Here is a 54,272-nt window from a genome sequence, read left to right as displayed (position 1 = left end):
GGTTTTCTATCACGCTGAAAAGAAGACAAAGGGCTAAAATAAAGTTCATTTTAGCCCTTTGTCAACAATCTGAAAGGAGAATCGCTTTGCAATTCTCCTTTTCATGATCATGTCGAGGTTTCTCGAATATGAAGTTGAGGCTTTAATATTAACCGCTGCAGTTCTTCATCTTGCTCGTTCATTTTATGATACAAAAGGTTGGCTGCTTTGACTCCAATAGATCGTGGAAATGATGAGACTGTGGTGAGCGGCGGGTGATACATCTCCGCTTCAGGGATGTTATCGAACCCAACTACATCAATGTCTTCACCAGGCTTGATGTCACGCGCTGCCAATTCTTGAATCACCCCAAACGCCACTAAATCACTGAAGCAAAAAATAGCAGTAGGTGGTTCGGGAAGGTCAATCACTTGGGCAAGGGCTTCTTTCCCGCCTTCACGGGTAGGCATCATATCGATAATAAGAGATTCATCCATCGTCAGGTCCTCATCATCATGGGCTCTTTTGAACCCTTTCATCCGTTCAATCCAAGTCGAGGAGGATTTGACTCCGCCTAAGAAAGCGATGCGGCGATGTCCTTTTTGAAGAAGATGACGGACCGCCATCCAAGTACCTTGTTCATAATCAACGCCGACATAATCACAATGGACATCTGCTAATTCACGGTTTGCCAATACTTTTGGTGTGCGAATGTTGTTTAATTGTTTCACCGTTCGTGTCGAACTTTTCGATGCTGGATTTAAGATGATTCCACCCACTCGGTGCTCTACCATTGTGGAGATGAGCCGCTCCTGCTTATCCACACTATCAAAGGTTGTCCCAAGTAAAACGGTATAGCCAAGTGACTCAAGGGTGGTTTGCACACCGATTAAAAATTCAGAAATAAAGGTGTTTGAAATATCCGTGACAATCACACCTACAATATTTGAACTTTTCGACCGCATGTTGGCAGCGACGCGATCGTACACGTATCCCAAATCTTCCATGGATTGCAGCACTTTTTTCCGGGTGGCTTCAGAGATCCTAGGGTTGTTGCGAACAACGAGTGAGGCCGTTGAAGTCGATACACCGGCATGCCGAGCGACTTCTTGTAATGTCACACGCTGTTTGTTCATTTTTTTCATTTGTCTTCACCAACTTCATTGGATTGCCTAACTATGGTTCATCATCAAGATGGATGTCTCCACCAAACGAGCCGAACATTCTTTGTTTCATTATACCTTAATCAAGGGGTGTTGATGAAGTGATGTCATATCAGCTTCAGATAAGGAGGAAACAACATCTTGAAAGATTACCATTGACAGCTTTCTTTTAGAGGCGTAAAATATAAAATTATTCAGAAATAGCAACATTTAAAGTAAATATCGAAGGCTATGATTGCTGTGGGTCACACTATGGCAGGAGCAGCTTCTGGAGAGACCGCATGTATGTGCGGCGCCGAAGGGTTCACAATCTCAGGCAAAAGGACAGAAGAGTACGAAATATTGTATTTGTGATGCATGGATCATACTGTGTATTGCTTTTCTCTATTTTGCTATTCTTTTATGACCGTGAGATTGGAGCGCATCCAATCTCTTTTTTTATGGACTTTTAGAGAGTTCATTATTTCAGTATAGGATCGTGTCGTAGGAGGGTGTTGAAATTGGCACAACAAGAGTTAAAGCGAGATTTATCAAACCGTCATGTTCAATTAATTGCCATTGGCGGAACGATTGGAACTGGGCTGTTTTTAGGGTCTGGAAAAGCCATTCAATTGGCAGGACCATCGATCATTTTTGCGTACTTAATTGTCGGAATGGCCATCTTTTTTGTCATGAGGGCACTTGGAGAATTGCTCTTATCTAAGGCGGGCTATCAGTCTTTAACGGATATAGCAGAGGATTATCTTGGACCATGGGCTTCCTTTGTGACAGGATGGACGTATTGGTTTTGCTGGATTATGACAGCGATGGCGGATGTTATTGCGGTCGGGGTGTATGTGCAGTACTGGTTTGATATTCCGCAGTGGATTCCTGCTATTATTTGTTTATTGATTTTGCTAGGATTTAATTTATTAACGGTGAAGCTTTTTGGAGAAATGGAATTTTGGTTTGCACTGATTAAAGTGATTACGATATTACTGTTGATTGGCGTTGGAATTGTCCTGTTAATCATTGGTTTTCAAACAGATGCAGGGCCCGTGACGGTAACGAATCTGTGGTCACACGGAGGATTATTTCCAAATGGTGTGACAGGCTTCTTATTGTCATTCCAGATGGTGATTTTTGCGTATGTGGGCGTGGAACTTGTCGGTGTGTCAGCAGCAGAAACAGCGAATCCGCAAAAAAATATCCCGTCTGCGATTAATAAAATTCCATTAAGAATTCTCTTTTTCTATGTAGGTGCGATTTTTGTATTACTATGCATCAACCCATGGACAGAACTCAGTGCATCAGAAAGTCCTTTTGTGAAAACCTTTGGGCTCATTGGGATACCAGTAGCGGCGGGACTCATCAACTTTGTCGTCCTGACATCTGCGGCGTCTGCTTGTAATAGCGGTATGTTCTCAACGAGCCGAATTTTGTATAATCTCAGTCATCAAAAACAAGGACCGGCATCTTTTGGCCGACTAAATAAGCATGCTGTTCCAAGTAATGCCCTGTTTGTGTCGACGATTGTGGTGTCAGTAGGGGCTCTTTTAAGCAAGCTGATTCCTGAACAAGCCTTTGGTATTGTGACTACGATCAGTGCCATTTGTTTCATTTGGGTATGGAGTATTATTTTAATATGCCATCTGAAATATAAGAAGACACGTCCTGAACTGCATAAGGCGTCTACCTTTAAAGCGCCATTTACACCTTTTGTGAATATAGCGGTTCTTGTGCTCTTTGCTTCCATTCTTGTCATCATGCTTTTCGCTGATGCTACACGTCCAGCGCTGTTATTGACACCCGTATGGTTTGGGTTCTTATTTTTGATTTATGCAAGAAAGAAACGCCGTGCTGTTTAATGGAAAAGCCGTAATAGGCTTTTTTTTTTGAATCCTTTTTTCTTATGAATCGTAATAATCTTAGAAATATTTTGGGAGAGGAGGATAAGATTGGGTATAATATTATTTGGTGTTATTTTTATACTTCTATTAATACCTGTAATAATAACAAGTTTATTTTATATGGAAAGGTATTATAAAATCATTTTGAAGTTTTTCCGTGGTGTAAATTGGAGAGGAATTAAATTTAAAGGTAACTTAAAATGGGTTGATTTAAAAAAATTAATAAAGAGAGCTGTGATAAAATCTCTCTTTATTAACAGTTTGCGGAAACTTACTGTTTGGGGCATCCTTTTTTCGTTTTTCCTTCTTCTATTTGTTCAGCATTTTAAATTTAAAGAGTTATATTTTTATGTTGGATTATTATTTCTGATTCTTGTCGCTGTCCTTTTAGCATATAAAAATGATAAGCAAGAGGTCAATGTTGCACAATACGGTACTAAGCTAAGTATAATGATATTATATCCTCTTGTTCTTTTATTAAAGTTTTTAGAGAATGTGTCTAACGTTAACATGATAGCAATAATAGTTTTTTTTACGGCTTTATATTCTTATTTATTTCTAAAAAGTGTAATGGATATTTTTAAATCTACTTTTATGCATTTAGCAAATTTCATTTTTATTTATGTCTTTTTTAATTTTATCATTGGTGCTGTTTTCGGGTCTTTTTACATTTATAATGATCACTTCGAATATCATTATAGTGGTGAGTATAAGGGTGATGGCACTCTTTTAATCTTATATAAAGGATTAGAACCCTTTTATAATTACCCGATCATCCAAGTTGACGAGGGGAATATTGCATATATTCCAATTTTTGAATTTATTATAGGCAACCTCTTTAATATTATTTTTGTCGGAATATTTATTTCATATTTTGTAAATAAATTATCAACTAAAAATGAAAGAAGTTGATCAATCATTCATTTCAAATTCGATACTCCGCCAGTTACTCAAAGCACAGTCAATTTTAAAGACTGTGCTTTTGCTTATTTAACGATTTCGAATCTTCAACATATAGTATGCATTAAGAATGATCAGAACAAGCCCAACGACGATGATGGAGAAGAGCTGAGAGTGATTGGCGCCAAGAGAATAGACAATCAAAATAAACATGGCACCGGTCAATAAAATATTCATCATTTGGAAAGTGTGAAAAAGCCCATCGAGCATCACATGCTTTTCGCCTTCATCAGAAATGGCGAGCAGTTTTTTGCCATAATCTTTATCGGTTGGACTAGGTAGGTGACGATTAGGATAGACGAGCTTTAGGACAGAGATCGATGCATAAGAAAGAATGACGGTGATCAAAAATAAGGCAGCATTTGCGAGAATCAGCCAGAGTGGCTGCTCAGTTACGATGGAAATTCCAATTGCAATAATCGATAAAATGGTACTCACCGTATTAGCTAACGTTACATCAGTAAAGGTTCGATACTGTTTTGCCTCGAGTTCATCCTCCTCATCACCAGATACTGAAAGAGAGACTCTTTTCTTCATGCGCGAAATGCCTGAAAAACAATAAATGATGAATAGAACTGTCAAGCCAGTGATGACAAGAGTTGCTTCAAATGCAGCTTGCAGAAGTGTCAGCTCAAATTCGGCTGCCAGCAAACAGTAAGCACCGAGAAAACCAAGGAGAGCACCTAAGAGCATTTTGTATACAGTTTTCATGTGAGTTCATCCTCCTCGAATAGAAAAATATGTTCAATGGGTTCTTGAAAAATACGTGAAAGCCTCATAGCAAGTAAGAGAGACGGCATTAATTCATCTCGTTCCATTAAGCTGATCGTCTGGCGGGAAACCTTTGCCCGTTTCGCAAGCTCCGTCTGGTTTAAACCATCACGTGCCCGCAACTCTTTTAGCCGATTTTTCATTCTGTCACCTCAACTCTGATCAAAATGTTATCTTGATTGTAAAGTATTATATTCATTTTGACAAGTATAGTTGTCAAAATGATAAAAATAATTGTCAGAAAGATCGCCTTTATTCAAAAGAGAATCAATGATACGCTAAAGAAAAGAGAAACAGAAAATAGGTGATGCCCATGTTCATTGATCAATTAAAAAGTGACTTACATCAATCACAGCCGCTATTTATCGGAGAAGAGACAGCGTTCAAAGCGGCAGTCCTTGTCCCTTTGGTGCAAGTAAACGGGGAATGGCATGTTTTATTTGAAGTGCGATCACTGACGATGAGAAAACAGCCTGGCGATATTAGCTTCCCAGGAGGCAAACTCGACGGTGGCGAAACCGCACAAGAAGCTGCACTGCGGGAAACATATGAAGAACTAGGGATTCCGCCTGAATCCGTCAAGGTTTTAGGACAGCTCAGCCCTTATATTGCCTCACCATCCTTTGTGGTATATCCATTTGTCGGGATCATTGATGAACAGCAGGTCAAACATTCCTTTAATCAAGAAGAAGTAGAGGAGACCTTTACTGTGCCTCTATCATGGCTCAGCCAATACGAACCGTACTTACACCATGTATCGGTGCAGCCAACACCAGGAGAGGACTTTCCTTATGAAAAAATCATGAATGGTGAAAAATACAGCTGGGGGAGTCGTTCGATTGAAGAGTGGTTTTATGATTACAATCGTTACACCATTTGGGGATTAACTGCCCGCATATTAAAACATTTTGTGATGGTTGCAAAAAGAAATTCCTAGAGAATCAGCTCTAGGAATTTGTTGTAGAAAGGCGTTCTTTTGCGGTTTCTTTTCCTTTCCCTTTTCCAATTAGGATGGGCGCTTTAGCTTGGCTCAATCCATATGAAGGCATGTTCACGTAGATAGATTCATATGAGCCGGCTTGAATTTGATACGTTTCATGATAAATTCCGACCGCGTCATTATGTCGTGCTCTTTGGTTGAATCCTTTCCAAGCAGTCAAATGCTTCTCCATCTTGGCGTAGGCAAGGAGGTCCTCTGTTGATTTCCAATATTGGATCATGGTGGTGGTGCGTAAACCGAAGTAATTTTCTGTCCCGAGAAAACCAAGTTCTTCTTGATGTGTATAAAGTTCTTTGATCATCCCCGGCATCGCCTTAAATACTGGCAGCCATTGATGAACAGCCCAGCGTTTATTGATTCTCATTCCGATAATGAACACAACAATCGGCTCAGAATTGTCTGTTGTATACCTGCCAGCACGTATATTTTTTTTCATTTGTTCACCCTTCTTCCTTCATCGATTCACAGGTCTCCACGCACCAATCAATTCCAGCCTGCGCCACTTTCTTTCCGTAATCTAACGTATACAGCCAATACTTCGCATCAGCTTCATCTGGATACAGCTCTTGAATGTTTTGTTCAATCGCAACATATGTCTCATAACGGATACGGAGCTGCCTCTCATAATCCTGTAAAAGCACCAATTTTTTCTCAAACGAAAGATATTGACCAAAAAATAACTTTAATAACACCTCATTTCGTTCTGATGGTACTTGATCGAGCGGCTGTGCCAGCCATTGCCTCAACGTGTCCAGCCCTTTTTCAGTTAGATGATATTCCCGCTTGTCTGAGCGGCCAGTTGTAGAAGTGGGTGAAACCTTCGCAAGCCCTTCCTCGACTATTAACTTTAAAGCTGGATAAATTTGTCCATAACTAATTTTCCAAAAGTGATGCAAGCTCCTATCAATTAATTGCTTCACTTCATACCCAGACTTACAATCTGTCGTTAAAATCCCCAAAATCGCATATGTCGTATCATTGTATTTTTTCATTGATCAACACACCTATCTAAAAGATATATCATTTAGATATATGATAAACGATGTATAACTGCAGATACAAGAGGTATGAGAAAAAAATAAATGCTAGAAAGGAGGTGAAGAGATCACTGATTTGTTAATCAATGAGATGAATCCTTCATATAGAGTGAACGATTATAGTTTGGAGGGGACATATGAGTAAATCGAAAATCTGGATCATGACTATTCTGGCGGTCCTACTGATTGGTGGAGGAGGCTGGATAGCCTATCAAGCAATCGCACAAAAGAGTGGTTTGAATCATCCCTACGCCTTTGCATATAAGACTCATGATCGTGTGAACTGGTTCAAGGTAACGGAGAGAAACGGAAAAGTAACAGGCCAGCTGAACGAAACCATTTTAGAGGAAAATCCGCAAAGGCATTATGATCCCAATCTATTTATCAACAAATATCAATTAACCGGAAAATCAATTGAAAACGGTTACGAATTTTATGTGAAGCAAGGGAAAGAAACGGTCACATATGAAGTTCACCTTGCCGAAAAAGATCTTTCTGTGAAAAAACAAGGTGAAAAGCACAGCATCACATACAAAGCAGTTGATCAAAAAAACCTACGTGCTGTTCAACAGGACATTCATACTCGATATGAGAAACTGATGGATGACACGGAAAATAGATTTCATGATTATGTACGAAACTTCATTAAGAAAGTAACAGGCGCTTATGGTTATCTGTATACAGCAGAGGATGGTTCATACCAACTATTTTTAAAAGTAAAACGAATGTATATGCAGTCTGAATGGGCAGGTTCTTTTCTAATGAGAAAGGTCCCAGGAGATGGTGGTGAACCTTATAAAGAAACGAAACATACAGCAGGTGGAGTTTCAGATGGGATGATGTTTGATTTGAGTACTTATCCTGCAATTGAAAAGGGTTTTATTTTAGGGGAAACTGACCGAGACGCAACATACATTAAATTTCCTTTTAAAATGGCAGGCGGGATCATAGAATTTAAAGCGGTCACGAAAGAGGAATATCAAGAACAAACGGAAGCATTCAAAAAGAAGGCGAAAGAATGGCAAAAGTAGATCGTGTTGGAACAGATGATTGTTGTGAATGGAATTTCAGGGCGATCAGAATTTAGTTGAATAAATAGGGATCATGAAGATTTTTTAAATCATATATTAGTGGAGGTACCTATGAGTAAATTGAAAATGTGGGTCGTGTCTATCCTGGCAGTACTCATCTTAGGTGGAGGCGGCTGGACAGCATATCAAGCAATTGCAAAAAAGAATTCATTGAATCATGCCTATGCATTTGCGTATAAAACGAAGGATAAAATGAGCTGGTTTGAGATATCTGAGAATAAAGGCAAAGTAACGGGGCATTTGAATGAAAAGTATATAGAAGAAATATGGTGGGATCCCAAAATATATAATAAACAATATGTAGTGTCCGGGAGTTCAAAGGAAAACGGTTATGAATTTCGAGTCAAACAAGGCAAAGAAACAATCATATACGAAGTTCAAATGTCCGGTAAAGACCTATCTGTGAAAAAACAAGGTGATAAGAAAAGCAGAATATATAAAGCAATCAATCGAAAAAAGCTAGATTCGTATCACAAAAAAATTCAAGATCGACATCAACATCTAGTTGATACTTCAGAAACTAGATTTTATGACAATATGAGACACTTCAGGGATAAAGTGGCGAAGGTATATGGTTTTCTATATACGGCAGAGGACAAACAACTATTTTTACAAGTGGAAAGCATGCATATTGAGAATGGATGGCTCGGCTCTTTTCTAATAACAACTGTTTCTGAAGAAGGGTGTAAGCCCTATAAAGAAATGAAATTAGAGGTCGGGGGCGAAACTGATGGTGGAGACTATTTAGACATGAGCTACGATCCTATAATTGAACGAGGTGTCATTATAGGTTCGACTGATCGAGATGCAAAATCAATCAAACTGCCAATTAAAAAGACTAACGGTACTATAGAGATAAAAGCTTTCACGTATCAGGAATTTAAAAAACTCCCTAGACCATATATCATGACAGGCGATTCAGTAGAGTTAAAAGCTGTCACGAAAAAGGAATATGAAAAACAAGCGAAAGCATTTAAAAAGAAAGCAGAAGAAAAGAGAAAATAGTTGTGTTGGTTCAGATGAATAGGGATCGGTTACATATCTGATTTCTGCTTGAAAAAAGCCAATTGTCTTTGCATAGATTTAAGGCGTTATCGTCTCTAAATTTTCGTAAATATAACTTAAATTAATAAGGATTTAGTTGACATATGGTGAAATATTGATGGTATCGATTTCTAAAATCTTATATTAGAGGAGGTACGTATGAGTAAATTGAAAATCTGGGTCGTGTCTATCCTGGCAGTACTCATCTTAGGTGGAGGCGGCTGGACAGCATATCAAGCAATCGCAAAAAAGAATTCATTGAATCATGCCTATGCATTTGCGTATAAAACGAAGGATAGAATGAGCTGGTTTGAAATATCTGAGGATAAAGGCAAAGTAGCGGGGTATTTGAATGAAAAGTATATAGAAGAAGTGAGGTGGGATCCGCAAATCTATAAAAAACAATTTGTCGTATCTGGCAGTTCAAAAGAAAATGGGTATGAATTCAAAGTCACACAAGGTAAAGAAACGATCGTATACGAAGTTCACTTTTCAGGAAAAGACCTTTCAGTAAAAAAACAAGGCGAAAAGAAAAGTATGATATATAAGGCAATCAATCAAAAAAAGCTAGATAAATATCATAAAGAGATTCAAAAACGATATGATTATCTATTCGATACCGCTGAAGATAGGTTTTATGATAGTATGAGAAACTTCAAGGAGAAAGTGGCGAAAGTATATGGTTTTCTCTATACGGCAAAGGACAAACAACTATTTTTACAGGTGAAAACCATGCATATTGAGCTTGGATGGTCAGGCTTCCTTCTAATCACAACTGTTCCCGGAGAAGAGTGTAAGCCTTATAAAGAAATGAGATTAGAAGTCATGGGTGATACGGATGGAAGAAATTTTGTAATGGGCCATGAGCCTTCAATTGAAGATGGGATCATTAAAGGTTCCACTGATCGAGATGTAAAATCAATCAAACTTCCATTTAAAATGACAGGCGGTACTGTAGAGTTAAAAGCGGTTACGAAACAGGAATACCAAAAACAAGCGAAAGCATTCAAAAAGCAGGCGGAACAAAAAAAAAATAGATGATATGAAACCAGATGAGTGAACTTATCTGGTTTTTTATTAATAAAGAGTTCTTATTGATGATAAAAAATATTGGTGTATAAAAAAGTGAGAAAGGTTGCTTCAACTAAATTAAAGAAAATTAAGTTAGGTATATAGACCTTAATAAATTTCAGAAAAATAAATGTTGACGCTTTCATATAATCAATATATACTAAAAACAAATCCAATATAAATAAATTAGACATGTGACTGGTCATGCAGGCAGGATCTAAAAACGATGAATTTCTTTAATTTGTCGTTTTAGGTCCTTTTTTTATTGCCAAAATATAGGTCTCATGTATGAGAAAAGGAGGAGAAGAAATGGATTACACACAAGTCGCCAAAGATGTTTTGCAGCATGTAGGTGGTAAAGAAAATATTGCGCACCTTGAGCACTGCTCAACAAGACTTCGCTTCACACTAATTGATCAGAAAAAAGCAGATGTACAGGCATTAGAAAAAACACCAGGTGTCATAGCAGTTAGAATGTCAGGACAATGCCAAGTGGTCATTGGGAATGACGTGATTGAAGTGTATCAAAAGGTAACAAATTTAATGGGCGGCAGCTCGTCTGGGCAAGGCGTGCCATCCAATCAGCCAAAAGAAAAAAGAAAAGCAGGCACAGTTCTATTAGATTTCATTGTGGGTGTCTTCCAGCCGCTTGTTCCGGCTATCGCAGGCGGAGGGATTTTAAAATCATTTCTTCTCCTTTTCTCTTTATTAGGCTGGGTGGATGCAAAAGGCCAAACCTATCAAATATTGAACATGGTGGGTGACGCACCACTATACTTCCTGCCATTACTAGTCGCTGTCACAACGGCAAATAAACTAAAGGTAAACCCACTGGTCGCATTATCAGCAGTCGGTGCACTCCTTCTTCCGAACATGACAGCCATGCTTACTGAAGGTGCGCAATTAATGTCATTCGACGTAAAAAATATAGCTTATGCGTATCAAGTGTTTCCAGCAATCCTTTCTGTATTGCTTTACGCTCAAATGGAAAAATTCTTCACACGATTTTCACCAAAACCAATTCGGATTTTCTTTGTCCCAATGATGTCATTAGTCATTACTGTACCAGTTACGTTACTGTTATTAGGACCACTTGGTTTTACAGCAGGACAAGGGTTTTCATCCGTTATTCTTGCGATGTTTAATACAGTAGGCTGGGTAGCTGTTGCAATTTTAGCAGCGGTACTCCCGTTTATGGTTGCATCAGGCATGCACAAAGCAATGGTCCCTTATGCAGTGACAACGATGGGGAACCTCGGGAAAGAAGCACTTTATTTACCAGCATCACTTGCGCATAATATTGCGGAAAGTGGAGCATGTTTCGCAGTGGCACTACGCACGAAAGACAAGGTACTCAGATCAACAGCCATTTCGGCAGGAATTTCAGCATTTTTTGGCATCACAGAGCCTGCTTTGTATGGTGTGACACTTCAAAATAAACGCGTACTTGGAAGTGTCATGATTGGTTCGTTTGTTGGCGGGATCTTCATTGGATTAGTTGGTATACAAGCTTTTGTACTTGTTGGTCCTGGATTAGCAAGTATGTCGATGTTTATATCAGATGAGCTTCCACGAAATCTAATGTTTGCTGTCATTGGAGCTGTCATTTCCTTCGTTGTTGCTTTTATCGCTGCTTTTGTATTAGGTAAGGATAAAACAGTAGAAGAAAAGACAAATGATCAAGATGCATTTGCTGAACAAATTGGAGCAGGGGAAACTTTCAAAAGCCCTGTGATTGGTCAAATGATCTCTCTATCTGAAGTAAAAGATGATATTTTCTCTTCAAAGGTCATGGGAGACGGAATTGCCATTGTTCCTTCAGAAGGAGCGTTATATGCACCAGTAGATGGTGAGGTCACCTTGCTGTTCGAAACAAACCATGCACTTGGTATGAAAACGGACAAAGGGGTGGAAGTATTATTCCACATTGGCATTGATACTGTACAGTTGGAAGGACAGTATTTTTATCCAAAAGTGCAGGCAGGAGATCGTGTACAAGCAGGGGATTTACTCATTGAATTTGATGTAGAAAAAATCATGGAAGCAGGATACGATCCAGTTACGCTTGCTGTCATCACGAATACAGATCAATATGATATTAAGGTACAGCCATTACAAGAGGTCAATCGCCAAGATACATTGATGGTTATCACCCAATTAGGAGGCTAAATATATGACGACAATAAAAGGTTTTCCAAAAGGATTTTTATGGGGCGGCGCCATTGCCGCCAACCAAGCAGAAGGCGCTTGGAATGTAGATGGAAAGGGCCCATCTGTTGCTGATATTGCGATGTACCGGTCTAATTTGAGTGTAGAAGATTATGAAGGGCATCTAGCTGTTACTTCTGAAAATATAGATCGAGCGATGAAAGACCCAGATGATAAAAAGTATCCAAAACGCAGAGGTGTTGATTTCTATCATCACTATAAAGAGGATTTGGCTCTATTTGCTGAAATGGGTTTTAAAACTCTTCGCATTTCTATTGCATGGAGCCGTATCTTCCCAACTGGAGAAGAGAAAGAACCAAATGAAAAAGGACTCCAATTTTACGATCGTTTATTTGCAGAAATGAAAAAACACAACATAGAACCGATTGTGACGCTGTCACATTATGAAATGCCGTTAGCACTGAGCGTGAAATATAATGGCTGGGTTGAAAGAAAAGTCGTTGATCTCTTTGTTAAGTTCGCCAATGTATGTTTTGAACGCTATAAAAATGATGTGAAATATTGGCTGACCTTTAATGAAATAGATAGTATTCACCGCCACTCTTTTATTACAGCAGGAATTATTCCTGATCGCTGCCCAGAAGGGAAAGAGGAAGAGACGGTTTATCAAGCACTCCATCATCAATTCATTGCCTCTGCACTTGTAACAGCAGATTGTCATCGCATCATACAAGGCAGTCAAGTAGGGTGTATGCTGACAAAATTAACAACGTATCCGCACACTTGTCATCCGAATGATGTGGAGCGGGCATTGAAACAAAACTTAGAAAACTATTTCTATGCAGATGTTCAGGTATTTGGTGAATACCCGCCGCTTATCAAGCGCATGCTTGAGAGAAAAAACATTCATATCCAAATGGAATCAGATGATCTTTCTATTTTAAAAGAAAATACAGTAGATTTTATCTCGTTCAGCTACTATATGTCTTTAACTGAATCAGCTGATGAAGGATTAGAAAAAACGGATGGAAATACCATCCGTGGGGTCAAAAATCCTTACCTTCCATCTACTGATTGGGGATGGCAAATTGATCCGGTTGGTCTGAAAATTTCTTTAATAGAATTATATGATCGTTATCAAAAACCACTGATCATTGTAGAAAACGGCATGGGTGCAAAAGATGTTGTTGAAAGTGATGGATCAATTCACGATGATTATCGTATTAACTATTTCAAAGAGCATTTCCGCCAAATGAGAGAAGCGGTGGAAGAAGGCGTTGACCTATTCGGATATACGAGCTGGGGCTCAATTGATATTATAAGTGCAGGTACATCACAGATGTCAAAACGATACGGGTTCATTCATGTAGATCAAGATGACGATGGAAACGGTACATTAAAACGTTCTCGTAAAGACTCATTTTATTGGTACAAAAAGGTCATTGAAACAAATGGTGAATCGCTTGATTGAAAAACCACAATCATGAAAACAGGTGATGACGATGTTTAAAATCAAAAAAGTTTTAAACTCGAGTGTGGTTCTGGCTGAAGATCAGAACCAACAGGAGATGGTTCTATTCGGCCGGGGGATTGGTTATGGACAAAAACCAGGTCGAATGATTGAAGAAAAGAAGGCAGATCAAGTGTTTATGTCTGTCGATAACATGAGAGCGAAGGAATTTCTCCAACTATTAGATTCAATGCCACAAGAGTTTATCGATTTAACTCAGCATATTGTTCAATATGCTGAAAAACGCTTAAACTCAAGTCTGAATTCTGGTGTCTATTTTACCTTGATGGACCACTTGAATTTTGCAGTAGAACGGCACAAGAAGAACATTAATATTACAAATCGAGTATACTGGGAAATCAAAAACTACTATACCGAAGAATTTGAAGTAGGTAATTATGCGCTTGAGTTAGTCAACAATACATTGGGCATTCAATTACCAAAGGAAGAAGCGGCCAATATCGCCTTCCATTTAATTAATGCGTTAGGTGAAGAGTCCGATTCCAAAGATGGCATGAAGTATGCAAAGATGATCGGAAGTATTGTGAATCTTGTCCGCTATACGTTGAATATGAAAATGGATCAAGAGAATATTCATTACAGCCGATTTATTACACATGTGAAATTCTTTGTTGAAAGATTTTACGCAAATAAATTATTATCAGATCAAGAAAATGAGTTGTTTGAACAAATTGCACACTTGTATCCTCAAGCGATGGATGTAGCTTTCAAAATCAAAGATTATATTAAACAGGTGCATAGTATTGTTATTCCAAATGACGAACTTACGTATCTGGCGGTACATATTCACCGCCTCATTTCTTATCAAGAACTGAAATAAATGTGGACCACTTGCCTTGTAATGAGGCAAGTGGTTATTTGTATTGTATCGGTTTATGTTCCGATAGGTCGTTCTGTTGGGCCAAGATTTGTATCATTTAACGAATTGTAAGACACCGTTTGTCCGAAAACAACGATGGTTAAAGCGAAAATGAGTAAACTCACTTTTTTCATCATAATTCCTCCAATTAAGTGTAGTGTGTTCCAATTGATAGGCATCCTTCAAAAAGAGGTATGCTTGGTGAATTGAACCCAGATCTTCAAAGTGTTTGGCAGCTAGTGCACTTAATTCACGGGCACCTTCAACATCCTTTAATTCTTTCAGAATACTGATGTCATCTAAACAGGTTTGAGCTTTTTTGGATATGTCTTCAGTGAAATATAGGTGATAGAGAAAATTCATTTTTGCTGTATAGATGGGGTTTCTGTCTATTTCTTGTTTTTGTTTGACTAATTCAAAATAATAGAGAGCTTGCGACTTTTCATCAATGGAGAGTAGCTCTTTTAGTAACATAAACATGGAGTGTTCGAAATAACAAGATGAAAGGTAGTCATCATCACTAAGAGCCTTTTCTAGGGCATCAATACATTTTTTTGATTCTCCAACTTCGGCATATAGAATACTGATATTGTGATAAAGCTGTGATGCTAAAAAATGATCGTTTAATTGATTTGAGATGTGTAATGCTTTTGTGTAGTAATTCTCAGCTCTTTTGAAATCGCCAATATCCATGAAGTTGGTGGCTGCGATCACAAAAGCTGCTGCCAGTCTTCTTTCATAGCCATCATGACCTTTGAAAATATCGATGGCATTCTGAATATAATGAAGTGAAATCAGGCTTTGGCGAAGCATCATATATAGGTTTGCGACCTTCGTATGGAATTCTGCTACTTCTATTTCATCAGGAATGTTTTGTAGTTTTTTCTCAGCAATTTTAAACAGTCCGATGGCTGGTGCATAGTCTCTGTTATATGAAGCGTAAAGGGCTTTATATAGGTAAAAATAATATTCAATTAAGTCGTTTGTTTTAGAAGGGTATTCTAGCACTGTCGGTTTATTCAGTTTTTTACCTCTTCGTTCATATAACATGAGCTTAAACTTGCCTTCTAGCAATGAATAGTAGGTCAAGACCTCCTGATTCTCTTCCATCTCTTGAAGTAATTCCTTTAATTCTGTGTAGATTGTCTTTGCATTGTGTACATCATGCTTACGAATGGCAATTCGCCAATCATTTAAACGGTTCCCCACCTGTTCAGCTGAAATGATTTTCATGGAAATTTCACCTCTTTAACATCCTTTCGCCTGTTTCAATAAAAAACGATATCACAATTTTTGGTAAAATATAATCGTTTCAGGGAGGTGATTGACAGGAGGTAATAAAAAGGACCTTATGTCATGAGATGTACGATATTGTAACGATGATTGATTGTTTATTCAAATGACTAAAATCTTTTTTTGGAAGTCTAAAAATGTGATAGATACTATTAGTTTTAAATTTATGGTCGAAAATACCATCCGAATATATGAAATAAAGCTATTTTAGCTATGAGAAAAGAACAATGAAAGGTCGATCTAGAAGGGAAAATCAGTTATGATGTTGCTAGATGATTTTGGGAAAGAAACTGTTAGTTACTGAGAAAGGTGAAAATCCGAGACAAGTGTTGACCTTTCAGAAAGGATGTTGAAATGAAAAAAAGATTTCAAATGTTAAACTGGCAAATGACAATTGTGATTACGACGCTTTTACTTGTTTTAGTCACTCTTTATATCTCAAAGAGATACTTTTATAGCAAAGAAATTGAGTTGCTGACAGAATCTTGTCAACAAGAAGACGGCAAAATCATACTAGAAACAAATAGTTTGACTATGGATTACTCCTTTGAGTGTAAGAAAAAATAAAACAGGCAGCTTTCTGCCTGTTTTACACCAATTAAAACCCTAAGTTTTGTAACCACTTGTTTAACAAGGCCTCTCGTTTCTCATCGGTGAAGCGATCGTATTTTCCTAAATTTAAATGAGCTGAAATTTCACCGTCATTCATAAACAAAATTCTTTCAGAGCAAAGGGCCACTTTTGGATCATGGGTGACGAGAAGCAGAGTTGTTCCTTCAGAATTGATTTGTGAAAAAATATCCATGACTTCCTTTGTGGTGCTTGAATTAAGAGCACCTGTGGGCTCATCTGCAAAAAGAATGTTTGGTCCATTCATAAGAGCTCGACAGATAGAGGCTCTTTGGAGTTGTCCTCCTGATACTTCTGATAAATATCTATCAGCTAAATGCTCAATATCAAGTTTCTCCATTAGATATTTTGCTCGTTCATTGACTTCTTTTCTCGGCATTTTCTTCGCTAAGTAAGCTGCAGCAATGATGTTATCAAATAGATTGAGGTTTTTTAGTAAGTGGCTGTGTTGAAAGACGAATCCCATCTCTGATAAGCGCAAAGCTGTTAACTGTTTGTCTGTCATTTCTGATAGCAGTTGACCTTTATATTTGATTTCCCCTCTGGAGGATGTCTCTATACCGCTAAGTTGATAAAGCAAAGAGGTTTTTCCACACCCTGAAGGTCCCATAATGGTGACAAATTCTCCACGTTTAATTGATAAGTGAATATTTCTAAGAATGGTCTGTTTTTGTCCTTTTAATGAATCAATTTGTAAAGACAATTGTTTCGCTTCAATTAATTGTTCCATGTGAAACATCTCCTTATGAAAGTGTATGACGGCTGATTTTACTAGAAAAAAAGGACTTCAATAACCACGAGATGACAGTTAAATTCACCATAAACAGCAGGAGAGGATACACGATCCAAACCCATTTCGGGGCTAACCACTGAAGGCTGGATGCTCCTAATGATGCTCCGCCTGCACTCATCAACGCCGGACCAATAGTATGAACAGCGATTGCTCCAATGAAGGCACCAATAGAGAGAACGACGATAAAACTTGTTAAGTATTGATAGGTTAAATCTTTTTGAGAAAAACCAATCGTCCTTAACAAGTGAGTACGATTTAAATCTTTCGCCCTTAACATGTGCAGAAACATCATTAACATGAGGCTGGCTGTTCCAAAAGCTGCGATGGTTGAAAATAATGCAATCACTTTTACTAGAGATGCGGTGCTTCCTATTGTTTGATGCACATATTCTTTCATATCTGTCACTTTTGCAGGAGACATATTTGTTTCAAGTGCTGCTTTTTTTCCTGCCATATCTATTCCTTGTTTTAATTGTATTTGAATGGTTTTCCAAAGGGATGATTGAGGAAAAGGCTGAGATAATGCTTTAGCAGTTTTCCCTCCGTTGGTAACGTCTTGATAAATGCCGGTAACCATTTTTTGAACTTGCTGTCCATTTGTGGCGAGAGTGACTTTTTCACCTATCTTTTTCTGAAGTGAGTCAGCACTCAACACCGATAAAGCAATCTCTTCCTCCTTCAACGGTTCCCTTCCTTGTAAATAGGTGAGAGGGAATGCTGATAGATCACCTGTTTCTAAATAGAGCGTTTCTAATGTATTCTCCATTGTTTTGGCTTGTAGAGAAGTTGTTTCATAGACGGCAGATGTTTGAATGTCTTGGTCTTCGCTAATCATAGACTCTATTTTATTTGTACTTTTCTCTAAATCATTTCCCTGCCGAATATCAATTCGAAGGTCACTTTTTCCAGAGCCAAGATATGTGATGAAATCTGGTGATTGTAATGTGTACCATAACTGAATCGGCATTAACATTAAAAATGTACAAAGCGCAATAATACAGGTAATTGTTGAATACATCTTTATTCGCGAGAACAGATCTTTCAAACCAAACCAAAAATTGACTGGGAGGAAGCTGTTTTTTTGGAGGTGCATAGGAATTTGTTTTTTACGGCTTGGTGAGCTTATGACGCCTTGAATAGCTTGAGCGGCTGATATTTGACCAAATCTCCTTAGGACAGTATAGCTGAATGAGATGACGATCATTGCCGTCAAAATTGACACCAAAAGCGGGATCACCTGATGAATAAAAGAGAAGCGATTCCCCATATATTGCTGAATATTGGCTGTAAACAAATCACCAAACATGAGTGTCATCAAATATCCCGCTATACACCCTATACAGGCAAGCACAGCATATTTCCCAACGTATAATTGTTTGATTTTTGATAAAGGGATTCCTAGTACTTTTAAGATTCCAATTTCACGTTCATCCTCTTCTATAGTTGCGGTCATAGCGAGACGAAGAGAGAGGAGGGAAATGCTAATGAGCAGAAAGCAGACAAGAAGGAGAATGGCGATCACCATACCATCTGTTAGGGCATTCAGCATGCGAAGCAGGGGTAATGTGACAGCAGGCCCCTGTTGTGGCAGCTCAGATGATTGATAGAGTGATTGAAAAGCATCTGCTTGACTAGCATCATGCAATAAAAATTCAATTAAGTACTCCTTTTTTTGAAACACTTGATTCAGTGCCACCCAGTCCGCATCATGCAGAAGAAATCTCTTTGAACTGACAAGACTTGGATTCATTTGGGCATCTCGTAAGAACGTTTTGATTTGAAAAGAGAATTGATGAGAGCCTTTTGAAATGAGTAACCTTTCGCCAATCTTTAAATGGTATTTTTGTTGAAAATAAATAGGGACTGCTACTTCTCCTTTATTGACAGTGAGCTTTTCATTTCGTTCGTTTAAAAGGAAATCAAAATAGCGATTTTGCTTTACAAATAAATGATCCATCACACCCGCTTGAGCAGGCTCCTGCCCGAACTTGATGCTGACGTGTTCGATCGGAATCATTGGAACAATTTGATGTGCCTTCACCATCGACTGTTTACTTGAAAATATATCGACCGCTTTTTCATCTAAGCTGCCATCGTGCATTTGGACAAAGTCTGGTGCTTTGGCTGATTGGAGTAGATCAGAAATGGAACCATTCAGCTGGACCGTCATTTGCGCAGCGCTTGTTGCTAAAAATGATGTCATCATGATGCAAAGGGTTAAGCCGATTGAAATGAGACGGTGGTGGGTTAGGTCTTTCTTGATAAACGTCAATCTCATGAGGCTGATTCTCCTTCATGTCGAAGCGTATTTTTTGTAAGGAAGGCAAGTGCAAACATCAAGGCACTGACGATTAACACGGTCACATACATGCTGGCGGAAAAAGTGTTGAACAAGAACCCGTACATCATTTGCCCGAGCGGTGCAGCACATTGAGAGACCATTGTTAGATTGGCCATGACTTTTCCTAATTGAGCATTGGGTGTTTTCTTTTGCACATGTGAGATGACAACGATCGAAATCATGGTGAGCAGCATGGCAATTGGGAGACACCCTGCTAAAAAAAGAAAATAGGCTGGAAATGTACCAAATTGAAGGGCCATCTTGGATGTTGAAAAAGCAACAGGCAGCAAAATGACTGCGATGACGAGCAGCCAGCGATACAAAGTAGGAATTCGCCAATGTTTCGCTACAAGCCCAACTAGCAGGGCGCCTGCGATGACGGCAAACTCAATGATGCCCATCCCTATTCCATACATGATGTCACTGCTTTTCATTGTGACCCTTAAAATAATGGGACCTCCAACGATAAAAAATGGTGTGAGGATGAAATTTAGCAGCGCTGCAAGCAGCATGGCTCTTTTTAAAAATGACTGGCTTCCGATATAGGAAAAGCCTTGTTTCATATCTTTCAAGAGTACTTTGGTCATCGGTTCTGCGAGTGGGCTAGGTGAGAAAGAGATATTTAACCGTAAAAGCATGCATGCTGATAGAAAAAATACAATGCTGCTAGCGCCTATGATGACCTGGCTCCCAATGAGTCCGTATAAAACGCCGCCAATGATAGGAGCGACAACACCTGAAAGGGCCTGCACGCCATTCACGATGCCATTTGCTTGTTCTAATTTTTCTTCTTTCACTAGCTGAGGAATACTCGACATCACAGCAGGAGCATAAAATGTACTCATGACACCAAGGAGAATCATGACGGCTCCAATCATATAAAGTGAATCATGACCTGAAAATAACCAGAAATAAAAAGCCAGAATCATAATGCCAGTAAGAACATCAAATAAAATCATCAAATTTCTTCTGTTAAACCGGTCAGCAATTGCTCCTGCTAATGGCGAAAGGAGGAGCGGGATATTGGATAAAGCGAAAAGCAGAGCATATAAATCAACACGATGTGTCATATCCAAGACGTGTAAAGATAGAACAAAACGAATCAAGGAAGACCCGAAAACGGAAATAATTTGCCCGAGAACGAGATAGATAAAATGGGTGGAGCCATTTTTGGTTGATAACGACATGAAAATCACTCTCCTTTTAGACCGACCGTCAGTCTATAATGTATGCAGGATTGGCATTGAAGTGACCAATCACTGATTATTGTCTTCCGGTTCTCCAGTTAAACGTTGGAGAAGGAAGGAGAAACTTCCCTTTTCTGCATGTAATGAGGCTTCAAGGATTGCGATAAATGCTAGAGCTCGTTGTATGCTTTCCGCTGTGGTCCATTGGAAAAGTCCCTCATCAAAGATAACCTGTGCAGAAGCGAGGAGAAATTCGACAGTTTCTTGCGGGTAATCCGTTTGAAATATCCCTTCTTCTACCCCTTGCTGAATGACTTCTGCTAAAACGGGTGATAGCTCTGTAATGGCTTTGATCAAGCTTTTTTGATGCATCTCTGCATTAGCAGGCTGATGAAATTGTTCGATCATGCCTTCTTTATGGCTGCCCTGTTTAGGAGATTGTGCCATGATGATGCGAAATAATTTATCGACCACTGAGATATCTGGATCAGCGGCAATACGCTTTGCCTCGATGATATCTGCTTTTATGATCCGGTCAATGATTGCATCCATCACTTCTTCTTTGGAAGTAAAGTAATAATAGAATGTGCCTTTTGCAATGCCAACGGCTTTGAGGATGTCAATAATTGTGGTTTGCTGATAGCCTTTGGTTGAAAAAAGCTTCTCTGCTGCATTTAAGATGTCATTTTTGCGTTCCTCAGGATGTTTAACGGTTCTCATAAAACCATCCTTTCTTTTGACTAGACTGTCGGTCGGTCCCTTGATTTGATTAAACACTTTTTGGCGTATCTTTGTCAACGGCTGTTTTTTTAAGCTTTGCATTTATTGTGCAATGACACTATGATACATTGAATGAAAACCCCTTCAGGAGAGATGCTGAATGCAATTTTTAACCAGTGAATTGGCTCAAGAGATGGTTGAACGTACGATGCATATTTTACATCAAAACATCAATGTCATGAATGCAGATGGTGTCATTATTGGGTCTGGTGAACGAAAAAGGATTGGACAAAAACATGATGGAGCACGTCTAGTGCTGTCAAGCGGAGACAGTGTGGAGATTGATCAGGAGACATCCCGCCGCTTAAAAGGCGTGAGACCTGGAATCAATCTGCCTATTTGCTTTCGCGAACAAGTCGTTGGTGTCATTGGGATTACGGGTGAGCCAGGGGACATTCGTCATCATGCCGAGCTGGTGAAAATGGCAGCTGAACTCGTATTAGAGCAGTCTTTTCTACTTGAACGCTTCCAGTGGCGGCAGCGAATAGAGAGTGAAATTGTGAATCAGCTCATCTCCGAGTCTGACATGGGTGATCATCAGCTGAAGCACCGTGCTGACTGGCTTGGAATGGATTTAGACAAGAGGCGAATGGCTATTGTTTTTCAGCCGATTTCATCGTCTGAGGACACTGTACACAAAATGATGCATGCCATTCAATACGATAAGAATGCGGATGATTTACTAGGCATGACCTTCCGTCATGAATTGATCCTGTTAAGACAGCCGATATGTGACCATCAATTCAAGCATGTGATCGAACAGCTACAACAAACAATGGCAGGTGCAGTTGATGGACAAGTGCTCGTGGGTGTAGGAACTGTCGCTGAGGATATGAGTCAATTACCGTTGTCCTTTCAGCATGCGAGAGAGGCCCTGCGGTTAGGAAAGGTGCTCCATCCAGAGGGAAGCATATATGTCTTTGAATCTTATCAGCTTGAAAGCTTGTTTATAAAAGCGAGAGCCGCCAAAGAGGGCAAACGGTGGAGTGATTTTTATCATCCGCTGATACAAGAAACGGAGCTCGTTCAAACGTTAAAGGTTTACATTGAAGAGGGCGGGGATTTACAAAGAATCGTTGATCGTCTATTTATTCACCGTAATACACTACGATATCGTTTAGATAAAATCCAGGCATTGACCGGAAAAGATCCTCGTCATGTGAAACAGTTGATGGAGCTGTACATAGCACAATTGGACAATCAACTGTCTTAATTGTGCATTTGCACAACTGGATGAAGAAATAAATAAAAGAAGTTCATCTGGATTCACAACTCGATCCCAATGGGTAAACGCTTACAATTAAGAAAAGACAATCAGGAGGGATGGAGTATGGGTGGAGATGTGACAGTGAGTACATTGGGCGCATTGACTGCGCTTGTAATCGCTATTGTTCTTATTCTAAAAAAAGTATCACCTGCTTATGGCATGCTGGCAGGTGCATTTATTGGCGGTTTGGTTGGCGGTGTAGATGTTGTGCAGACCGTGAACGTCATGATGGAAGGCGCAAAGGACATGATTCCGGCTGTTCTCCGAATCATGGCGGCAGGTGTACTGGCAGGGGTTTTAATTGAGTCGGGTGCTGCGTTATCTATTGCGGAGGCCATCGTGAAAAAGCTTGGAGAGGCGAGGGCACTTTTAGCACTCGCACTTGCAACAATGATTTTAACAACGGTGGGTGTTTTTGTAGATGTAGCAGTCATTACAGTAGCACCGATCGCACTTGCCATTGCCAAGCGTGCAAAACTTTCTAAAACGGGGATTTTACTTGCGATGATTGGAGGAGGGAAGGCGGGGAATATCATGTCACCGAATCCGAATGCCATTGCAGCCTCTGATGCTTTTGGTGTACCGCTTACTTCCCTGATGGCGGCAGGTGTCATACCGGCTATTTTCGGGATAGCCGTCACATATGTATTAGCCAAAAAGCTTGCGAATAAAGGGACACCAGTTCTGGAAGAGGGAGCAGACCAAGGCGAGGTTCAAGTACCTGGTTTTCTACAAGCGCTTGTCGGCCCACTTGTGACCATTCTCTTGTTAGCCTTGAGACCGTTGTTTCAAATAAATATTGATCCAATGATTGCCTTACCAATAGGAGGAATTGTTGGCGCTCTTTTCATGAAAAAAGGGAAGTTTCTCAATGATTATGCGATGTCAGGGCTGCATAAAATGTCAGGTGTAGCGATCATGTTACTAGGTACAGGCACATTAGCTGGAATTGTATCGAATTCTTCCATGAAAGAGGTATTTATTCAGGCGCTTGACGCTTCGGGATTACCTCCTTACTTGCTTGCACCAACGTCTGGAATTTTTATGTCGGCGGCCACAGCTTCGACAACTGCAGGGACGGCAGTTGCAAGTGGTGTATTTAGCGGAACTCTTATTGGTCTTGGTGTATCTGCCCTTTCAGGCGCAGCTATGATTCACGCTGGCGCAACTGTGCTAGACCATATGCCGCACGGAAGCTTTTTCCATGCAACGGCAGGAAGTGTTCAAATGGATATAAAAGAACGGTTGAAATTAATGCCCTTTGAATCGTTAATTGGTTTGACATTAACCGTTGTATCGACCATTATCTTTGGTATTTTCCAGCTGTTCGGCTGAGGACTTAATGAGAAACGAGGGGTTTTTGGATGAAAATTGTGATCGCACCAGATTCATTTAAAGAAAGTTTATCTGCTTATGAGACAGCATGTGCCATTGAACGAGGATTTCGCTCTATTTTGCCACATGCAAAATATATGAAAATCCCAATGGCAGATGGAGGAGAAGGCACAGTTCAATCGTTAGTGGATGCGACAGGCGGAACCATTGTCCAGCAAGTGGTCACAGGTCCGCTTGGCAAACCTGTGGATGCCTTTTTTGGTATGTTGGGAGATGGGCAGACAGCTGTCATAGAGATGGCAGCAGCATCAGGATTACATCTTGTCCCGCCAGAAAAACGGAACCCCTTATTCACGACGTCTAGAGGGACAGGAGAATTAATGCTTGCAGCGCTGGATAAAGGAGCGAAGCATTTAATCATTGGGCTTGGCGGAAGCGCAACAAATGATGGTGGCGTTGGCATGATGCAAGGTTTAGGTGCTTCTTTTCTCGATGAAGCAGGCCAAGACCTCACGCCGGGCGGTGGATCACTGAATCAATTAGCTTCTATTGATCTATCTCGACTGGATCCAAGATTGCGATCAGTCCGTCTGGAAGTGGCGTGTGATGTGGATAATCCTTTAACGGGTGAAAGAGGAGCGTCTGCTGTGTTCGGTCCTCAAAAGGGAGCAGATACAGAAATGGTTCAACTGTTGGACAAGAATTTATCTCATTTTGCACAAGTGGCTAAGCAGCATCTTCATGTCTCCTTTGGTGAGGCGGCAGGTGCAGGAGCGGCAGGAGGAATGGGCGCGAGTTTATTAGGCTTTTTACAGGCTGATCTGCAAAAGGGAATTGATATTGTACTGAAAGCCGTACATTTTGCTGACGTACTAAAGGACGCTGACCTAGTCATTACAGGGGAAGGCCGGATTGATCAGCAGACCATTTACGGCAAAACGCCGATCGGTGTAGCCAAAGCTGCGAAACAATATGGACTCCCTGTCATTGGCATCGCTGGGTCCCTCTCAGAAGACAGTGCAGTCGTACACGATCATGGCATTGATGCACTTTTTAGTATTGTCCCTGGCGTCACGACTCTGGCTGAAGCCATGCATGATGCTAGTGTGCATGTAGAGAGAACAGCAAGGAATATTGCGGCTGTCATGGCATTTGGAAGAGATAAGTAAATGATGAAAAATGTTTCCTTTTCTATCACATTCCTTTCTATAGAAATGTGGTAAAATGGTTCTAAATGAAAAAGAAAGTTGGAGGAAATACAAATGTCTAATCTACCGAATTGTCCATCGTGCAGTTCAACCTATACATACGAGGATGGCAGCATGCTTATTTGTCCAGAATGTGCGCATGAATGGTCGCTAGAACAAGAACAAGCGGCAGAGGAGCAGCTAGTTGTCAAAGATGCGAATGGAAATCTATTAAGTGATGGTGACACGGTCACTGTGATCAAAGATTTAAAAGTCAAAGGCTCTTCTTCGGTTTTAAAAATAGGGACGAAGGTCAAAGGGATTCGTTTAGTCGAAGGCGATCATAACATTGATTGTAAAATTCCTAGCTTTGGCGCAATGAAGTTAAAATCGGAGTTTGTGAAGAAAGTATAATATATGAAAAGAGGCTGTCGATCATCAGCCTCTTTTTTATTTCGATATTTATAGGTGAAAGGTATAATCTTAAACATCATTTCATACATATGTACCTATTGAAAATCATTCTTTTTTTAAAAAATCAAGCCTCTTTTCTTATAAAAATTCACGCTTTTCTTAACTCTACCTTAAAAAAGGCAGATGATTCTCTAAATTTTGCCTAATCCCCTTCACAACTTTTGGGCATTGCTGTACCATATGGAAGTGTTCTTCTATTTTTGACGGATCATGGTGTTTATCAGGAAATAGATGATAGATGATACTTAGACAAAGAAGGAGAGGTAACGTGACGAACGTTTTAGAACTGCAAAATGTATCTAGGCATATTCGCGGGAAAAAGATTGTTCAAGACTTGAGTTTCTCTGTCCAAGCGGGCGAAGTCTTTGGCTTCTTAGGGCCGAATGGCGCAGGAAAAACGACAACCATTCGCATGATGGTCGGTCTTTCTCCCATTACATCCGGTGACATTCTGATTAATGGTCATAGTATTCAAACTTCATATCAGCATGCCATCCAAGATGTCGGTGCAATTATTGAAAATCCAGAAATGTATAATCATTTAACGGCAAGACAAAACCTTGTTCATTTTGCCAGAATGAATGGAAAAGTGGATGAAGGTCGAATTGATGAACTGCTAGAACTAGTTAGTTTGCAGCATGTGAAACATAAGCGTGTCCGTACGTTTTCATTAGGAATGAAGCAGCGTTTGGGGATTGCTCAGGCATTGATACATAAACCGAAACTGCTAATCTTAGATGAGCCGACCAATGGACTAGATCCAGAGGGAATTCGTATGATACGAGATTACTTGAGAAGGCTGGCAAAGGAAGAAGGGCTTGCTGTCATTGTTTCAAGTCATCTCATGTCAGAAATGGAATTGATGTGTGATCGTTTCGCCATTATCCAAAAAGGAAAGCTGATTGCGATTGAGGATCAGCGTGCGGAGACGAAGCAGGATGATTTGGTCAATTATCGAATGAAAGTAGCATCAAGTGAGATTGAAGAAGCTCAAAAGCTCATTGAAGCATTTGAGGAAGGTATCACAGTTAGAGAAGAGGAGCAGTACTTATTCTTCTCCATCCTAGAAGAGAAGATGCCACAATTGATTCGTCATTTGAGCGAAGCTTCTATTCATTTGTACGAAATCAAAATAGAAAAACAAACCTTAGAAGATAAGTTCTTAAGCTTAACAGGTAAAAAGGAGGCAGACGTATGATTCGCCTCATTCAAAACGAGTGGATGAAAATCAGTTATCGTGTGGGTACTTGGATTATGGTTGGGCTTCTTGTTTTAGGTATGATTGCCACGTTGATCTTTGCTGTTAAGACAAATGACGGAGATCAAGCATCCGGTGATTGGAAAACTGAGTTGCAAGAAATCAATAAAGCAAAGAAGCAAGAATTGAAAGAGGATAATATAAGATTTTATAAGAGATCCCTTGAAACCGAAATAGCGATCAATGAGTATCGAATCAAACATGATTTACCTCCAGCCGATCAATTCGGTAAAAATGCATGGACTTATGTGAAAACAAATGCTAATTTGCTTCAGCTGGTCGGTGTATTTGTGATTATTATTGCAGCCACAATTGTCTCGGCTGAATATAAGCATGGTACAATTAAATTATTATTGATTCGTCCGCCATCCAGGTTGAAGGTTCTTTTGTCTAAATACTTTACCGTTCAACTATATTCACTTTTCCTGATCGCTGTCCTATTTATCTTATCCTTTATCTTAGGTGCGATATTCTTTGGACTAAACAATGATTATGTGTATTTGGCTTATCAAAATGGTGAAGTCATTGAACGGTCTCAGTTTGCAAATATGGTCTCTTATTATTTGGCGCATTGTGCTATGTTTGTTGTATTAGGGACACTTTCTTTTGCCATCTCAACGGTGTTTAGAAGTGAGGCCATTTCCATAGCGATTAGTGTATTAGCCTATATTGTGGGAGCATCCATTACAAGCATTTTGATGTTCTTCTTTGATTGGGCGAAATACTTATTGTTTGCCAACGATCCTGTACAGTATTTCGCAGAAACACCTACTTATATCGAAGGCATGTCCCTAGGTTTCTCACTAACGGTCCTAGTCATTTATTGGGCCATCTTCTTGGCGGTTGCTTTAATCGTCTTCCAAAAGCGAGAAGTAAAAACAGGTTAATTTAACTTTTTAGGAGGTTTCTATCAATGATTAAGCGTAAAGGTGAAAAAATTATGGGGATTATCAGTATTGTCCTCAACGTAATTGGTGTTGGTTTTGGGGCATTGATGCTCTCTGTGGACCCAGCAGTTTATGAAGAATTGAATGAAGTGTTAAAAGAGGAAGGCAGTGCCTTGCCAGTTGAAACACTTGAGGCATCGGTTCATGCCTTTGGCGTTCAGTTTATGGTCGTTTCCGCAATTGCGGCTGTCTTAGCCCTTGTTGGTGTGATTGTCTTGAAAACAGACCGCCGTGCCGTGCTTTCTGGTATTCTTTTCATGGTTTCCGCTGTGACTCTTTTAATTGGAACTGTTGGTCTTGCTTTCGTTCCGATGATCTTGTTGCTAATCGTTGGATTGATGTCACTAATTAGAAAACCGAAAACAGACATTCACACGAGTGAATATCCTTCATAATTCAAAGAAAAAGACATGCGCTGATTTGCGCATGTCTTTCTTTTTTATATGATGCCAATCAGTTTGGCGATGATGAGTAAAACGATACTGAATCCCCACATCCAAAAGAAGGAGTAGCGGATATGTTTCCCCATATCGACCCCTGCAAGACCGATGGCGAGCCATACAGCAGGTGCAAGGGGGCTGACAAAGGTGCCGATGATATTTCCAATCATCATGGCGTATGCTGCAGATGTCCCTGACACACCAACCTCTGATGTAATCGATTCGACAATCGGCAGAAGTGCATAATAATAAGCATCCGTACTTGTCAGCATATCAAGCGGAACCCCAAATATCCCTACAATGATATGTAAAAATGGCAGTAAGAAAGCTGGCAAAATGTGAATACTGTCCACTGCAATCGCCTTCAGCATGCCCGTTCCTTCAAGAATTCCTAAAAAAGAACCTGCGGAGAAAATTACAGCTGCCATCATTAGTGCACTTGGGGCATGCGCCTTAATTCGCTCCATTTGTACATTCACATTTGGAAAGTTAATCAGAAGTGCTAGTGAAAGACCAATCATAAACATATAACTAGCAGGAATCACGTTCAGCACGAGAAGGACAACAACAGCTAAAAATAGAATGAGGTTGACCCACATTAAGTGATAACGCTTTAAAGACGCATCGCCTGTTTCGCTGATCGATTGAATAGCACGATCCCAATCGGCGCCTTCTAATTGAACAGCAGCTACTTCATTTGCGGCGATTTTCACCCGAATTCGTTTTTCTTCTCTTTTTCCTAAAATGAATGCCATTCCTAATACGAGCACGACCCCGATCAGCTGAATGGGAATAAGCGGTACCCACAGTTCAGATGGGTCCATATTTAGGACACTAGCTGCCCGTCCTGTGGGGCCAGCCCATGGAATCATATTGGTTAATCCAGCACTCGTCCCGATTAACAATAGCAATAAATAAGGACTCATATGTAATTTTTTATAAAGTGGAAGCAGTGCAGGTACAGTTAATAAAAAGGTTGTAGCGCCTGCTCCGTCTAAGTGTGCGATGACTCCAATCAAGGCAGTTCCCATCGCAACTGTGACAACATTCCCTTTTGTCAGCTTGATTAACGCTTTAATTACAGGTTCAAAGAACCCTGTATCTTGTAAAATGCCAAAAAATAAAATGGCGAAGATAAACATGGTCGCCACTGGCAATACTTTGATAATCCCTTGTTCAAAGAAAGTTTGAATGTCATTGATACCAAATCCCGCGATGAGTGCCCCTATTAAAGGCACCATGACCATGGCGACAATTGGACTTGCTTTCCCCCAAATCAGCAAAACAACAATCGTTAAAATAATCAACAATCCAACAAACGTTAACATAAGCCCCTCCCCCTACAATAAACCGTTTACATTTGTTTGTTTTTTTACCAATGCAATCCCACATTTGCATTGAAAAAAAGAGTATCAAAAATATGAGTATTAGGCAACCGCTTTCATACCTATACAATGGTAAAAAAGGATGGCGGGGCCAATCATGGTGCGGTGTTTAATATGTCAAAAAATTTAGAAAAAAATCCACTTAAAATGGTAAAATAAAAAACGTCTGTTTCGGACGTTTTTTATTAACAGTTGATAATTTACTTGATCCAGAAAAATGTCACTATAATTAATAGTAATAAATATAATGCAGAGCAACCTCTATAAATTCCTTTATTAAATTGTAGGGGAGGAGATATAAAAGTCACTAAAATGGTTGGACCAAACAAAGTGATTAAAAAAAATCTATAATCAAAAAAGAAAGTACAGATTGATAAGAGTATTGAAAAATAAAATACAAATATAAAAGAACTATTAATTGTGTTTTTAGAATCTCCCTTGTTTTCCTCTAAATGATCATCTAGTAATTTATCTATCTTTTTTTTATTAATAAACATAAGGACCTCCTATTGAATTTTTTTTAGTAAAAAGGGCGTTAATAATGCTTCTGTTAAAGCAGCAAGTAATGTCAACAGACATATCACCATAGTAAAAAATAAAATATCCGAAAAGAAATGTTTCTTTGGGGAATGTAGCCCTCTTATTTTTAAGTAGACAAAGTCTAACAATTTGAAACCAAGTGAACCTGATAATATCATGGCAGGAATTTCAAAGATACCATGAGGAATTAAAGCAGTTAATATATATAACAAATTGTTACCATGATCGGTAATACTTTGTAAAGAGGATAAGCCTACTAAAAATCCATTTAATAATAATAAGATAGATGTCAAAATACCAAATGTAAACATTGAGAAAATGAGAAATAAATTTGCAGCAAAGTTATGTTTGAAATATCCCAGAACTGTAACTTCATCAACAGTTTCTGGACTAAGACTAGGTAGAATATTGTTAAAAATAACCCCAAGAACTATACCTGCTATGTATAAAATACTTGCTATATAAAGTATACGTTTATTTCTGATTATTATTCCTGTCATTTTAGTAAAGTATCCATATCTTTTATAATTAAATCTTCAAAGTGCTGAATGTTTGTAAGGTGATCATATTCTTTAACAAGAGCACCGTTAATTAAAATACCAACTCTATCACATAGTTGTTGAGCGATATTAACAAGGTGTGTAGACATGATCACAGTATTACCTTGTTCAGCATAACGTTTAAGAAAGTTTTTCATCATCTTTGTAGTGGGAGGATCGAACGCACCTAATGGTTCGTCTAATATTAAAACTTCAGGTTCATGAATTATGGCTCCAGCAACAGATAATTTATGTTTCATACCAAATGAAAATGTAGAAATCATATCATTCTCATTTTGTTTTAAGTTAAATTGATCTAACAAAACTTCAATTCTATTATCCTTCATTTCAGAGGGTACGTCTTGTAAGTCAGCAATAAATTCCAGGTACTCTCTAGGGGTTAAATAATGATAGATAAAAGGAGAATCAGGAACATAACCTATATACTTAAGATAGGAAGATCTCTCAGAATATATAGTTTTCTCCTTGATAGTAATATTACCTTCGTATGGTTTCATAATCCCGAGAATACATTTTAAAAGTGTTGATTTTCCAGCACCATTCGGTCCTAGTAATCCATATACCTTACCTTGCTCTATTTTTAAATTTATAGATTTTAAAATTTGTTTATCTTTATATTTGAAAGATAGATTCTCAATTTTCATGTTTTCATCTCCCAATGTTTCGTTCCTATTCTTTTAATCCAAAAATAATAAAATAGAGAAATTCCAATGAAAAATAGACATGTTCCAGTCACAATAAGTAAAAAGAATATACTCCTATCAATAATTTCAAAAGTAACGAGAGCACCTGAGACCCCATACAATTGAAGGTAAAATGCTAGTAGTACCCCAAGAATAGTATGTTCAAAAAATGAGGCTTTAACAGACGAACCAATATCCTCTAAATTTTCCCAGTCTAAACGAGGATAGAGGAAAGTACCTATCACTTGGCCAGAACCTATAATAAGACTAATTGAATTAATCATGATATACAAAATAATTTGAGTCATAGTATCTAAGTTGAATAATAATAATATAACTAAAAATAATGAATTCATTATAATAAGAATTATAGATAAATGCAGTATTGATTTTCCTGCAATCAACTTGAAGATAGAAGCGCCTGAATTCTTATAAATATATAGATTTTCGCGCTCTGCATCTGCTGAAGTTATCCCAAGCAAGCCTTCTCCTAATAAAGAAGTGTTGTAAGTTACGGCAAATAAAATTGGATAAATAACAAAAAGTTCCGAGAAGTCAAACCACTTTTGATTTAAACTAATTCCTACCAATACACCTAATTCTATTGCAATCATATTTACAGATAGCACTAAGCGTCTCTTGATAGTAAAATTAGCTCTTAATAGAGCAGTAAGATCCTTTTTTAAAATTGCGATATTTTGCCGGGGAAAGAAATTTATTAAATAATTTAAAAAAGGTAATTTGATTGGTTTTATTCTCGGCAAAAGATTATTAGGTGTTGCTTCCTTTATAAGCAACACTTTCAAAACTATTAGATAGGAAATAGAGAGTAAAAGAAATCCTAGTGCAATTAAACCTAAAGAACATATGATAAATAAATAGATATCACTTTTTGTTGAAAGTAGGTACCAGTTAGTAGGAAGCCATGTATTTGTTAATATCGTCTCTAATCTAAATACAGATATGAAATTTTCAATAGCTTCAAGAAGATCTTTTTCATAAAAGTAGTTAAGTCCGATCCAACCAAAAAAAGTAGTTGAAAGAGCAGATAAGAGTGCGATTCCTATAAAAGATAACAGACTAATTAACCTAGAATTCAAGATTTTGTATAAAAATTTAGAATAAGTGATATATGTGAGTAATGAGTAAATGCATGTAAGGCCAAAGATAAATATAAATAGTGGTACAAATGATAAAAAAAGGTATAATTTATTACTTGTATAAAAATTTATGAAAAAAAGTACAGGGAATACTATTATTGTTAATTTGAATAAAACATTTAGAAAAATTGTTGTGAAAAATCTCGATAATAAAACTTTTTTGGGATCTGTCTTTAAAGTATGTAAAAGAAGGAAATCTTCAGGGTATACATATCGATGTAAAATATCAGTTGATGATTTTAAAATATTCAAAACAAAAAAAAGAATAATAAAATTTGTACCTAATGATAAGATATGGACTGGTACATTAGGAAAAAGAGTAGTTGAAGCCTTATATAGAATAAAAAGGTAGACTAAAAAAAAGGGTGTAAAAACAAAAATAAGTCTATTTGATTTTAGTAAATTTTCGCTTGATGGGAAAAAGTAAATCAAACGGTTTAAAGTACGTCTATATGTAAGTTTAAAGTTTGCCATAAAAACTTTTTTGTTGAGCATTATATTCCTCCTAGACGAAAAGAAGGAGGAGTATAATTATACTCCTCAATTTCTTCACTTTGGATTTTACCATTCTGCAGCGTATTTTTTGCCGTGTTTTGTAGCCAATTTTTTCGCAGTAGCTACCATAGCAGCAGTGACAAGGCCAGTTCCACCCAAAACAACAGCTAATAGACTAAGTATTGTTAGGACATCGCCAGTAGTCATGATAACACCTATAGCAGCATAAGCGGTCTTGCGACTAATTCCTAAGTTTGTTGCAAGGTCTAATGCAAATTGATTACCTGAATTGAAATCAATAGAAGCTAAACTTGCAATACCTTCTGAAGAACCCATAAGGAAAGTAGCGATGGCAAAAAGAGAAACTATACTTGTAACACTCGCAATTTTAAAAAGATTGCTATTTTTCATATTTGAATTCACCTCCTTTCAGTTTACAAAAATAAGCTAGTTGAAAAAAGAGAAATAATACCTAAAGACATTGTTATACAAACGATTATGACAGTTTTTATATAGGAAATTTTGTGTATTTCTTTAATTGCAATACACCCTAGAATGGTAGACCACCAAAAAAAGGGGTCGATGATAATATTCAATATAATATCAATTGGCTTTTGAGAATTTGGATAAATAACTGAAAATGCAAAATCACTACCTAAAAAGAAAGAAAAGATAATGAGAATTATAAATTTGATAGCAACCGGTATGATAGAATAAATAAAACTTGGGAAAAACTCTTTAGCAGTAGCAACACCACCAAATAATATCCCAATGATATGTATTATAAAGAAGCTTACAAGAACCATTGCTGTAAATTGAACAATCCCTAATGCTAGTGTAATCATCATAATGAGTATGCTCATATCAGCAGTATAATCAATCCCATTTGTTTTAAAAGAATGATTAATTAATGTAGAGATTGTGGGGAAAATAGCTAAATAAAACCCTAAAAACAGACTTAACACAGCCAGGAAAACAAACCAAGAATGACGATAATTTTTTTCACTAGAGTATTTGATTAAGAGAAAGTTCTTAGGAGAAAAGACGAAATGATGTATTAGAGTAATAAAGTTGTGTTTATTATCCATAAATGCTCCTTGATTCAAAAAGTGTTTTTTTGCTAATTCTCACAAATAATGTATCATGTTTTGCCATATTATTTCAAGTTGGAATTTTGTTTATAAGCTGAATTTAAGCTGAATTTAAGGTTGGTTCTTGCATAAAAAGAAAAAAAGAATGTCTTTAAAGACATTCTTTTTTTCTTTTTAATATAAAATATTCATAGGCATCTAGTATTATTTTTCCTGTTAAATTTGAAGAGTGGAATGCATCTTCATAAGTGATTTGATCTTCTAACAAAATTACCTTTTTACTATCTGTAAAATTCATCATAAACACAAAGTCCTGCGATCCATCAGTGCGTTTCTGGACGCTGACGCCCTCTGGAATCGAAGAGGAGAGGATCGGTTGTATGCCTATTCCTGTGATGAGATCTTCGTAAAAATCATCATAAAACGCTTGCTCATTTTCAGAAGCCATATAGTATGCTTTCCCTTTGCCAAATGGACGAACAGTAAGGGCGGGCTGTCCTTCATAGCAGCCATTCTCAAAATGCCCTAACACAGAGGCTGATTCTGGGTGAATGGACTCGCAATATTGCCCGACATGATAAGTGCGTCCATTTCCTGTGGTCATTAAGACGTGTTCATCTGGCATCAATGTGTTGATTTCCTCTGCCCAAATACCAAGTACATGGCGGAGAGGACCGGGGAAACCACCAAGGAAACAGAGGTCGTTTTCATCGACCATGCCGCTCCAGTATGTTGCCACAAAAATGCCGCCCTCTTTGACAAATGCTTCGATCTTTTCTGCCACACCTGGTTTGATCATGTAAAGCATTGGCCCCACGAGCACTCGATAGGATGAGAAATCCTTTTCCATCCCGACAATATCAACAGGGATGCCTTTTTTCCAGAAGCTTCGATAATGAGTTTGACAAGCCTCTACATAGCGTTTGTTGGTATTATTTAAGCCCTGCGCATCATCAATCGCCCAATGGTTTTCCCAATCATATATGATGGCGACTTCTGGTTGAACGGATGTACCCGCAATCGGCTGAAGCTGCTCCAGCTGTTTTCCTAAATCAGCGACTTCTTGAAACACACGCGTGTGTTCATGTCCTGAATGATCCACAACGGCTCCGTGGAATTTTTCAGAGGCGCCCCGGCCTTGCCTCCACTGGAAATAAAGGACGGAGTCGGACCCATGGGCAATCGCCTGCATGGCAGAGAGGTGTGCCATTCCTTTATGTTTCACCTTATTCACTTCATGCCAGTTCACGAGGCTTGGTGTGCTTTCCATCACGAGAAACGGCTGACCGCCCTTTAATGAACGATACAAATCGTGAACGAAGGCGACGTTTGACGCTAATTCTGCAGTGGTTTCTCTGCCGCTATGCCATGCTGGATAGCTATCCCATGAGATCACGTCGACTTCTTTTGCAAATTGATGATAATCCAGTCCAAGGAATGGACGCATATGCGGATAGTCGCCCATAAAATTGGTGGTTACTGGCACATGAGGTGTTAATTCTCTCAGCGGTTCAATTTCATTTTGATAAAAATTGATCGTTTGCGCTGTGACAAAACGCTTCCAATCTAGGTTCATGCCATGAATCATGTGCTCGCCATGAGGGGCTGGTGACTCGATTTGCGACCAATCGGTAAAGGTGTGGCTCCAAAATCCCGTCCACCATGCTTGATTCAAAGCTTCAAGGTCATGGTTGTATTTGTCTTTCAAATAGTCTCTAAATGCTTCTTGGCAAAGATCACAATGACATTCACCGCCGTATTCATTTGAAATGTGCCACATGATTAGCGCTGGATGATCCTTGTAGCGTTCAGCGAGCAAACGATTGAGTGTATTCGTTTTTTCTCGATAAACTGGTGAGGTAAAGCAATGATTATGGCGAAGTCCGTGTAAGTTACGCTGGCGGTTTGCTTCAACGCGTAAGACTTCTGGATATGTTTGCGAGAGCCAAGCAGGTCTTGCTCCGCTTGGCGTGGCGAGAATGGCGTGAGCTCCCTGCGCTGCCAAGCGGTCCATGATATCATCCAGCCAGGCAAAATCATATTCCCCTTCTTTTGGCTCGAGCTTGCTCCAAGCGAAAATATTGATAGAGAATGTTTGACAGTGTGCAAGCTTCATTAATCGAAAATCTTCGTCAATGATCTCCGGCATATGGAGCCATTGATCAGGATTATAGTCGCCACCATGCAAAAAGCCTTTCACATTTGGGTGAACGAGTGGGTAACGCTTTCCCATTTTGTCACGTCCTATCTGTTTAATTACGGTGTCATTTGTTTAAATACATCAAGAGAAGGCAGGGCTTTTCCGTTGAAATCAAACATGGCCTGATTTTCCCAAGCATTCCCGACTGTCCCGGTTGTTTGAATATAAGCGAGCCCGTATTGACTAGACCACGGAGCACCTTTTGCTGGAATCCAAAGCGGCTCCCAATAAAAGAACCCTTTCCCGCGATTGTTTTTTACTTGTGAAATTTTTTCTGATAGATCTCGTATAAAAGATGCCTGCCCTTGTGGTGATGCTGGATAACCGGCTGTATTGACTGAATCTTGGTTAAATGAGTTATCGAGGTTGTCACCATTTGCTGTTGTAAAGCCGTAGGCGGTTTCTACCACGATGACATCTTTGTTATAGCGGGCGCTAATATCATTCATGTTGTTAGTAAGACCGCTAAATCCCCCGTCCCAATACGGGTAGTAAGATAAACCGATCGTATCGAACGAAACGCCTCGTTTGGTGATTTCATCAAACCACCAGCGAGATGCACCATTGTCCCCTCCATGTGCAAGATGAAGCATGACTTTGATGTTTGAATCGACAGAGCGGACAGCATTTGTTCCCGCTTTTAGCAAAGCAGCGAGCCGGTCAAATTCACCGCCGCCTTCACCCCAGCTCTTTCCGTTGGGCCAAAGCATACCTGAATTCAATTCATTCCCGACCTGTACCATATTTGGCAGGGCGTTTTGTGCTTTCATCGCTTTGAGCACATCGTTTGTGTAAGTGCCAACCGCTTTCTCTAAATCGCTTTGGGAGAGATTGGTCCAAGCTTTCGGTTTGAACTGTTTACCGGGATCGGTCCAGAAATCACTGTAGTGAAAATCAAGCAGCACTTTCATGTTTTGTGCTTTTGCACGTTTCGATAGAGCAATGGCGGTATTTAAATCGTTAGTCCCGCCGTTATAGGCACGGCCTTGGTTGTCGTATGGATGGTTCCAGAGTCTGATGCGCACATAGTTGACACCTTTCTCTTTTAATAGCTTGAGCGGATCAACCTGCTGCCAGTTTTGGTTGTAGTATTTGCCGCCGCTTCGCTCCACTTCTGCGAGCATGGAGATATCGGCTCCTTTGATGAAATCACCTTGCAATCCATTGATCGGTTTCACCGAAATCGTATCAGCCTTTGCTTCAGGCAGAATACCTAACCCCATCAGAAAGAAAACGACAACAGTGACAAGCAACCATTTCTTCATCAAATCTCCCCTTATCCTTTTGTCCCGCCTTGTGTGAGGCCGGATACAAATTGTTTTTGTAAAACAAGAAACAATAAAGCAACTGGAATCGCAATGAGTAAAGCCCCGGCTGCAAAGGTCGTGTAGCTGGCACCCATTTTGTCTGATACAAGATTGTATAGACCGATTGGGAGCGTATACATTTCGGGTGAGCGGACAATGACACTGGAGATGATGAAATCACCCAGCGGTCCTGTAAATGAGTTGATGGCAACAACGGCTAAAATCGGCTTGGCAAGCGGCATAATAATTTGGATGAAAATCCGGAAATGCCCTGCGCCATCCATTCTGGCTGATTCATCGAGATCCTTTGGAATCGCATCAAGATAACCTTTCATTAAATACGTATTCATCGGGATTTGTCCGCCTGCATAAATCAAAATCAATGCGAGGTGGCTGTTAATGAGTCCAAGCATTTGAGCCAATACAAAAATGGCAATTAGTGCTGAAAATTGAGGAATCATTTGCAGCAGCAAAAAGAGCATCAGTCCATTCTTGCGTCCTTTGAATCGGAACCTAGAAAAGGCATAACCTGTAAAGCTAACAAGGATCAACGTTAAGAGCATAGTCGCAATACTGATTTTCATTGAGTTCCAATACCATTTTGCATAAAGTGCTCCCTGACCGAAGAAGAGTTCTGTAAAGTGGCTGAACGTTGGATTCTTCGGAAACATGCTTGTGCTCATCAGGCTATTCCCAGGATTAAAGGAAGCGCCGATCGTCCAAAGAAGTGGATATAGAATACATACGGAGGCGATGAAAAGGATGAAATAAGTGATACTCAGACGAATGAGCTTATTCTGTTTTGATCCCATATCACATCATGTCCTCCTCTTTGAATGAATTCGTTCTCTTAAACTGCCAAAGTGCAATGGCAATGACGAAGATTGACAGTAAGATCGTAACAGCGGCAGCGAGTGCATATTGAGAAGACTGCATCGTCAGTTTGTAAATCCAAGAAACCAAGATGTCCGTTCCCCCAGCAGTTGAGCCAGCCACAGGCGGCCCCCCGCCATTAAATAAATAGATGATATTAAAGTTGTTAAAGTTAAACGTATATTGCGTGATTAATATAGGTGCAATTGAATAGAGGACAAGCGGTAATGTAATGGAACGGAATTTCTGAAAGAAATTTGCCCCATCAATGGTTGCAGCCTCGTATAAATCTTCAGGAATGGCCTGCAAAACGCCAGTTGTCATAATGAACACAAAAGGAAAACCAAGCCAAGTCTGCATCGCAATAAGAGCGATTTTGCTCCAAAATGGATCTGTCAGCCATGGTTTTGGATCAATTCCAATCGATGCAAAAAGGGTATTGTTAATCGCACCAAACGTGTCGTTAAACAATCCAGCAAACACCAAAATGGTCACAAATCCTGGAACAGCCCACGGCAGAATCAAAATCGTTCTGAAAAACCGTTTTCCTTTTAAATCTTTTTGATTGAGCAGAACCGCTAGGAAAATGCCGACAGCACATTGAAGGGTCGATGCAGCCAACGTCCATACGACCGTCCAGCCTAGTACATCAATGAATGTGTCTCTCCAAATATCGATTGAAAAGATATTTTGAAAGTTTTTGATGCCTACCCAATCAATGAGATTGGCAGGAGGCGAGTGGTATAAATCATAGTTTGTAAAGGCCAGCGCAAAGCTGAACATAATAGGAAAGACAACAGAGAATAGAAGTAAAAAGAAAGCAGGAGTGCTCATTAAGTAAGGAAAGCCTTGGTCGATGAGCTGATGGTATTGAGCACGGATGGAATGAAGCGGAACCCCTTGATCACGTTTCTTTCCGTTCATAAATGCATCTCGTATCATGAGTACATAAAAACCGATGCCAAAGCCAGCTGTTAAAAGTGCAATAATTCCTTTTGCTAAAAGGAAAACAGAGTTGTCACGAGGCAGCATCGTACCAAGTGTGAACAGCCCCCAGAAGCCAATATTGAATAAATCATAAAACACTACTAGAAAAGAAACGCCAAACAGGAAAAAGAGTGCCCCTTTGCCATACTGTTTGTTGTATATTTGCCCCATCCCGGGTATAAGAGAGAACATTAGCGCCCGTCTCCGGTGTGTCTTTGATTCCACTATGTGTGTGCGGTCTAGTTCAAGGTTACCCGTCACGTCTAACACCTACTTCATATGAAATTAGATCAAGTGCAGGCAGCATGATAGATGAACAGCTACCTGCGCTTGATGTTTATTTGGAGTGATTCGCTTTAATTTGCGAGTCGATTTGTTTGACCGCATCATCAAATGCTTTTTTCACATCGGTACGGCCAGTCGCAATCAGTCCTAATGCACTGTCAATCGGCTTCCACACCTCTGCCATTTCTGGATTGTTCGGTGTCAGCGTGGCATATTTCGTTTGCTTTGAAACAGCATCCGCATTTGCGTTTTCAGTAATGACTGGGTCTTTCATCAGCTTTTTCACTGGTGGAATTTCCTCTGTGACTTCAAAGCGCTTTTTCGAATTTTTTTCGTTCGTGATAAACTCAACAAATTTCTCGGCAAGTTCTTTATTTTTAGAATAAGAGGAGACGTTGTAGCTCTTTACACCTAAGAACGAGCTCATATGTTTTCCGTTAGGGAGTGTTGGCAGTTCCGTCACGCCATAGTCGATACCCGCTTCTTTATAAGGACCAAATGACCATGGACCAGAAATCACAGCCGCTGCCTTTTTCTCAGTGAATAAGGAATTGAGGACATTGATTCCTTGCTCACCAATGATGCCTTTCGGGAAAAGACCTTCGCTAAAGAATGTCTGAATGTATTTTCCGCCTTCGATGGCACCATCGTTATTAAGACCAATATCATTGACGTCATAAGACCCATCGTTTTTCTGTTTGAAAATATAGCCGCCTGAACCGCCTAATACACTTTGTGCGTAATAAATTTCATCCCACTTCGCAACAAAACCGTATTTCCCGTCCTTTGTCAGCTTTTTCGAAAGGTCATACCAGCCATCAAGTGTCGTTGGTGCCTTTTTCACAAGGTCTTTGTTATAGAAAAGCACAGTGGTTTCAACGGATTTTGGCAGGCCATACAGCTTACCATCTACCGTTTGTGATTGAATCGATTCGTCTGTGAAGGAATTGATTACTTTTTGATCTGGTTTGATTTCTTGTAACAATCCCTCTGTGACAGCTGATCCAATTTGGTCGTGAGGCATGGTGATGACATCTGGACCAGTGCCGGCTGCGCCATCAAGACGAAGCGCTTCAATTTGGTCGGCATATGCTTTTTCGACTACTTTGACTTTCACATCGTTTTGTTTTTCAAATTCTTTGACGGCGTCTTGAATCCCATCAGACTTTTTGACATCCTCCCACACTAGCAAGGTCTTTGTACCTGTAGATGCCGGCTGTGTACCGCTTGAATTGTCATCTCCTGGTCCGCATGCTGACAGTAGCAGCACAGCAGTACCAACGACTGCCGATAATGTCGCCCATTTTCCCTTTTTCATTCGTAATCCCCTCTCGTTCTTTTTTCACAGATGATAAGAAAACGCTTTCTTAATGTGAGAATATCAACTTGAGTAAAAAAAGTAAACACATTTTATTAAATTTATTAAGTAAAATTTTTTACTGAAATAAAGAGAAAAGAAGCCCACCATATACGGCAGGCCTTCCAGCTGTTTATATCGTGCTTTTCCGAAAGACAGGTTCTGAGGCAATCAGCACGGTTTTTGGTAATGTTCTGCCATCAACAAGTCTTTCTAAAAGTAAATCGACAGCTGTTTCGCAAAGTAAAGAGGTATGGATGTGATAAGTTGTGAGCGGTGGTGACACATATTGAGAGACGTGAATATCGTTGATACTAAAGACACTCACTCGATTTGGTAAAGAAAAACCGCGTTCATTTAATGCTTGTAAACAGCCTATCGCAAGAGGATCACTTGCGACACAAAAAGCGGTTGGCAGGTGATCGCCGAGCTCGTCGATCGCCTTCATCATCAATGAATAGCCTTCATCTACAGAGAAGTGGTCGCCGATATAGACCAATTGTTCATCCAGTTTGTTGTGTGCTGTCATGTACTGGCGGAAGGTCGTTTCACGAATATCTGGAATCCGCCTATTTGTATTGAGATCAAGATCTGTCCCGCCAATAAATCCGATGGATGTGTGCTGTTTTTCGATAAAAGAATCAATAATCTTTTCTACAATTCGTTTCAGGTTTGGTTTCACAGAATCAAAGCGGTCTTCATCTGGTGATGTATCAATAAAGACGATATGTTTTGTGATCGCATATAATTGATCAAGCTCAGTTTTTTTAAATCGACCGATGGCGATGATGCCTTCTGTAGAAGGATCAATCGATTGAAGACCATCAGACGGGTTGTAAGCGGTAACATTTAAGCTTCTGGTATTGGTGAGTTCCTCAATGCCTAGACGAATGGATTTAAAATAAATATCTTCAAGCTCTTCTTTTTCGGTCATCCAATAGAGAAAGGCAATTTTTTTTAGTGAATGTTTGAATGTCTTTTTTTGATAGGACAAAGCTTCTGCTGCCGCGTATACTCTCTCACGTGTTTGATCCGTAACCGATAGGTTGGGATCTTGATTCAATACGCGAGACACGGTGGCGATGGATAATCCGGCTTTTTCCGCAATGTCCTTTATTTTAGCTGCCAAGTCAGCACCTCCTATAGAAAATATCTCCTTTCAGTATAGAGTCTTTAAAAAAATTAGTAAATATTTTTATTAAATTGATTGGTTTAGACTGTTCTTTACGAGTTGGAAAGGAATTAGTAAAATATATGTATTGAAGATGTAGGATTAAGATTTCTGATAGGAGAGGGACAGATGTATTATGATGCACTGAAGACATTTGTGACAGTTGTGGAAGAGAAGAACTTTACAAAAGCAGCCCAGAAGCTGCGGATTTCTCAACCTAGTGTCAGTCTTCACATTAAGAACTTGGAGCAGGAATTTCAGACGGTTCTGCTTAATCGTTCGCCAAAGCAATTAACGGTGACGCCAACTGGGGATATGCTGTACCATCGATCAAAACAAATCATTCGTTTATATGAACAGGCGAAGCAGGATATTTATGAGCATCATCATCTGGCACGAGGGAAGCTCACGATTGGAGCGAGTTTTACCATTGGGGAGTATGTGCTGCCGCAAATTTTGGCACAATTTCATCAGCTTTATCCGCATGTTGATATTGAGGTAGTCATTGATAATACAGAGGCGATCGCTAGACATGTTCGGTTGTTCCATGTCGACATCGGACTGATTGAAGGACAAACCAATGACAAAGAACTCTCTGTAGAAACGTTCCTAGAGGATGAACTGTATATCGTTGCCCCATTAGACCATCCGTTTGCAAAGAAAAAGGATGTCACCATTGATCAATTGCAAAATGAAACATGGATCACAAGAGAAGAGGGATCTGGGACAGGAGAATACTTACAGCACGTCCTGAAATCAAATGGACTGAAAGCGCGGACTTTTGTGACATTTAGCAGCAATCAAGCGATTAAAGAAGCTGTCATTCATGGAATGGGGCTGTCTGTTTTATCTAAATATGTGCTCCAGCGGGGCAGCATTGGCGGGGAATTGGCTGTCATTTCTGTGAGGGGAATGGACTTTAAACGGACATTTTCATATGTTGAATCCCCGATGACAGGTGGGAATAAGAATAAGGAATTGCTTGTTGAGTTGTTGAGAAAAGAGAGAAAAGACGCTTCTCCGCAGTAGGAGAAACGTCTTTTTTTTATAATCCTTTGATGTTGATTTCATCGACTGGTAGGAAAATCTCACCTGTATCTGTGTACTTCATGGTGACTTGATCGCCTTCTTTTAAATAAATAATAAGAGGCTCTTTTTCAGATGACATGGTGTAGTTTTTCCCATCGTCTAGTAAGAAGGTGACGGTTGTATAATCACCGGTCTTTTCCTTATACACCCTCTTCACTTTGCCTGTTGACTCTTTCTTTTCTTGCTTTGATGAACTATTGACGGTACCGCCGCCTTTTTGAAGAGCTGTTTTATAGGCTCTTAGTGCTTCGTTTGGTGTAGAAGCGTATGCGGCGATCTCAGGATTGGCTGCCGAAACAATAAAGTAGTTTTGCAGGAACCCGTTTGAATCGAGAACAGGTGTAAGCCAGCTGGCTTCCCCGTAGAAATTATAAAGAATCGGCATGCGGCCCTTCCATTTCTTCTCGATAAATCGTTTCTCAATAATTTGCAAAGCTCCCTGTGAATCCATGTAGGATTCTTCAAGATTACCCGTATAATACGTAGCTTTTCCTGTTCGGGCATTTGTCAGTGCATACCCGAGCATGGAATCAACGCCCTCTTTTGGACTGGTGAAATCTGTGAAGTAATACATATCCCCTTTTGAATCAAACACTGGACTTACATTGGCTTCCGTTCCCTCGTCTGAAGGCAGCTTCACATCTGATTTTCCAAACATACTGTTCCAGAAACCATGAACATAGTTGCCGAAGTAACTATTTTGCAGACTGACGGCCTCTGGCGAAACAGCGCCATCAATAAAGGCTGGTACTTTGTCTAAGGAATATTTCTTCGTTTCACCCGTTTTGGCATCCACAACAACCACACCTGAAGCTTTAAACCCGTTTCGTGCAGAGATGAAATCTCCAAATGTTTGGATGTAATAAGGCTTGCCATCATCATTGATCTCGAGCTGCGTATCTCCATAGAAAATCAAATCTGGATACTGAAGACGGATATGCCGCTCAATTTCCTTATTGAAATAGGAAGAAGGCGTATAGACCATCTCGGTTTTCACAAACTTTGGATTGGCAGATGAGTCGGTCGCACTTAATGTAAAGTAACCTGGTGTGCTACCAGAACGAATCCATTTAAAGAAATCGGAGAACTCGACGGGTGCGATATACACATACTCACCATTGACCTTCTGAATTTGCAAGCTGCCAAGCTCGTAGTAGCTCGTGTTTGGCACCTGTCCGAACGATTTCTTCATCTTATTGCGAGCAAATTGCGGTGGTACACTCGCAGGTGTTTCTGTCTCATCAAACGCTTTGATTTCGACTTTTTGATCCATCTTAGACACGTCGAATTTCTCATTTGCATTGAATAGAAAAGCGGTTGCCATATAAACACCGAGCAACAATAATATGAGAAATAAAACGCCCTTGATCTTCCGCTCCAATCCCACTGATAAAAAGGCACCTGCTGCTGTCACAACAAGTCCAATGAGCCACAGTGATGATGGGTTGCGGTCTAAATTGGTGATGTAGTAGAAGCCGAAAATCCCGATGATAAACAGCAGGGCAAGTCCCGCAATCCACATAAGCGGCACCTGTTGTTCAGTCCCTTTTTTTCTAACGATTAACCTGAGTGGTGTGAGCAAAAGGGTCAGGACAAGACCGATCACAACCGAAAATAACAACATATATCCCACAAACAGATCTCCTTTCAAATCAATCACTCTTTTAGTATATACGAGTGAGACGGGGAAAAGATTCACCGGATGGCAGGTTCATTTAAATGCCGATCGAGTCGATGGCGGATTGAACATCTTCTTTCAGCTCAAAAAATGTGAGTCTTTGTTCGATTTTTTCGATTAAGGCGTCAATGGCTTCACCTGACATATGGGTTTGGATGTTCTTTTGATGTTTGTACACGTTAATCAGAAGGTCATCAATCAGATCTACTATTTTTTTGGCTTCTTGGCGATCCTCTGCAAATTCATTTTGAAGTTGATGCCGGATGGCTCTGATCAGCGCTGTTTTCTGTTCTTCTTTGATCTTTGCCTTCAAAGCAGCCAGCTCTGCTGGTGTCATGTCTTCCGTGTTAAAGTTTGCTTGAGAGAAGATGGAGCTTGATGTATGCGTATCTGTCATTCTTTGCAAAAAACGATCTGCATCTGTTGGTTGTTTCTTTGAAAATTCCATTTGTCGTACTCCTTAAGAAATACCCATGTTCTTGGCTAGGGCCGTATCTGCATCGTGGTATTGTTTTCCTAGCTGGCTCATATCATCTGATATTGAGTCCAACCACCTTTTCATATTCATCGCATGATCAATCGCTGCATCATACTTTTTGACCGAATAGAACTCATTTTCAAGACCCTCTGTTTTTAAGTGGCGAATGACAGCATCCACATCTGAAGCCGTCAGCTGATCATACGAGCCAAAACCGACAATTTGTTTGTATCTTGAACGAACGCGTTCCACTGATTGATCCACTTTGTCATCGAGTTTCTCAATTTTGCGAATGATTTGCTGCATATGGTGCTCGGCATATGTGGAGAATGTACGACCTGTGTTCATAAGAACATGCGACTTGATTAAAATCGCTACCACACTTTGCGGGTGAACATTTGATTGGTTCAATTGATGTAACATGGCGGCAGTGAGAGAAGGGTTTTTTCTCAACATATCATCAATGGTTTGAACGGAGCCATCTGACGAAAAGGAATACCGGTCTAAGCCATGGCTGCCGGCGAGGGCTTCAAGAAATAAATTCGCATCAAGTGAAGGATTCACACTCATTGCCCGATTGAGGAGATTTTTCATAAATTGGACGGCTTTTGAGGAGTCCTCAGTGTAATCGACGCCTTCAGGTAAAGCGGCATCATACATCACTTTCACACGACCGATTTCTGTCGTATGACGATTTAAGAGAGATAGCCCGTCATTGAGATTGATATATTCTGTTAATCTACTACGGTAATCACCTTTTAATGCTTTGGCTTGCAGACCATCCGATAGATTTGGGTAAATATTCGGATTCTCAAAGGTGACCCCGCCTTTAATAAAATCATTTTTGACAAGAACATAAGAAGCATTTGACCCGCCAAGTGAATGCCCTGTCACATACATCTTCGCATTCGGCATTTTCTTATGGATCTCTTTCGCATACCGGTCCGCCTGCACCATTTGATTCTCTGCGCCGTGTTCAAAAGGGATATTTTTAATCAAATACTTCGTATCTGAAATCAACCAATCTTGTACAATCTCATTTGTATAGGTCGTTGTCCCTGTCGTCACCTTCGTCGTGACTTCCTTTGACGTCTGTGACTGGCTAAAAGGAGGCAGCTTTGTCAAAATGGTAGAAAGAAGATCATCTGACTCTTTTTTTCCATGTTTTTTAATGGTATCTTTATATTGGCCTGCCCCAATCGGTTCTGAGCCGCGGTAGGCGATGACGGCGTTTTTGATTTTTGTGAGGTCTTTGCCTTTACCGGATCTAATATAGTCATCCGTTGAAACGAGAGTCAATGCGTTAAGTCCTTTTTCTGTTTCTTTATAGTCAATAACATACAATTTCCTGTCCTGGCTTATAGCTATGTCACTATATTTTTTATAATTATCTATTTTATAAGATGCATTCGAAATAAAATTATAGTCTTTGTCGCTAAGTTGAAAGTGTGATCTATTTTTAGACAAAATTGTCACTCCTGTAATATTTATCATGAATATTATAATTTAAAGTATATTAAATATCTATAATATGAGCGAGAAAATCTATTAATAAAATATTTGAAGGTGGATATTTTTGATGAAAAGCACGTTGAAAATTGTATTTCTTTTGTTCACTATTGCAATCATTTTGGTAGTGACACTTATACTACAACAATTTAAGGAAAAAAAATCAAGTGATTCTGGAGGTAAGACTATCGTGGAAGAAAAAAGCGATCAAGTTAAGGCAGAAGAATTCGCAGAAAAGATGAAGCCAAAAATTGAAGAACGCCTACATAAAGAAGATATTCACAATTTTATTAAAACTATTACATTTAAAAAGAATGTATCTATAAGCCCTATGGGTTATATCACAGTTGATGGATATATAAATAATGATGCAGAAAAATATCACTTTTCTGCATCATTAATATACAAAACTAACGAAATCGGTTCGATGAGTCATTCCCCTGATTTATCAGATCGTTTTATAGACTGGGATGAATATAAAGATGAACCTAAAGTGAAAGAAAATTTTTTGAATAGTCTCTCTAAAAAAGAACGTGAACAGTATCTCAAGGATATTGGAGAAAAAGAGTAAAAAACATCCGTTATCAGTTTGTTCCCTATAAATGATGACTAAAGTAATATGCTATTAATCAATAAAAACACTTTCATTTAAAGGAGAGATTTCATCCATGGCAAATAAAAAGAAATTGATCTTGGATGTAGACACTGGAATTGATGATGCGATTGGTATTTTGCTTGCAGTGAAAAGTAAGCGGTTTGATATGTTGGGGATCACAACGGTGTGCGGGAATGTGTCTGTTGAAGCGGCGACGTTGAATACGTGTAAAGTGCTTGAGCTGGTTGAGGCAGAGGAAATCCCTGTCATCAAAGGTGCAGCGACGCCTCTTTTGAGAGCCCCTCATTATGAACATCGGGTGCACGGGGAGGATGGAATTGGCGGCGCTTTAAAGGACGCCCGGCCTAAGAAGACCGCAGATGAAGGTTTTGCGCCTGATTTTATCATTGACCAAGTGCTGAAGTATTCGAAGCAGGTTACGCTTGTGTTGACAGGACCGTTAACGAATTTAGCCCTTGCGGTAAAAAAATGTCCTGAGCTGATTCATCACGTGAAAGAAGTCATTTTTATGGGGGGTGTCGTGCAGGGACAGGGGAATGTCACACCGGTTGCGGAATTTAATACATATGCAGATCCAGAAGCGACGAAATTGGTGCTGGAGGCTGGTTTCCCTTCACTGACTCAAGTAGGGCTGGATGTCACGAGACAGGTCTTGTTAACGGATGAGAGAATTGATGCCATTCAAAATGAAACGTTAGCTAGTTATATCAGAGAGAGCACAAGCATTTACCGCCAGCGCTATTTTGAGCGGAATGGGGTGTGGGCATGTGCCATGCATGATCCGCTTGCTATAAGTCTTTCAATTGATAAACAACTTGTGAATACACAGGCTTTTCATGTAGAAGTGGAGACGAAGAGTGAGTTCTGCGATGGTCAAATGATATGTGATTTACAGCACCAATGGGGAAAAGATCGCAACCTTCAAGTGTGTATGGATGTAGATGCTGAAGGGTTTTTTGATTTAATGATCAAAGTCTTGAATTCTTAAAAAAGAAGTCTGTGCAAACAGGCTTCTTTTTTATAAGATGGGAACATGAGGAAATGTATGCGCTCACATGAATGAGGAAGGAGTGAAGTCAATTGGCTTCTGTCAGTTTAAGTAGTATGGATAAGATAAGGGCAGCAAGCAGAGGATTGCCGCCAAAACTGAAAGCAATTGCTGAGCACATTACGAGTGAGCCCCGCGACATCATCCATTTGTCGATTGTCGAGCTTGCCAAAAAGACAGCGAGCTCAGAGGCAACGATTTTTCGTCTTTGTAAAAGGCTTGGATTTGAGGGGTATCAAGATTTGAAGATTGCTATTGCCCAGGAAATAGACCAAACGAAGCCTGATTATGTAGATGAAGAGATGAGTCTTGACGATGATACTGCCGTTTTTATGCAAAAGGTATTTCAGGCGAACATCACTGCATTAAAGGATAGTTTTCAATTGTTGAATCCAGAAGATGTAGAAAAAGCCGTACAATTAATCCATGAAGCAGAGCGCTTAGAGTTTTATGGCAGCGGTGGGTCTGGTCTCATCGCCACAGATGCTTTTCACAAATTTATGAGAACAGGCATCAACTGTATTGTTCATACAGATTCTCACTTTCAAGCGATGTCGGCAGGTCTGCTTGATCAAAAGAGCACAGTGCTTGGTATATCTCATTCTGGTCGAAATAAGGATTTACTGGATGCGATGAAAACAGCTAAGGAAAAAGGAGCGAAAACCATTGGCATTACAAGCTATCAGCGTTCTCCATTGAGTCAGCTTGCAGATGTCACGCTGTATACATCAACGCAAGAAACGGCTTTCCGAACGGAAGCGATGTCCGCTAGGCTTGCCCAGCTTACTGTGATTGATGTGCTATATTTTGCGCTTGCACATTTAAGGCAGCAGGAAACTTTAACAAACTTAAAGCAAATGAGAGAAACCATTTCTCAAAAAAGAGTGTAATGGTTTCAAAAATAAATTTTTCTGTTAGTGATAAATGCTGTTGTGGTAACGATTCTGAGGTTTTTAGTGAAAATTATTTTCTTTTTGAGCGTTGAATGTCGAAAAAAATATTCCTATAATGGGATTTATCAGGTACACCGGCACCACGACAATTTATTTCAAATCAATGATTGGGCGTGATACAGATGAAGGGAAACCAGGCGGTAATTGGTTTGGATATTGGAACAACAAGTACAAAGGCGGTTCTATTTGGACCTCAGGGGAAAGTCATATCAAAGCATTCTGTTCCTTATGACCTCATTCACCCCCAGCCAGCATGGGTTGAGCAGAACCCTGAACATATTTTAGATGCTGTGATTGCGAGTGTAAGAGGCGCATTGACGAAAGCAGCATTTGATGCAAAAAACCTCATAGGTGTGGGGATTAGTACGGCGATGCATTCCTTAATCGTCATGGATGAGAATGGAAAAGCATTAACAAACAGTATCATTTGGGCTGATAACAGAAGTGCAGAACAAGCGAAACGAATCATAACGGACTTAGATGGCTTTCAAATTTATAAAAGAACCGGAACACCGATCCATCCAATGTCACCGCTTTCAAAAATACGATGGATCAAGGAAATGACACCTGACGTCTTCAATCAGGCAGCAAAATTCATTTCCATCAAAGAGTATGTTCTTTATCATTTCTTTGGTCAGTATGTGGTCGATTATTCAATCGCATCAGCAACAGGACTGTTCCGATTGGAAACGCTTCAATGGGACGAGGAGGCACTACGTATTGCAGGAATTCAGGTGAATCAGCTGTCTGAACTTGTTCCAACGACGCATCAGCTGCGTGGGCTTCAGCCAGAAATTGCGCTGCGAATGGGCATTGAAGAAGATACACCATTTGTTGTGGGTGCAAATGACGGTGTACTAGCGAATCTTGGTGTTGGTGCGATTGGCAAAGGTGAGGTAGCAGTCACGATTGGGACAAGTGGTGCAGTACGTACAGTCGTAGATCAGCCAATTACAGATGAGCAATCAAGAACATTTTGCTATGCATTGACGGACAAGCATTGGGTCGTCGGAGGACCGACCAATAACGGCGGAATTATGCTGAGATGGCTCAAGGATGAATTTGGGTCTTCCGAGGTGGAGGTAGCAAAGCGTCTAGGTGTAGACCCTTACGATCTAATGATTGATATTGCAGAAAAGGTTCCAGCTGGCTCAGAAGGGCTGCTGTTTCTACCATTTTTAACAGGTGAGCGTGCACCTTATTGGAATCCAAACGCAAGAGGCACGTTCTTCGGGATCAGTCTTCAGCATAAGCGCGAGCACTTTATTAGAGCCGTGTTAGAAGGCGTCATTATGAGTGTTTTCTCGATCGGTGTGGCACTAAGAGATTTAACAGGTCCAGCGAAGGATGTCAGGGCTTCTGGTGGATTTGCGAGATCCCCTCTATGGCGACAGATTTTGGCCGATACGATGGGCAGAGAAGTGCTCGTACCAGAAAGCTACGAGGCTTCCGCACTTGGGGCGGCTGTCCTTGCACTTCATAGTTTAGGTCATATGGAAGAGATAGAAGAGGTGCAGGAATGGATTCGTATTTCTGCCCGCCATGAACCAAATATGAAGAACAACGAAACATACATAGAGCTATTTTATTTATATGAGCGTCTCTATGACAAACTGAAGGATGAATTTGATGTCATTAGTGCGTTGCAATTAAAACAAAATCGTTAAACATCGGGGAAAAGGTGGGAGAACATGCTTTTATTCATTGTGATTGCGGCGATTGTCCTTTTACTCATTCTCATTACAGTCGCTAAGTTGAATCCGTTTGTGAGTTTGATCATTACCTCTATGCTAGTAGGCTTTGCTACAGGAATGGATTTACAGGAAATCATTCAATCGATTAAAACGGGATTAGGGAACACGTTATCATTACTGGCGATTGTGCTAGCGCTTGGGACGATGCTTGGGAAAATGATGGCTGAGTCAGGGGGCGCTGAGCGGATCGCTCAAACACTAATCAGTCGTTTTGGGACGAAGAATGTGCATTGGGCGATGATGTTTGTAGCCTTTATCGTGGGGATACCTGTCTTTTTCCAGGTCGGATTTGTTCTTCTCATTCCCTTACTCTTTACCATTGCGATTGAAACGGGCATTTCGCTCGTGACGATTGGGATTTCATTAATCGCAGGCTTGTCTGTTGTGCATGGGCTAGTCCCGCCTCATCCAGCTGCAATGGCAGCAGTAGGCATCTATCATGCCAACGTGGGGAAAACGATTTTCTTTTCAATCATCGTCGGTTTGCCAACAGCTATTATTGCTGGACCGTTGTATGGTAAGTGGATTGGAAAACGAATACATAAACCAGTTCCAGAGATGCTCAGAAAGCAATTCACGGAACGAAATGCTGATCGGAAGCTTCCTGGTTTTGCGAATACGATGTTTACCATTTTGGTGCCGGTCATTCTTATGCTGCTTGCCACGTTGGCGGATATTATTTTGCCAGAGGATAGTATGTGGTATCAGATGTTCAAGTACATTGGAGATCCCATAACAGCTTTATTGATTGCAACAGTGTATTCTTTCTTTAGCCTTGGCTTTATACAAGGGATGAGCCGTGACCGAGTGCTGTCATTCAGTAACGATTGTTTGGGACCGATCGCTTCCATTCTGCTTGTGATTGGTGCAGGCGGAGCGTTCAATAATGTACTGATCGATTCAGGCGTTGGGGATTATATTGCTGATTTAGCCAAACACTCCCCAATCTCACCGATTTTACTTAGCTGGCTAATTGCTGCGGTTATTCGTGTGGCAACAGGATCAGCTACAGTATCCATGATGACAGCGGCCGGAATTGTAGCCCCAATCGCTGCATCCATGCCGGATGTGAGCAGAGAGCTGCTTGTTTTAGCAACAGGAGCGGGTTCACTGATTTTGTCTCATGTCAATGATTCTGGTTTTTGGCTGATCAAAGAGTATTTTGGTATGACCATCAAAGAGACGTTCTTGACATGGACGGCTATGGAGACCATCATTTCCGTTAGCGCCATTGCATTTATTATGATTATTAATATGTTTATATAACGGGACAACAGCTCAATTCTTCGGAATTGGGCTGTTTTAGCTTGTTGTTATGCCGCTTTTGACAATTTAGGATAAAATAATGATATTGAGCTATGGGAGGCGGACACGATCGAACCTTTAAAACATGTATATAATGAACCATTTATTCAACATTTAGCAGAAAAACTTGCGCAAGCGTCAAAGGTATTTGATGCTGATCACTTTCAGCAGCTCGTGTTTCAAGAGGATTGGGAGCAACTGGAGTTAAAAGGACGAATGAGAAGAGTGACTGAATCGATGCACGCCTGTCTGCCTGAGGATTATGAGAAGGCAATCGATGTACTGCGTCAGACAGCACCGCATTTTACAGGGCTCAGTGCGCTCGTATTTCCAGACTATGTCGAGACATATGGTGTTGACCATTGGGATATCTCGATCAAAGCACTTGAATTCTTTACACCGTTTTCCACTGCTGAATTTGCCGTTCGACCTTTTCTCATACAAGATCAAGAGAAAATGCTGGCGCAGATGCTTGTGTGGTCACAGGATCAAAATGAACATATTCGCCGTCTCGCTAGTGAAGGATGCAGGCCTCGTTTGCCGTGGGGATTATCCGTCCCTGCGCTGAAAAAGGACCCTTCTGTCACGCTGCCCATTTTAGAAAATTTGAAGTCAGATTCGGCCAAGTATGTGCAAAAAAGTGTGGCGAATCATTTAAATGATATTTCTGCAATTCAGCCAGACCTCATGAAGCAAATGGTGAAAAGCTGGTATGGAACCAATGAACATACAAACTGGATTGTCAAACATGCATCCCGTACGTTATTGAAAAAAGGCGATCCAGATATCATGGCTTTATTTGGCTATGGAGATGATCCGTCTATCCAAGTAACGGATTTGAAGGTGACGCAAGACCCCGTTCGTATTGGAGAGAAGCTGACCTTTCATTTTATTCTTCAGGTTGATAAGCCATTAAAGCTGCGCGTAGAGTATGCCGTTGATTACGTGAAAGCTCGTGGTACACGCAATCAAAAGGTATTTAAAATCACAGAATTTGAAACAGGATCGGCGCTGCATAGAGAATTTGTCCGGTCACAGTCGTTTCAAAATATGACAACGAGAAAGCACTATGAGGGCATTCATACATTAACCATCATCATCAACGGCATCCCAAAAGCGTCTGTTGATTTCGAAGTCACAGCAGCTGCTCATGAAAAAACCCGCCACTGAGGCGGGTTTCAGCGTGTAGACAAACCCTCGCATTCGGTGTCAGTCCTGCGCGCTGGTGCTCACGAATGTCAAATTCGCTCCG

49 protein-coding genes and 1 riboswitch are annotated in these 54,272 nt (G+C 39.9%); of the genes, 23 read left to right on the top strand and 26 right to left on the bottom strand.

Annotated features, from left to right (window positions below):
• Window positions 1-107 precede the first annotated feature (107 nt).
• On the bottom strand, window positions 108-1,124 hold the full coding sequence (locus ACTJJD_RS14790) for a LacI family DNA-binding transcriptional regulator (protein ID WP_281201135.1): 1,017 nt from the start codon (window positions 1,122-1,124) through the stop codon (window positions 108-110).
• A 276-nt stretch (window positions 1,125-1,400) separates the two neighbouring features.
• Window positions 1,401-1,480, top strand: a riboswitch (glycine riboswitch).
• 162 nt (window positions 1,481-1,642) lie between these two features.
• Here ACTJJD_RS14790 and ACTJJD_RS14785 point away from each other — a divergent pair.
• On the top strand, window positions 1,643-2,989 hold the full coding sequence (locus ACTJJD_RS14785) for an amino acid permease (RefSeq protein ID WP_326114769.1): 1,347 nt from the start codon (window positions 1,643-1,645) through the stop codon (window positions 2,987-2,989).
• 90 nt (window positions 2,990-3,079) lie between these two features.
• Window positions 3,080-3,943: a hypothetical protein gene (locus ACTJJD_RS14780; protein WP_440608591.1), complete on the top strand. Its 864-nt coding sequence runs from the start codon at window positions 3,080-3,082 to the stop codon at window positions 3,941-3,943.
• A 78-nt stretch (window positions 3,944-4,021) separates the two neighbouring features.
• Here the strand turns inward: ACTJJD_RS14780 and ACTJJD_RS14775 are convergent, their stop codons facing one another.
• A complete protein-coding gene (locus tag ACTJJD_RS14775) occupies window positions 4,022-4,702 on the bottom strand; it encodes a DUF3169 family protein (RefSeq protein ID WP_041092666.1) in 681 nt (226 codons plus the stop codon).
• Window positions 4,699-4,905, bottom strand: coding sequence for a helix-turn-helix transcriptional regulator (locus ACTJJD_RS14770; RefSeq protein ID WP_008347396.1), 207 nt, complete (start codon window positions 4,903-4,905; stop codon window positions 4,699-4,701). The genes ACTJJD_RS14775 and ACTJJD_RS14770 overlap by 4 nt, the downstream gene beginning before the upstream one ends.
• A 170-nt stretch (window positions 4,906-5,075) precedes the next feature.
• Here ACTJJD_RS14770 and ACTJJD_RS14765 point away from each other — a divergent pair, with 170 nt between their 5' ends.
• Window positions 5,076-5,699: an NUDIX hydrolase gene (locus tag ACTJJD_RS14765; protein WP_017368402.1), complete on the top strand. Its 624-nt coding sequence runs from the start codon at window positions 5,076-5,078 to the stop codon at window positions 5,697-5,699.
• A 10-nt stretch (window positions 5,700-5,709) separates the two neighbouring features.
• Here ACTJJD_RS14765 and ACTJJD_RS14760 read toward each other — a convergent pair whose 3' ends face one another.
• Both ACTJJD_RS14760 and ACTJJD_RS14755 read right to left on the bottom strand, forming a co-directional pair.
• Window positions 5,710-6,198, bottom strand: coding sequence for a DUF4188 domain-containing protein (locus tag ACTJJD_RS14760; protein WP_035390052.1), 489 nt, complete (start codon window positions 6,196-6,198; stop codon window positions 5,710-5,712).
• 4 nt (window positions 6,199-6,202) lie between these two features.
• The gene (locus ACTJJD_RS14755; protein ID WP_065461415.1) at window positions 6,203-6,754 is read right to left on the bottom strand and encodes a PadR family transcriptional regulator; all 552 of its coding nucleotides are present in this window, start codon (window positions 6,752-6,754) and stop codon (window positions 6,203-6,205) included.
• 182 nt (window positions 6,755-6,936) lie between these two features.
• Between ACTJJD_RS14755 and ACTJJD_RS14750 the strand changes: the two genes are divergently transcribed.
• The 6 genes from ACTJJD_RS14750 to ACTJJD_RS14725 all read left to right on the top strand — a co-directional run bounded on the left by ACTJJD_RS14750 (window position 6,937) and on the right by ACTJJD_RS14725 (window position 14,525).
• Entirely contained in the window at window positions 6,937-7,830 is an 894-nt protein-coding gene (locus ACTJJD_RS14750) for a hypothetical protein (protein ID WP_268438269.1), read from the top strand.
• Window positions 7,831-7,941: 111 nt separating this feature from the next.
• Complete coding sequence (locus ACTJJD_RS14745; RefSeq protein WP_440608590.1) at window positions 7,942-8,895, top strand: hypothetical protein; 954 nt, start codon at window positions 7,942-7,944, stop codon at window positions 8,893-8,895.
• A 198-nt stretch (window positions 8,896-9,093) separates the two neighbouring features.
• Entirely contained in the window at window positions 9,094-9,975 is an 882-nt protein-coding gene (locus tag ACTJJD_RS14740; protein WP_440608589.1) for a hypothetical protein, read from the top strand.
• A gap of 339 nt (window positions 9,976-10,314) precedes the next feature.
• Window positions 10,315-12,174: a beta-glucoside-specific PTS transporter subunit IIABC gene (locus tag ACTJJD_RS14735; RefSeq protein WP_098680424.1), complete on the top strand. Its 1,860-nt coding sequence runs from the start codon at window positions 10,315-10,317 to the stop codon at window positions 12,172-12,174.
• A 4-nt stretch (window positions 12,175-12,178) separates the two neighbouring features.
• Entirely contained in the window at window positions 12,179-13,645 is a 1,467-nt protein-coding gene (locus ACTJJD_RS14730) for a glycoside hydrolase family 1 protein (RefSeq protein WP_079920007.1), read from the top strand.
• Between the two features lie 31 nt (window positions 13,646-13,676).
• Window positions 13,677-14,525, top strand: a complete 849-nt coding sequence (locus ACTJJD_RS14725) for a PRD domain-containing protein (RefSeq protein ID WP_282833254.1) — start codon at window positions 13,677-13,679, stop codon at window positions 14,523-14,525.
• A 93-nt stretch (window positions 14,526-14,618) separates the two neighbouring features.
• Here ACTJJD_RS14725 and ACTJJD_RS14720 read toward each other — a convergent pair whose 3' ends face one another.
• From ACTJJD_RS14720 to ACTJJD_RS14700, 5 genes are all read right to left on the bottom strand, one after another.
• Complete coding sequence (locus tag ACTJJD_RS14720; protein WP_440608588.1) at window positions 14,619-15,797, bottom strand: tetratricopeptide repeat protein; 1,179 nt, start codon at window positions 15,795-15,797, stop codon at window positions 14,619-14,621.
• A 658-nt stretch (window positions 15,798-16,455) separates the two neighbouring features.
• Window positions 16,456-17,217 (bottom strand): ABC transporter ATP-binding protein, encoded by a 762-nt coding sequence (locus tag ACTJJD_RS14715; protein WP_440608587.1) that lies wholly within the window; start codon window positions 17,215-17,217, stop codon window positions 16,456-16,458.
• Between the two features lie 13 nt (window positions 17,218-17,230).
• Window positions 17,231-19,558 (bottom strand): FtsX-like permease family protein, encoded by a 2,328-nt coding sequence (locus ACTJJD_RS14710; RefSeq protein WP_440608586.1) that lies wholly within the window; start codon window positions 19,556-19,558, stop codon window positions 17,231-17,233.
• Window positions 19,555-20,808, bottom strand: a complete 1,254-nt coding sequence (locus tag ACTJJD_RS14705) for an MFS transporter (protein ID WP_440608585.1) — start codon at window positions 20,806-20,808, stop codon at window positions 19,555-19,557. Before ACTJJD_RS14705 ends, ACTJJD_RS14710 begins: the two co-directional genes overlap by 4 nt.
• A 69-nt stretch (window positions 20,809-20,877) precedes the next feature.
• A complete protein-coding gene (locus ACTJJD_RS14700) occupies window positions 20,878-21,528 on the bottom strand; it encodes a TetR/AcrR family transcriptional regulator (protein ID WP_008347371.1) in 651 nt (216 codons plus the stop codon).
• Window positions 21,529-21,688: 160 nt separating this feature from the next.
• On the opposite strand from ACTJJD_RS14700, the gene ACTJJD_RS14695 reads away from it, so the two are divergent.
• The 7 genes from ACTJJD_RS14695 to ACTJJD_RS14665 all read left to right on the top strand — a co-directional run bounded on the left by ACTJJD_RS14695 (window position 21,689) and on the right by ACTJJD_RS14665 (window position 28,451).
• Window positions 21,689-22,801, top strand: a complete 1,113-nt coding sequence (locus tag ACTJJD_RS14695; RefSeq protein WP_440600136.1) for a CdaR family transcriptional regulator — start codon at window positions 21,689-21,691, stop codon at window positions 22,799-22,801.
• Window positions 22,802-22,918: 117 nt separating this feature from the next.
• Window positions 22,919-24,190: a GntP family permease gene (locus ACTJJD_RS14690; RefSeq protein ID WP_039962847.1), complete on the top strand. Its 1,272-nt coding sequence runs from the start codon at window positions 22,919-22,921 to the stop codon at window positions 24,188-24,190.
• Between the two features lie 29 nt (window positions 24,191-24,219).
• Window positions 24,220-25,359, top strand: coding sequence for a glycerate kinase (locus ACTJJD_RS14685; RefSeq protein WP_440608584.1), 1,140 nt, complete (start codon window positions 24,220-24,222; stop codon window positions 25,357-25,359).
• 93 nt (window positions 25,360-25,452) lie between these two features.
• Window positions 25,453-25,791, top strand: coding sequence for a zinc ribbon domain-containing protein YjdM (locus ACTJJD_RS14680; protein WP_017359922.1), 339 nt, complete (start codon window positions 25,453-25,455; stop codon window positions 25,789-25,791).
• Window positions 25,792-26,119: 328 nt separating this feature from the next.
• Window positions 26,120-27,049, top strand: coding sequence for an ABC transporter ATP-binding protein (locus ACTJJD_RS14675; protein WP_079920001.1), 930 nt, complete (start codon window positions 26,120-26,122; stop codon window positions 27,047-27,049).
• A complete protein-coding gene (locus tag ACTJJD_RS14670; RefSeq protein WP_243824732.1) occupies window positions 27,046-27,996 on the top strand; it encodes an ABC transporter permease subunit in 951 nt (316 codons plus the stop codon). Before ACTJJD_RS14675 ends, ACTJJD_RS14670 begins: the two co-directional genes overlap by 4 nt.
• Window positions 27,997-28,022: 26 nt before the next feature.
• Complete coding sequence (locus ACTJJD_RS14665) at window positions 28,023-28,451, top strand: DUF4064 domain-containing protein (protein WP_440608583.1); 429 nt, start codon at window positions 28,023-28,025, stop codon at window positions 28,449-28,451.
• A gap of 44 nt (window positions 28,452-28,495) precedes the next feature.
• Here ACTJJD_RS14665 and ACTJJD_RS14660 read toward each other — a convergent pair whose 3' ends face one another.
• The 13 genes from ACTJJD_RS14660 to ACTJJD_RS14600 all read right to left on the bottom strand — a co-directional run bounded on the left by ACTJJD_RS14660 (window position 28,496) and on the right by ACTJJD_RS14600 (window position 42,548).
• Window positions 28,496-29,824, bottom strand: coding sequence for a CitMHS family transporter (locus ACTJJD_RS14660; protein WP_046344821.1), 1,329 nt, complete (start codon window positions 29,822-29,824; stop codon window positions 28,496-28,498).
• Between the two features lie 257 nt (window positions 29,825-30,081).
• The gene (locus ACTJJD_RS14655) at window positions 30,082-30,378 is read right to left on the bottom strand and encodes a hypothetical protein (RefSeq protein WP_025208270.1); all 297 of its coding nucleotides are present in this window, start codon (window positions 30,376-30,378) and stop codon (window positions 30,082-30,084) included.
• 9 nt (window positions 30,379-30,387) lie between these two features.
• Window positions 30,388-30,921: a stage II sporulation protein M gene (locus tag ACTJJD_RS14650; protein ID WP_025208269.1), complete on the bottom strand. Its 534-nt coding sequence runs from the start codon at window positions 30,919-30,921 to the stop codon at window positions 30,388-30,390.
• Window positions 30,918-31,625, bottom strand: a complete 708-nt coding sequence (locus ACTJJD_RS14645; RefSeq protein WP_041508029.1) for an ABC transporter ATP-binding protein — start codon at window positions 31,623-31,625, stop codon at window positions 30,918-30,920. The genes ACTJJD_RS14650 and ACTJJD_RS14645 overlap by 4 nt, the downstream gene beginning before the upstream one ends.
• A complete protein-coding gene (locus ACTJJD_RS14640; RefSeq protein WP_098680416.1) occupies window positions 31,622-33,319 on the bottom strand; it encodes a hypothetical protein in 1,698 nt (565 codons plus the stop codon). The genes ACTJJD_RS14645 and ACTJJD_RS14640 overlap by 4 nt, the downstream gene beginning before the upstream one ends.
• A gap of 66 nt (window positions 33,320-33,385) precedes the next feature.
• Window positions 33,386-33,730, bottom strand: coding sequence for an uberolysin/carnocyclin family circular bacteriocin (locus ACTJJD_RS14635; protein WP_025208266.1), 345 nt, complete (start codon window positions 33,728-33,730; stop codon window positions 33,386-33,388).
• Window positions 33,731-33,753: 23 nt separating this feature from the next.
• The gene (locus ACTJJD_RS14630; RefSeq protein WP_025208265.1) at window positions 33,754-34,407 is read right to left on the bottom strand and encodes a YIP1 family protein; all 654 of its coding nucleotides are present in this window, start codon (window positions 34,405-34,407) and stop codon (window positions 33,754-33,756) included.
• A gap of 154 nt (window positions 34,408-34,561) precedes the next feature.
• Complete coding sequence (locus tag ACTJJD_RS14625; RefSeq protein ID WP_440608582.1) at window positions 34,562-36,643, bottom strand: beta-galactosidase; 2,082 nt, start codon at window positions 36,641-36,643, stop codon at window positions 34,562-34,564.
• A 23-nt stretch (window positions 36,644-36,666) separates the two neighbouring features.
• Window positions 36,667-37,875, bottom strand: a complete 1,209-nt coding sequence (locus tag ACTJJD_RS14620; RefSeq protein ID WP_025208263.1) for a glycoside hydrolase family 53 protein — start codon at window positions 37,873-37,875, stop codon at window positions 36,667-36,669.
• Between the two features lie 11 nt (window positions 37,876-37,886).
• Window positions 37,887-38,729: a sugar ABC transporter permease gene (locus tag ACTJJD_RS14615; RefSeq protein WP_007497274.1), complete on the bottom strand. Its 843-nt coding sequence runs from the start codon at window positions 38,727-38,729 to the stop codon at window positions 37,887-37,889.
• 1 nt (window position 38,730) lies between these two features.
• Complete coding sequence (locus ACTJJD_RS14610) at window positions 38,731-39,969, bottom strand: carbohydrate ABC transporter permease (RefSeq protein WP_007497272.1); 1,239 nt, start codon at window positions 39,967-39,969, stop codon at window positions 38,731-38,733.
• 145 nt (window positions 39,970-40,114) lie between these two features.
• Window positions 40,115-41,380: an extracellular solute-binding protein gene (locus ACTJJD_RS14605; protein ID WP_008347347.1), complete on the bottom strand. Its 1,266-nt coding sequence runs from the start codon at window positions 41,378-41,380 to the stop codon at window positions 40,115-40,117.
• A 172-nt stretch (window positions 41,381-41,552) separates the two neighbouring features.
• Window positions 41,553-42,548, bottom strand: a complete 996-nt coding sequence (locus tag ACTJJD_RS14600) for a LacI family DNA-binding transcriptional regulator (protein WP_125589256.1) — start codon at window positions 42,546-42,548, stop codon at window positions 41,553-41,555.
• A gap of 171 nt (window positions 42,549-42,719) precedes the next feature.
• Between ACTJJD_RS14600 and ACTJJD_RS14595 the strand changes: the two genes are divergently transcribed.
• The gene (locus ACTJJD_RS14595) at window positions 42,720-43,619 is read left to right on the top strand and encodes a LysR family transcriptional regulator (RefSeq protein ID WP_017359912.1); all 900 of its coding nucleotides are present in this window, start codon (window positions 42,720-42,722) and stop codon (window positions 43,617-43,619) included.
• 16 nt (window positions 43,620-43,635) lie between these two features.
• On the opposite strand, the gene ACTJJD_RS14590 is transcribed toward ACTJJD_RS14595, so the two are convergent.
• The 3 genes from ACTJJD_RS14590 to ACTJJD_RS14580 form a co-directional block, all read right to left on the bottom strand.
• Window positions 43,636-45,312, bottom strand: coding sequence for a hypothetical protein (locus ACTJJD_RS14590; protein WP_041092640.1), 1,677 nt, complete (start codon window positions 45,310-45,312; stop codon window positions 43,636-43,638).
• A gap of 82 nt (window positions 45,313-45,394) precedes the next feature.
• Entirely contained in the window at window positions 45,395-45,805 is a 411-nt protein-coding gene (locus ACTJJD_RS14585) for a hypothetical protein (protein ID WP_440608581.1), read from the bottom strand.
• Window positions 45,806-45,817: 12 nt separating this feature from the next.
• On the bottom strand, window positions 45,818-47,329 hold the full coding sequence (locus ACTJJD_RS14580) for a lipase family protein (RefSeq protein ID WP_440608580.1): 1,512 nt from the start codon (window positions 47,327-47,329) through the stop codon (window positions 45,818-45,820).
• An 85-nt stretch (window positions 47,330-47,414) separates the two neighbouring features.
• Here ACTJJD_RS14580 and ACTJJD_RS14575 point away from each other — a divergent pair, with 85 nt between their 5' ends.
• From ACTJJD_RS14575 to ACTJJD_RS14550, 6 genes are all read left to right on the top strand, one after another.
• Complete coding sequence (locus tag ACTJJD_RS14575; protein ID WP_206115870.1) at window positions 47,415-47,915, top strand: DUF1433 domain-containing protein; 501 nt, start codon at window positions 47,415-47,417, stop codon at window positions 47,913-47,915.
• Window positions 47,916-48,012: 97 nt separating this feature from the next.
• A complete protein-coding gene (locus tag ACTJJD_RS14570; RefSeq protein WP_440608579.1) occupies window positions 48,013-48,948 on the top strand; it encodes a nucleoside hydrolase in 936 nt (311 codons plus the stop codon).
• A 116-nt stretch (window positions 48,949-49,064) separates the two neighbouring features.
• Entirely contained in the window at window positions 49,065-49,898 is an 834-nt protein-coding gene (locus ACTJJD_RS14565) for a MurR/RpiR family transcriptional regulator (protein ID WP_034646848.1), read from the top strand.
• A 185-nt stretch (window positions 49,899-50,083) separates the two neighbouring features.
• Complete coding sequence (gntK, locus tag ACTJJD_RS14560; RefSeq protein WP_035390003.1) at window positions 50,084-51,628, top strand: gluconokinase; 1,545 nt, start codon at window positions 50,084-50,086, stop codon at window positions 51,626-51,628.
• A gap of 24 nt (window positions 51,629-51,652) precedes the next feature.
• Window positions 51,653-52,981 carry a GntP family permease gene (locus ACTJJD_RS14555; protein WP_079919973.1) on the top strand — a complete coding sequence of 443 codons (1,329 nt, stop codon included), beginning with the start codon at window positions 51,653-51,655 and terminating at the stop codon, window positions 52,979-52,981.
• Window positions 52,982-53,089: 108 nt separating this feature from the next.
• On the top strand, window positions 53,090-54,190 hold the full coding sequence (locus ACTJJD_RS14550) for a DNA alkylation repair protein (protein WP_060832774.1): 1,101 nt from the start codon (window positions 53,090-53,092) through the stop codon (window positions 54,188-54,190).
• Window positions 54,191-54,272: the final 82 nt, after the last annotated feature.

It is taken from the genome of Bacillus sp. 22446, assembly GCF_052044955.1.
Lineage (GTDB): Bacteria > Bacillota > Bacilli > Bacillales > Bacillaceae > Bacillus > Bacillus altitudinis.
The sequence above is the reverse complement of the archived record's forward strand: the minus strand, read 5'-3'. Positions and strand labels throughout refer to the sequence as shown.

Excerpts from the sequence above, each read along its gene's own strand:
- ACTJJD_RS14625 (WP_440608582.1), bottom strand. The coding sequence starts at position 36,643 with ATGGGAAAGCGTTACCCACTCGTTCACCCAAATGTGAAAGGCTTTTTG.
- ACTJJD_RS14565 (WP_034646848.1), top strand. The coding sequence starts at position 49,065 with ATGGATAAGATAAGGGCAGCAAGCAGAGGATTGCCGCCAAAACTGAAA.
- ACTJJD_RS14770 (WP_008347396.1), bottom strand. The coding sequence starts at position 4,905 with ATGAAAAATCGGCTAAAAGAGTTGCGGGCACGTGATGGTTTAAACCAG.
- ACTJJD_RS14620 (WP_025208263.1), bottom strand. The coding sequence starts at position 37,875 with ATGAAGAAATGGTTGCTTGTCACTGTTGTCGTTTTCTTTCTGATGGGG.
- ACTJJD_RS14580 (WP_440608580.1), bottom strand. The coding sequence starts at position 47,329 with ATGATAAATATTACAGGAGTGACAATTTTGTCTAAAAATAGATCACAC.
- ACTJJD_RS14730 (WP_079920007.1), top strand. The coding sequence starts at position 12,179 with ATGACGACAATAAAAGGTTTTCCAAAAGGATTTTTATGGGGCGGCGCC.
- ACTJJD_RS14660 (WP_046344821.1), bottom strand. The coding sequence starts at position 29,824 with ATGTTAACGTTTGTTGGATTGTTGATTATTTTAACGATTGTTGTTTTG.
- ACTJJD_RS14575 (WP_206115870.1), top strand. The coding sequence starts at position 47,415 with ATGAAAAGCACGTTGAAAATTGTATTTCTTTTGTTCACTATTGCAATC.
- ACTJJD_RS14635 (WP_025208266.1), bottom strand. The coding sequence starts at position 33,730 with ATGAAAAATAGCAATCTTTTTAAAATTGCGAGTGTTACAAGTATAGTT.
- ACTJJD_RS14740 (WP_440608589.1), top strand. The coding sequence starts at position 9,094 with ATGAGTAAATTGAAAATCTGGGTCGTGTCTATCCTGGCAGTACTCATC.
- ACTJJD_RS14605 (WP_008347347.1), bottom strand. The coding sequence starts at position 41,380 with ATGAAAAAGGGAAAATGGGCGACATTATCGGCAGTCGTTGGTACTGCT.
- ACTJJD_RS14705 (WP_440608585.1), bottom strand. The coding sequence starts at position 20,808 with ATGTCGTTATCAACCAAAAATGGCTCCACCCATTTTATCTATCTCGTT.
- ACTJJD_RS14570 (WP_440608579.1), top strand. The coding sequence starts at position 48,013 with ATGGCAAATAAAAAGAAATTGATCTTGGATGTAGACACTGGAATTGAT.
- ACTJJD_RS14685 (WP_440608584.1), top strand. The coding sequence starts at position 24,220 with ATGAAAATTGTGATCGCACCAGATTCATTTAAAGAAAGTTTATCTGCT.
- ACTJJD_RS14630 (WP_025208265.1), bottom strand. The coding sequence starts at position 34,407 with ATGGATAATAAACACAACTTTATTACTCTAATACATCATTTCGTCTTT.
- ACTJJD_RS14765 (WP_017368402.1), top strand. The coding sequence starts at position 5,076 with ATGTTCATTGATCAATTAAAAAGTGACTTACATCAATCACAGCCGCTA.
- ACTJJD_RS14725 (WP_282833254.1), top strand. The coding sequence starts at position 13,677 with ATGTTTAAAATCAAAAAAGTTTTAAACTCGAGTGTGGTTCTGGCTGAA.
- ACTJJD_RS14690 (WP_039962847.1), top strand. The coding sequence starts at position 22,919 with ATGGGTGGAGATGTGACAGTGAGTACATTGGGCGCATTGACTGCGCTT.
- ACTJJD_RS14760 (WP_035390052.1), bottom strand. The coding sequence starts at position 6,198 with ATGAAAAAAAATATACGTGCTGGCAGGTATACAACAGACAATTCTGAG.
- ACTJJD_RS14695 (WP_440600136.1), top strand. The coding sequence starts at position 21,689 with ATGCAATTTTTAACCAGTGAATTGGCTCAAGAGATGGTTGAACGTACG.
- ACTJJD_RS14755 (WP_065461415.1), bottom strand. The coding sequence starts at position 6,754 with ATGAAAAAATACAATGATACGACATATGCGATTTTGGGGATTTTAACG.
- ACTJJD_RS14720 (WP_440608588.1), bottom strand. The coding sequence starts at position 15,797 with ATGAAAATCATTTCAGCTGAACAGGTGGGGAACCGTTTAAATGATTGG.
- ACTJJD_RS14790 (WP_281201135.1), bottom strand. The coding sequence starts at position 1,124 with ATGAAAAAAATGAACAAACAGCGTGTGACATTACAAGAAGTCGCTCGG.
- ACTJJD_RS14750 (WP_268438269.1), top strand. The coding sequence starts at position 6,937 with ATGAGTAAATCGAAAATCTGGATCATGACTATTCTGGCGGTCCTACTG.
- ACTJJD_RS14585 (WP_440608581.1), bottom strand. The coding sequence starts at position 45,805 with ATGGAATTTTCAAAGAAACAACCAACAGATGCAGATCGTTTTTTGCAA.
- ACTJJD_RS14775 (WP_041092666.1), bottom strand. The coding sequence starts at position 4,702 with ATGAAAACTGTATACAAAATGCTCTTAGGTGCTCTCCTTGGTTTTCTC.
- ACTJJD_RS14665 (WP_440608583.1), top strand. The coding sequence starts at position 28,023 with ATGATTAAGCGTAAAGGTGAAAAAATTATGGGGATTATCAGTATTGTC.
- ACTJJD_RS14595 (WP_017359912.1), top strand. The coding sequence starts at position 42,720 with ATGTATTATGATGCACTGAAGACATTTGTGACAGTTGTGGAAGAGAAG.
- ACTJJD_RS14735 (WP_098680424.1), top strand. The coding sequence starts at position 10,315 with ATGGATTACACACAAGTCGCCAAAGATGTTTTGCAGCATGTAGGTGGT.
- ACTJJD_RS14745 (WP_440608590.1), top strand. The coding sequence starts at position 7,942 with ATGAGTAAATTGAAAATGTGGGTCGTGTCTATCCTGGCAGTACTCATC.
- ACTJJD_RS14680 (WP_017359922.1), top strand. The coding sequence starts at position 25,453 with ATGTCTAATCTACCGAATTGTCCATCGTGCAGTTCAACCTATACATAC.
- ACTJJD_RS14645 (WP_041508029.1), bottom strand. The coding sequence starts at position 31,625 with ATGAAAATTGAGAATCTATCTTTCAAATATAAAGATAAACAAATTTTA.
- ACTJJD_RS14650 (WP_025208269.1), bottom strand. The coding sequence starts at position 30,921 with ATGACAGGAATAATAATCAGAAATAAACGTATACTTTATATAGCAAGT.
- ACTJJD_RS14670 (WP_243824732.1), top strand. The coding sequence starts at position 27,046 with ATGATTCGCCTCATTCAAAACGAGTGGATGAAAATCAGTTATCGTGTG.
- gntK (WP_035390003.1), top strand. The coding sequence starts at position 50,084 with ATGAAGGGAAACCAGGCGGTAATTGGTTTGGATATTGGAACAACAAGT.
- ACTJJD_RS14700 (WP_008347371.1), bottom strand. The coding sequence starts at position 21,528 with ATGAGAACCGTTAAACATCCTGAGGAACGCAAAAATGACATCTTAAAT.
- ACTJJD_RS14715 (WP_440608587.1), bottom strand. The coding sequence starts at position 17,217 with ATGGAACAATTAATTGAAGCGAAACAATTGTCTTTACAAATTGATTCA.
- ACTJJD_RS14615 (WP_007497274.1), bottom strand. The coding sequence starts at position 38,729 with ATGGGATCAAAACAGAATAAGCTCATTCGTCTGAGTATCACTTATTTC.
- ACTJJD_RS14710 (WP_440608586.1), bottom strand. The coding sequence starts at position 19,558 with ATGAGATTGACGTTTATCAAGAAAGACCTAACCCACCACCGTCTCATT.
- ACTJJD_RS14610 (WP_007497272.1), bottom strand. The coding sequence starts at position 39,969 with ATGTTCTCTCTTATACCCGGGATGGGGCAAATATACAACAAACAGTAT.
- ACTJJD_RS14655 (WP_025208270.1), bottom strand. The coding sequence starts at position 30,378 with ATGTTTATTAATAAAAAAAAGATAGATAAATTACTAGATGATCATTTA.
- ACTJJD_RS14555 (WP_079919973.1), top strand. The coding sequence starts at position 51,653 with ATGCTTTTATTCATTGTGATTGCGGCGATTGTCCTTTTACTCATTCTC.
- ACTJJD_RS14640 (WP_098680416.1), bottom strand. The coding sequence starts at position 33,319 with ATGCTCAACAAAAAAGTTTTTATGGCAAACTTTAAACTTACATATAGA.